42 protein-coding genes, 1 pseudogene and 1 riboswitch (1 of these 44 cut by a window edge) are annotated in these 45,649 nt (G+C 66.2%); of the genes and pseudogenes, 19 read left to right on the top strand and 24 right to left on the bottom strand.

Features of this window, described 5'->3' with window-relative positions; translation table 11 throughout:
• On the bottom strand, positions 1 to 206 hold a 206-nt coding region (locus WBB07_RS16185; RefSeq protein ID WP_526309400.1), incomplete at its 3' end, for an aldehyde dehydrogenase family protein.
• A 206-nt stretch (positions 207 to 412) separates the two neighbouring features.
• Between WBB07_RS16185 and WBB07_RS16180 the strand changes: the two genes are divergently transcribed.
• A complete protein-coding gene (locus WBB07_RS16180; protein WP_526309410.1) occupies positions 413 to 859 on the top strand; it encodes an Lrp/AsnC family transcriptional regulator in 447 nt (148 codons plus the stop codon).
• Positions 856 to 2,241, top strand: coding sequence for an aspartate aminotransferase family protein (locus tag WBB07_RS16175; RefSeq protein ID WP_526309399.1), 1,386 nt, complete (start codon positions 856 to 858; stop codon positions 2,239 to 2,241). Before WBB07_RS16180 ends, WBB07_RS16175 begins: the two co-directional genes overlap by 4 nt.
• A 61-nt stretch (positions 2,242 to 2,302) precedes the next feature.
• On the opposite strand, the gene WBB07_RS16170 is transcribed toward WBB07_RS16175, so the two are convergent.
• On the bottom strand, positions 2,303 to 2,845 hold the full coding sequence (locus WBB07_RS16170; RefSeq protein ID WP_526309398.1) for a MarR family winged helix-turn-helix transcriptional regulator: 543 nt from the start codon (positions 2,843 to 2,845) through the stop codon (positions 2,303 to 2,305).
• A 738-nt stretch (positions 2,846 to 3,583) separates the two neighbouring features.
• On the opposite strand from WBB07_RS16170, the gene WBB07_RS16165 reads away from it, so the two are divergent.
• The gene (locus WBB07_RS16165; RefSeq protein ID WP_526309397.1) at positions 3,584 to 3,970 is read left to right on the top strand and encodes a hypothetical protein; all 387 of its coding nucleotides are present in this window, start codon (positions 3,584 to 3,586) and stop codon (positions 3,968 to 3,970) included.
• 157 nt (positions 3,971 to 4,127) lie between these two features.
• Positions 4,128 to 5,360: a D-alanyl-D-alanine carboxypeptidase family protein gene (locus WBB07_RS16160; protein ID WP_526309396.1), complete on the top strand. Its 1,233-nt coding sequence runs from the start codon at positions 4,128 to 4,130 to the stop codon at positions 5,358 to 5,360.
• Here WBB07_RS16160 and WBB07_RS16155 read toward each other — a convergent pair.
• From WBB07_RS16155 to trpS, 3 genes are read right to left on the bottom strand one after another with little or no spacing between them, the layout of a single operon-like run.
• A complete protein-coding gene (locus WBB07_RS16155; protein WP_526309395.1) occupies positions 5,357 to 5,860 on the bottom strand; it encodes a ClbS/DfsB family four-helix bundle protein in 504 nt (167 codons plus the stop codon). The genes WBB07_RS16160 and WBB07_RS16155 overlap by 4 nt on opposite strands.
• Before the next feature lie 55 nt (positions 5,861 to 5,915).
• Positions 5,916 to 6,992, bottom strand: a complete 1,077-nt coding sequence (gene yhjD / locus WBB07_RS16150; RefSeq protein ID WP_526309394.1) for an inner membrane protein YhjD — start codon at positions 6,990 to 6,992, stop codon at positions 5,916 to 5,918.
• Positions 6,993 to 7,007: 15 nt separating this feature from the next.
• On the bottom strand, positions 7,008 to 8,045 hold the full coding sequence (gene trpS / locus WBB07_RS16145) for a tryptophan--tRNA ligase (RefSeq protein ID WP_526309393.1): 1,038 nt from the start codon (positions 8,043 to 8,045) through the stop codon (positions 7,008 to 7,010).
• A 459-nt stretch (positions 8,046 to 8,504) separates the two neighbouring features.
• On the opposite strand from trpS, the gene WBB07_RS16140 reads away from it, so the two are divergent.
• On the top strand, positions 8,505 to 9,827 hold the full coding sequence (locus WBB07_RS16140; protein ID WP_526309392.1) for a hypothetical protein: 1,323 nt from the start codon (positions 8,505 to 8,507) through the stop codon (positions 9,825 to 9,827).
• 66 nt (positions 9,828 to 9,893) lie between these two features.
• Here the strand turns inward: WBB07_RS16140 and WBB07_RS16135 are convergent, their stop codons facing one another.
• Entirely contained in the window at positions 9,894 to 10,733 is an 840-nt protein-coding gene (locus WBB07_RS16135) for an exodeoxyribonuclease III (RefSeq protein ID WP_526309391.1), read from the bottom strand.
• 84 nt (positions 10,734 to 10,817) lie between these two features.
• Between WBB07_RS16135 and ephH the strand changes: the two genes are divergently transcribed.
• The 4 genes from ephH (at position 10,818) to WBB07_RS16115 (ending at position 15,280) form a co-directional block, all read left to right on the top strand.
• Complete coding sequence (gene ephH / locus WBB07_RS16130) at positions 10,818 to 11,666, top strand: epoxide hydrolase EphH (RefSeq protein WP_526309390.1); 849 nt, start codon at positions 10,818 to 10,820, stop codon at positions 11,664 to 11,666.
• A 113-nt stretch (positions 11,667 to 11,779) separates the two neighbouring features.
• A riboswitch (SAM riboswitch) is annotated at positions 11,780 to 11,899 on the top strand.
• A gap of 152 nt (positions 11,900 to 12,051) precedes the next feature.
• Positions 12,052 to 13,392, top strand: coding sequence for a bifunctional o-acetylhomoserine/o-acetylserine sulfhydrylase (locus WBB07_RS16125; RefSeq protein ID WP_526309389.1), 1,341 nt, complete (start codon positions 12,052 to 12,054; stop codon positions 13,390 to 13,392).
• Positions 13,393 to 13,406: 14 nt separating this feature from the next.
• Positions 13,407 to 14,528, top strand: coding sequence for a homoserine O-acetyltransferase MetX (metX, locus tag WBB07_RS16120; RefSeq protein WP_526309388.1), 1,122 nt, complete (start codon positions 13,407 to 13,409; stop codon positions 14,526 to 14,528).
• Complete coding sequence (locus tag WBB07_RS16115) at positions 14,525 to 15,280, top strand: class I SAM-dependent methyltransferase (protein ID WP_526309387.1); 756 nt, start codon at positions 14,525 to 14,527, stop codon at positions 15,278 to 15,280. The genes metX and WBB07_RS16115 overlap by 4 nt, the downstream gene beginning before the upstream one ends.
• 17 nt (positions 15,281 to 15,297) lie before the next feature.
• On the opposite strand, the gene WBB07_RS16110 is transcribed toward WBB07_RS16115, so the two are convergent.
• Both WBB07_RS16110 and WBB07_RS16105 read right to left on the bottom strand, forming a co-directional pair.
• On the bottom strand, positions 15,298 to 15,579 hold the full coding sequence (locus WBB07_RS16110; protein ID WP_526309386.1) for a DUF3017 domain-containing protein: 282 nt from the start codon (positions 15,577 to 15,579) through the stop codon (positions 15,298 to 15,300).
• A complete protein-coding gene (locus WBB07_RS16105) occupies positions 15,576 to 16,457 on the bottom strand; it encodes a bifunctional methylenetetrahydrofolate dehydrogenase/methenyltetrahydrofolate cyclohydrolase (RefSeq protein ID WP_526309385.1) in 882 nt (293 codons plus the stop codon). Before WBB07_RS16105 ends, WBB07_RS16110 begins: the two co-directional genes overlap by 4 nt.
• 70 nt (positions 16,458 to 16,527) lie before the next feature.
• Here WBB07_RS16105 and WBB07_RS16100 point away from each other — a divergent pair, with 70 nt between their 5' ends.
• Positions 16,528 to 17,718, top strand: a complete 1,191-nt coding sequence (locus WBB07_RS16100) for an NADH:flavin oxidoreductase (RefSeq protein ID WP_526309384.1) — start codon at positions 16,528 to 16,530, stop codon at positions 17,716 to 17,718.
• Between the two features lie 64 nt (positions 17,719 to 17,782).
• Complete coding sequence (locus WBB07_RS16095; RefSeq protein ID WP_526309383.1) at positions 17,783 to 20,416, top strand: FHA domain-containing protein; 2,634 nt, start codon at positions 17,783 to 17,785, stop codon at positions 20,414 to 20,416.
• 9 nt (positions 20,417 to 20,425) lie between these two features.
• Here WBB07_RS16095 and WBB07_RS16090 read toward each other — a convergent pair whose 3' ends face one another.
• From WBB07_RS16090 to WBB07_RS16065, 6 genes are read right to left on the bottom strand one after another with little or no spacing between them, the layout of a single operon-like run.
• A complete protein-coding gene (locus WBB07_RS16090) occupies positions 20,426 to 22,150 on the bottom strand; it encodes a BamB-related PQQ repeat family beta-propellar protein (RefSeq protein ID WP_526309382.1) in 1,725 nt (574 codons plus the stop codon).
• Between the two features lie 38 nt (positions 22,151 to 22,188).
• Entirely contained in the window at positions 22,189 to 22,746 is a 558-nt protein-coding gene (locus WBB07_RS16085) for a pentapeptide repeat-containing protein (RefSeq protein ID WP_526309381.1), read from the bottom strand.
• Positions 22,743 to 23,330 carry a GTP-binding protein gene (locus WBB07_RS16080; protein WP_526309380.1) on the bottom strand — a complete coding sequence of 196 codons (588 nt, stop codon included), beginning with the start codon at positions 23,328 to 23,330 and terminating at the stop codon, positions 22,743 to 22,745. The genes WBB07_RS16085 and WBB07_RS16080 overlap by 4 nt, the downstream gene beginning before the upstream one ends.
• A complete protein-coding gene (locus WBB07_RS16075) occupies positions 23,311 to 23,682 on the bottom strand; it encodes a DUF742 domain-containing protein (protein WP_526309379.1) in 372 nt (123 codons plus the stop codon). Before WBB07_RS16075 ends, WBB07_RS16080 begins: the two co-directional genes overlap by 20 nt.
• A 17-nt stretch (positions 23,683 to 23,699) precedes the next feature.
• Positions 23,700 to 24,113: a roadblock/LC7 domain-containing protein gene (locus WBB07_RS16070; RefSeq protein ID WP_526309378.1), complete on the bottom strand. Its 414-nt coding sequence runs from the start codon at positions 24,111 to 24,113 to the stop codon at positions 23,700 to 23,702.
• Positions 24,110 to 26,848 carry a sensor histidine kinase gene (locus tag WBB07_RS16065; protein ID WP_526309377.1) on the bottom strand — a complete coding sequence of 913 codons (2,739 nt, stop codon included), beginning with the start codon at positions 26,846 to 26,848 and terminating at the stop codon, positions 24,110 to 24,112. The genes WBB07_RS16070 and WBB07_RS16065 overlap by 4 nt, the downstream gene beginning before the upstream one ends.
• A 262-nt stretch (positions 26,849 to 27,110) precedes the next feature.
• On the opposite strand from WBB07_RS16065, the gene WBB07_RS16060 reads away from it, so the two are divergent.
• Positions 27,111 to 27,575 carry a tRNA (cytidine(34)-2'-O)-methyltransferase gene (locus WBB07_RS16060; RefSeq protein WP_526309376.1) on the top strand — a complete coding sequence of 155 codons (465 nt, stop codon included), beginning with the start codon at positions 27,111 to 27,113 and terminating at the stop codon, positions 27,573 to 27,575.
• 63 nt (positions 27,576 to 27,638) lie between these two features.
• Here WBB07_RS16060 and WBB07_RS16055 read toward each other — a convergent pair whose 3' ends face one another.
• Positions 27,639 to 28,280 (bottom strand): nitroreductase family protein, encoded by a 642-nt coding sequence (locus WBB07_RS16055; RefSeq protein ID WP_526309375.1) that lies wholly within the window; start codon positions 28,278 to 28,280, stop codon positions 27,639 to 27,641.
• Between the two features lie 23 nt (positions 28,281 to 28,303).
• On the opposite strand from WBB07_RS16055, the gene WBB07_RS16050 reads away from it, so the two are divergent.
• Complete coding sequence (locus WBB07_RS16050; RefSeq protein ID WP_526309374.1) at positions 28,304 to 28,717, top strand: TIGR03667 family PPOX class F420-dependent oxidoreductase; 414 nt, start codon at positions 28,304 to 28,306, stop codon at positions 28,715 to 28,717.
• A 221-nt stretch (positions 28,718 to 28,938) separates the two neighbouring features.
• Positions 28,939 to 29,772, top strand: a complete 834-nt coding sequence (locus WBB07_RS16045) for an alpha/beta hydrolase (RefSeq protein WP_526309409.1) — start codon at positions 28,939 to 28,941, stop codon at positions 29,770 to 29,772.
• 55 nt (positions 29,773 to 29,827) lie between these two features.
• Here WBB07_RS16045 and WBB07_RS16040 read toward each other — a convergent pair whose 3' ends face one another.
• The 5 genes from WBB07_RS16040 to WBB07_RS16020 all read right to left on the bottom strand — a co-directional run bounded on the left by WBB07_RS16040 (position 29,828) and on the right by WBB07_RS16020 (position 37,620).
• The gene (locus WBB07_RS16040) at positions 29,828 to 33,118 is read right to left on the bottom strand and encodes a DNA polymerase III subunit alpha (RefSeq protein WP_526309373.1); all 3,291 of its coding nucleotides are present in this window, start codon (positions 33,116 to 33,118) and stop codon (positions 29,828 to 29,830) included.
• A 68-nt stretch (positions 33,119 to 33,186) separates the two neighbouring features.
• Positions 33,187 to 34,950, bottom strand: coding sequence for an MOSC domain-containing protein (locus WBB07_RS16035; RefSeq protein WP_526309372.1), 1,764 nt, complete (start codon positions 34,948 to 34,950; stop codon positions 33,187 to 33,189).
• A gap of 29 nt (positions 34,951 to 34,979) precedes the next feature.
• Positions 34,980 to 35,639 (bottom strand): cysteine hydrolase family protein, encoded by a 660-nt coding sequence (locus tag WBB07_RS16030; protein ID WP_526309371.1) that lies wholly within the window; start codon positions 35,637 to 35,639, stop codon positions 34,980 to 34,982.
• Positions 35,640 to 35,683: 44 nt separating this feature from the next.
• Positions 35,684 to 36,550, bottom strand: a complete 867-nt coding sequence (locus WBB07_RS16025) for an alpha/beta fold hydrolase (protein ID WP_526309370.1) — start codon at positions 36,548 to 36,550, stop codon at positions 35,684 to 35,686.
• A 149-nt stretch (positions 36,551 to 36,699) separates the two neighbouring features.
• The gene (locus WBB07_RS16020) at positions 36,700 to 37,620 is read right to left on the bottom strand and encodes a LysR family transcriptional regulator (protein ID WP_526309369.1); all 921 of its coding nucleotides are present in this window, start codon (positions 37,618 to 37,620) and stop codon (positions 36,700 to 36,702) included.
• Here WBB07_RS16020 and WBB07_RS16015 point away from each other — a divergent pair.
• Both WBB07_RS16015 and WBB07_RS16010 read left to right on the top strand, forming a co-directional pair.
• Positions 37,570 to 38,235 (top strand): hypothetical protein, encoded by a 666-nt coding sequence (locus WBB07_RS16015; RefSeq protein WP_526309367.1) that lies wholly within the window; start codon positions 37,570 to 37,572, stop codon positions 38,233 to 38,235. The genes WBB07_RS16020 and WBB07_RS16015 overlap by 51 nt on opposite strands.
• A 140-nt stretch (positions 38,236 to 38,375) precedes the next feature.
• Positions 38,376 to 39,356, top strand: coding sequence for an Acg family FMN-binding oxidoreductase (locus WBB07_RS16010; RefSeq protein ID WP_526309365.1), 981 nt, complete (start codon positions 38,376 to 38,378; stop codon positions 39,354 to 39,356).
• Between the two features lies 1 nt (position 39,357).
• On the opposite strand, the gene WBB07_RS16005 is transcribed toward WBB07_RS16010, so the two are convergent.
• The 4 genes from WBB07_RS16005 to WBB07_RS15990 all read right to left on the bottom strand — a co-directional run bounded on the left by WBB07_RS16005 (position 39,358) and on the right by WBB07_RS15990 (position 43,960).
• Positions 39,358 to 40,551, bottom strand: coding sequence for an enhanced intracellular survival protein Eis (locus WBB07_RS16005; protein WP_526309363.1), 1,194 nt, complete (start codon positions 40,549 to 40,551; stop codon positions 39,358 to 39,360).
• A 42-nt stretch (positions 40,552 to 40,593) separates the two neighbouring features.
• Entirely contained in the window at positions 40,594 to 42,120 is a 1,527-nt protein-coding gene (locus tag WBB07_RS16000) for an amino acid permease (RefSeq protein WP_526309361.1), read from the bottom strand.
• Entirely contained in the window at positions 42,117 to 43,004 is an 888-nt protein-coding gene (locus tag WBB07_RS15995; RefSeq protein WP_526309359.1) for a universal stress protein, read from the bottom strand. The genes WBB07_RS16000 and WBB07_RS15995 overlap by 4 nt, the downstream gene beginning before the upstream one ends.
• Positions 43,005 to 43,090: 86 nt before the next feature.
• Positions 43,091 to 43,960, bottom strand: a complete 870-nt coding sequence (locus WBB07_RS15990) for a MaoC/PaaZ C-terminal domain-containing protein (RefSeq protein WP_526309357.1) — start codon at positions 43,958 to 43,960, stop codon at positions 43,091 to 43,093.
• Positions 43,961 to 44,093: 133 nt separating this feature from the next.
• Between WBB07_RS15990 and WBB07_RS15985 the strand changes: the two genes are divergently transcribed.
• The 3 genes and pseudogenes from WBB07_RS15985 to WBB07_RS15975 form a co-directional block, all read left to right on the top strand.
• A complete protein-coding gene (locus WBB07_RS15985; protein ID WP_526309408.1) occupies positions 44,094 to 44,804 on the top strand; it encodes a histidine phosphatase family protein in 711 nt (236 codons plus the stop codon).
• A 164-nt stretch (positions 44,805 to 44,968) separates the two neighbouring features.
• Positions 44,969 to 45,465, top strand: a pseudogene (locus WBB07_RS15980) (SDR family oxidoreductase); the annotation flags it as partial.
• Positions 45,466 to 45,545: 80 nt separating this feature from the next.
• A protein-coding gene (locus WBB07_RS15975; protein WP_526309355.1) for a nucleoside hydrolase crosses the window boundary here: on the top strand, positions 45,546 to 45,649 show its 5' portion. 979 nt of this gene lie beyond the right edge of the window; the window shows 104 of its 1,083 coding nt (coding positions 1–104); the start codon lies at positions 45,546 to 45,548; the stop codon falls past the right edge of the window.

The raw sequence follows: 45,649 nt of genomic DNA, 5'->3' as shown, positions 1-45,649 counted from the left end.
CAGCCGGTGAACGCCGCGCGTGCGGCGGCTACCGCGGCGTCGACGTCAGCCGGTGTCGCCAGCGCCAGTTCCGCCGTCGCCGCGCCGGTGGCCGGGTTCACCACCGTGTGTATCGGCCCCGAGGTCTCGACGGGAGCGCCGTCGATCCAGCTGGAGGAGATCTTGCGGGCCGTTGCGGAGGTGTTCGCAGAGGAAGCGACGGTCATGGTGCCACCGTAGCCCACCCAGACGGCCCGGACCAGCGGTCACCATACGCATTCTGCCGACTAGACACACTCAGACTGAGGATATTGTCGGTAATAGTTGCCCCCGGCAACTGATTCCGTGCACAATCACAAGCATGCGGGAATCGGGAGGACCTAACGGACCCGGGTACGTTCGCGGCGGCACCCAGGGGTCTTCAGTCCCGGCCATGCAACTCGATGAGCTTTCCAAGGCGATCATCGAAAACCTGCAACAGGACGGACGGCGATCGTATGCCGGGATCGGCAAAGCCGTCGGGCTGTCGGAGGCAGCCGTGCGTCAGAGAGTGCAGCGCCTGGTCGATTCCGGGGTGATGCAGATCGTGGCCGTCACCGACCCGATGCAACTCGGATTTGCCCGCCAGGCCATGATCGGCATCAAATGCACCGGCGACACCCTCAAGGTCGCCGACGAACTCGCCAAAATCGAATCCGTGGACTACATAGTCCTGACAGCAGGCTCTTTCGATGCCATCGCCGAAGTGGTCTGCGAAGACGACGACGATCTCCTCGACCTGCTCAACACCCGCATCCGCGCCGTCCCAGGGGTGATATCCACCGAAACGCTCGTCTATCTGAAACTTGTCAAACAGCAATACAATTGGGGTACGCGATGACGACCACGCAAGCATCACAAAACAATTCAAGCGATCTATCCGCCAAAGCCGACCGCCACCTGTGGGGGCACTTCTCCCGCCACGGCGCCGGCATCACGCCACCGATCATCACCCGCGGTGAAGGCGCCACCATCTGGGACAGCAACGGCAAGAGCTACATCGATGGCCTCTCCGGCCTATTTGTCGTCCAGGCCGGGCACGGGCGCGCCGAGCTGGCCCAAGCCGCCGCCAAACAAGCCGAGCAGCTGGCCTTCTTTCCGCTCTGGTCCTACGCCACCCCGACGGCCATCGAACTGGCGGAGCGCATCGCCGGCTACGCCCCGGGCGACCTGAACCGCGTCTTCTTCACCACCGGCGGCGGCGAAGCCGTCGAGAGCGCGTGGAAGCTGGCCAAGCAGTACTTCAAGCTGACCGGCAAGCCCGGTAAGTACAAGGTGATATCGCGGTCCATCGCCTACCACGGCACCCCACAGGGCGCCCTGGCCATCACCGGCATCCCGGCGTTCAAGGCACCCTTCGACCCGCCGACCCCGGGCGGTTTCCGGGTGCCGAACACCAATTTCTACCGCGCCCCTGAGCAGTACAGCACCGACCCCAAGGCGTGGGGCCAGTACTGCGCCGACCGGATTGCCGAGGCCATCGAATTCGAAGGCCCCGACACCGTCGCGGCCGTCTTCCTCGAACCCGTCCAGAACGCCGGCGGCTGCTTCCCGCCGCCGCCCGGGTACTTCGAGCGGGTCCGCGAGATCTGCGACGAATACGACGTGCTCCTGGTCTCCGACGAAGTGATCTGCGCCTACGGCCGCATCGGTTCGATGTTCGCCTGTGACGACTTCAACTACGTCCCCGACATCATCACCAGCGCCAAGGGCCTCACCTCCGGCTACTCCCCGCTGGGCGCCATGATCGCCAGCGACCGGCTCTTCGAACCGTTCAACGACGGCTCAACGGTGTTCGGACACGGCTACACCTTCGGTGGACACCCGGTGTCCGCAGCGGTGGCGCTGGCCAACCTCGACATCTTCGAACGCGAAGGCCTCAACGCCCGGGTCAAGGAGAACGCGCCGGCGTTCAAGGCGACCCTCGAGCAGCTCTACGATCTGCCGATCGTCGGCGACGTGCGCGGCGAGGGCTACTTCTACGGCATCGAACTCGTCAAGGACAAGACCACCAAGGAGACCTTCAACGACGAGGAATCCGAGCGTCTCCTGCGCGGATTCCTCACCCCCGCACTCTGGGAGGCCGGGCTCTACTGCCGCGCCGACGATCGTGGCGACCCAGTGATCCAGCTCGCCCCGCCGCTGATCTGCGGGCAGAAGGAATTCGACGCCATCTACAACATCTTGCGTCACGTGCTCACCGAAGCCAGCTCACGGATGTAGTAGTAGGCATCAACAGATGGGCGGGACCTCTGCGGAGGTCTCGCCCATCTGGCTTTGTGCCTCAGTTGTGTCCTGGTTTCGGCCGACGGTCCTGCTGGAGCAATCCGGCGCCGATACGCCGGCAGCTGTCCCCGAGCGCCGTCATCTGCTGACGGGACAGCGGATTGAGGTAGAGGCTGCGCACCACGCCGGCATATGTCCGCAGAGCCGGCGCGAGATGCACCCGACCGACGCGGGTGATGGTGGCAACAACACCGCGGCGGTCGGTCTCGCTGGTGCTCCTGGTCAGCAGGCCCCGCGCTTCCAATCGGCCCGCCTGCTGGGTCACCCGGCTCGGAATGAGCGCAAGAGCGGTTGCCAGGTCACCCATCCGCACGGAGCCACTGTCGGATTTTGCCAAGATCCAGAGCAGCATCACGTCATGCAGCGTCAGGTTGTGCTCGAACAACAGCGTCCGCTGGAGAACATCACCGATACGCGTGGCGGATTCGGTGAACTGCTGCCAACACTCCTGCTCGAGGTCGTCGAGTTCCGGCAGATGACGGTCGGGCACCAACGGTGCGGGTGCGACCGGGAAAGAATCGGCGCAGCCGCTGTCAACCACGCATCACTCCTCAGATCCGGCCGGCCCAGCATGGCAAAGCCCCGATAACGGCCCGCACAAAACAATCCACAAAGCACCTTCTCATCAACGAGCATGTTGCAAAACACGTTCGACTCGACATTCACGATTTCCGATGTCGGCGATGCTCATCGTAGTGCCGGCCCGGGCAAACGTGTCGAGAATTATCAGTTCTTTTCCCACCGAACTTCTTTGCCCATCACAAACACGTGCACGTCATCACCACCGAGATCTCGGCTCGACTGCCTCGAGTCGACGCCCCGTTGCCGAATCGACCCGAGCCGGCGGTGGGGCCGCAACGCCTGCGGTAGCCCGGCACCCGTGGGACAGATATGGTTCCTGACAAGGGAGGCGGTTCCCTCCGGCGATGTGATCTTGGACAATTGCATCTTGCAGGCATGGCGCCGCCTCCCGCCCGGTCAGCCCGATGCACGACACCGCACTTTGTCCCGCCGATCGAGCCGACCCCGGAAATGAATTGAATTCGCTGCGGGTCGTCCAATTCCGATGATTTTGCATTGAAGCAATCGCCTGCGAGAAATAATTCGCCGAAAAACCGCGACCGTGGGGACCCGACCAGCAGCTTCACTGACTTTCGACGATAGCGGAGCTGAATAAATTCTTTCGCGTCCCAAACGGGACCACGGACACGGACCGCGGCCAGCGTCATGCTGAACATGCCGGCCGTGCTGGCCGGGGCCCTTCTCAACGGCTACTTCATTGCCGCTTACAGCAGCGGCGAGCGCACCCGGGCCGGCGGTCCGGAGGAAGCAGCCCCCCGTCACCGGCACCGTCGCCGATGAAGCGAACGCCGCCGGAGATTCTGACGATGCCGGCGATCCTGACGTTGCAGGCGATGCCGGCAACGCAGACGACACCGAGGAGGGGCAGGTGCGGGCATCGAAGTCCGACAGGCGTGCCACGGCTCGTTCCGGTGCGGGTGCCAGCGGCCGGTCCCACGGAACCGCCACCGACGATCCGGCCGACAACTCGGGCGGTGCCGCCAACAGCAACTCCGGTGGGAACTCCGGCGGAACCGGCGACGCGGGGGCAACCAAGTCCAGCAAGAGCAACAAGAGCAAGCAGTCCGGCGACTCCGGAGAGTGAGTCCGAGCCACCTCCGAGGGGCCCTTTTCGGCAACACCGCGGGAGGGGTCCCTGGACTGGAGGAGACCACAGCTCAACTCACATAGGCAACATCAATCACACCAGCCACAGCGCGGCTACCCAGAATCAGGCCGGCAGTCGCCTAGTCTGCTTCCCGATGGCCACCTCACGACCTCTGGTACAGCGCGCCGCCGCACTGGCAGCGGCGTTGCTGACGCTGGGCAGCATGACGCTCGGCAATCCAACTCTGGCCTCCGCGGAACCCGCCGACCCGTGCCCATACCGGGTCGTCACGCCCCCCGCCGTGGACGCATCCGAAGTTCCCGCGCCGGGGCAGCCGACGCCACAGCCGCTCGCCGTGCCGTCAAAACCCGTCGGCGGCGAAGCGCTGGGTGGTTGCGGCCTCATCACCGCACCGGACACACCACCGGTTCCCGAAGACGTCTCGGCCGAAGCCTGGGTGATCGCCGATATGGACACCGGCGACGTCATCGCCGCCCGCGACCCCCACGGTCGCCACCGGCCGGCCAGCGTGATCAAGGTACTCACCGCGATGGCCGCGCTGCGGGAGCTCAACCTCAACAAGCAGGTGCCCGGCACCCCCGAGGACGCCGCCGCCGAAGGCACCAAAGTCGGCGTCGGCCCCGGCGGCACCTACACCGTCAACGACCTGCTGCACGGCCTGATGATGCATTCCGGAAACGACGCGGCGCACGCGCTGGCGATGCAACTCGGCGGGTGGGACAACGCGCTGGGCAAGCTCAACACCCTGGCCAGCCAGCTGGGCGGACGAGACACCCGGGCCGCGACCCCATCGGGTCTCGACGGCCCGGGCATGAGCACCTCGGCCTACGACTTGGCACTGTTCTACCGCTACGCCTGGCAGAACCAGGCTTTCAGCGACATCGTTGCCACCCAGTCGTTCGACTTCCCGGGCCGCGACGGGAATCCGCCCTACGAAGTGGTCAACGACGTCAAGCTGCTCTACAACTACCCCGGCGCGCTCGGCGGCAAGACCGGGTACACCGACGACGCCGGCCAGACCTTTGTCGGCGCCGCCGAGCGGGACGGCCGCCGACTGGTCACGGTGTTGCTGCGCGGCACCCGCCAACCGATCGTGCCGTGGGAGCAGGCCGCCCGGCTACTGGACTACGGTTTTGCGACTCCCCCGGGCACCAAGATCGGCGAGCTGGTGGACCCGGACCCGTCCCTGATGCCACGCGACAAACCCACCGACGAACTGGCCGCTGCGGCGGCCGCACAAGCGGCAAGCCTGATACCGCAGGCCGACGCCGTACCGGTGCGAGTCGGCGTCGGCGTCGTCGGCACCATCCTGGTATTCGGGCTCATCATGGCCGCCCGGGCGGTCAACCGCCGGCCCCTGCGCTAGAGCGTTCGCAACCACACACGGATTCGGCTGCGGGCGTTGGCGTATGGCGATGACGTGTTCAACGAGATCATGCGTCCCATCGTCCACTTTCCGTACCAGGGCAAGCCGTAGAGATCGGCGTCGGAACAACCCTCGATCAAGTCGACGAGCCGGTCCTTGGCCTCGATGAGCTGCGTGCGCAGATCGGCCCAGGAATCATGCTGGTGTTGGGCGTAATAACGCGCAGCGAGCGCACCCAGCTCATTCCACTTCACCCCCGGGGCGGGAAATTCATCGGGCAGTCCCGCGGCTCGACGCTGGTGCCAGATCAGCACCTGTTGGTTCCAGCCGACAAGATAGGCCACCAGATCGGCCGGACTCATCATGGTGTCCTTGACGTGGCCGGCCAGGACCGGTTCCCGGACAAATTCCAGCGGCACCCGATCGAGGTCGGTGCTCAGCTGTCGAAAAGTCTTGTCGATGGCGGCGAGTAGTTCACCCTTGGACGCGGGAACTCCCATGCAGTGCATCTCCATGCTCAGACGGTTCCGGTCGGACTGGAATCACCAACCCGGTTCAGTCACGGTCGCGTCGTGCCATCCGCGAGAAACTCAGCGCGCCAAGGGCTCCGACCGCCACCGCGCCGACCGCCTGCAGTGGGCCGATACCGGGGCGAGTGATCAGCCGTGGGGTGATCATCGCAGGTTCAGGCGGTAAGACGATGTCCTCGCGCAGGTTCTCCTTCGAGGTGGCCGCCCACGCCGTGGCGAACAGCACCAACCGGGCGGTGATGTAGGCGAAGACCATCAAACCGAGCACCGGGCCGAAGGTCGCCCCCGCCGGTCCGGTGACCACCGATTGCAGGTAGATCGATGCCACCTGCTTGAAGATCTCGAAACCGACCGCGGCAATCAGTCCCGCTCGAAGGCTGCTGCGGAAACCCACAGATTCCCGTGGCAACCGCGCGATCATCAACGTGAACAGCAGCCAGGACACCACCATCGACATCACCACCGACAGCACCTGGAGCATCACCCCCAGCCCCGGGGCCTCGCGAATGCCGAAGTACCCCAGCAGGGTTCGCATCGGGCCACCGGCACCCAGGGCGCTCAGGGCGATCGTCACCACGATGGCGATGAACGTCGACACCAACGCCAGCAGATCAGACACCTTGGTCCGGACGAAACCGTCTGGGGCATCGCGGAATCGGCCCCACATCTGACTGAGCGCCTCACGCAGGTTGGCCATCCAGCCCAGCCCGGCCCACGCCGCCGTCGCCAACCCGATCACACCGACGGTGGTCCGCGACTCGATCGCCGAATCCATCAGGCTGACCAATTGGCTGCCCATGTCCCCGGAAATCGTCGACCTGATCCAGCCTTCTACCTCGGCCAGCAGATCGGGCCGGCTGGCGAGCACAAAGCCACCCACCGCAAAACCGACCATCAGCAGCGGGAACAGCGCGAAGATCGTGAAGTAGGTGATTCCCGCGGCGTAGAAGTCGCCCTTGGTGTTGGTATAGCGCTCCTGCGCCGTCATGACATGGTCGAACCACGGCCACCGGGCCCGAAACCGGTCGACGAGCCCCGGCTTGTCCTGCTCGGGCGCCATGTCGTCAGCGCGCAGGCTGGTCCGGTCAGCCGGTTCCGTCATACCAGTCTCCCGAGATCATGATCGTTGCGGCAAAAACCCTACGCGGTCATATACCCGCTGCAGCGTCTTCGAAGACACCTCATTGGCCCGGGCAGCACCCTTGGCCAGGATCGCTTCCAATTCGGCTTGATCGGCCAGCAGTTCATCGACCCGGGTCTTGATCGGGGTGACGAATTCGACGACCGCCTCTGCGGTCTCCTTCTTGAGATCGCCATAGCCACGCCCGGCGTACCCGTCGACCAGGGTGTCGATCGCGGTGCCGGTCACCGCCGACTGAATGGTCAACAGATTGGAAATGCCGGCCTTGGCTTCCCGATCGAACCGGATCTCCCGCTCGCTGTCGGTGACCGCCGAACGAATCTTCTTGGCGCTCCTGGCCGGATCGTCGAGCAGGCTGATCAGGCCGCCGTCGGTGGTGGCCGACTTGCTCATCTTGGCCGTCGGGTCCTGAAGGTCGTAGATCTTGGCGGTGGCTTTCGGGATCATCGCCTCGGGGACCACAAACGTCTTCTTGTACTGAGCGTTGAACCGTTGGGCGACATCGCGGGCCAGTTCCAGATGCTGGCGCTGGTCCTCACCGACGGGCACCAGGTTGGTGTTGTAGAGCAGCACGTCGGCCGCCATCAGTACCGGGTAGGTGAACAGGCCGACGGTGGTGGAGTCGCTGCCCTGCTTCTGCGACTTGTCTTTGAACTGGGTCATTCTCGACGCCTGGCCGAACCCGGTGGAACAGCCCAGCACCCAGGCCAGTTCAGCGTGTGCGGGAACGTGCGACTGCACGAACACCGTGGCGCGCGCCGGGTCGATGCCCAGCGCAAGGTACTGCGCCGCGGTCACCAGGGTCCGGCGACGCAGCACCTTCGGATCCTGCGGGACCGTGATGGCATGCAGATCGACGACGCAGAAGTAGGCGTCGTGGTCGTCCTGCAGCTCAACCCACTGTTTCACCGCGCCCAGCGCGTTGCCCAGGTGCAGGGAATCGGAGGTGGGCTGCGCGCCGGAGAACACGATCTGACGGGCAGGATTGTGGCCGGCGGGGCTGGAGTCGCTCATGATCGTCCGATCATTTCATGTCAGATCATGCCCACCGCTCATCAGCCCGGATCCAGCTGGCGCCACCCGGGGTGCTGCGGCCTCATCGAGGCCTGACCAACCGCGCTGCCCATCGCTACGGCGAGATGTTCGCCTCGGGACCGCCAGCGAATTCGGTGAACGGCCCAGACCCGCCGAAGCGGATACCCGTGCCCACATCCAGGTGCCGCGATGCGCAAGTGAAACACGTTCCAGTTGTCGTGGCAGTTAGTTGCGGGGTGAAGCAATCAGGTCGCAATGGAAAGTAACTCCCTGGACTGTCAACACTGTTCAACGGCTTAACGATGCAAGCAATGAGGTTGCTGCGTGGAGCATCCTCCCGGTGGTTTCGAAGGCAGATCCCCGAAGTCCATTCCGCTCAGGTTTTTCACAGATACCTTTTCTATGTCCAAGATCACAGATGTGCCCTAGGGGAATCGCATGCACATTTCGGCTCGCAGTTACCTCACCGCAGGGGTGGCCTTCATCGGCGCCGGCGCCATCGCAGTGAGTCCGATCAGTCCCATCAACCCGTCGCTGCCGGACATCGTCGTCCCAGCGGCAGCCTCATCCACCCCGGTGGAACTCACTGCCATCGTCAATCCCATCGAACTGTGGGCTCAGACGATCGCAACGGCAGCGGGGAATCTCGGCACATTGGCGGAGACGTTCCTCGCCGACCCCGCCCCGATCCTGGCGAAAATCGCCCAGAACGGGATCATCAGTGCGTCGACCGCCGCCGGGATCGTCGGGCTCGGCGTCGAGGGGTTCTTCAACGGTGTAGCCGCCATGCCGGCCGCCTTCCAGGCAGCGATCGACCAGATCATCGCCGGGGATTTCGAAAACGGCATACCGAGTCTGGGCAATGTGTTGCTGTTGCCCATCATTCAAGCGGCCTTCCCGATCATTCTCGGCACCAGCTTGGGCGATATCGTGGCGCTCCTGCAGAACCCGTTCGACAACATCTCCAACGTGATCGGCGTTCTGCCGCAGGCAATCGGCCTGCTCGGGCTCCCGCTCCTCGGGCTCGTCATATCGCCTCTAGGCCAGGTGGGCCTGACCGTACAAGCTATTTTCGACGGCATCACCACCGGCGACTTCGAGGCGGCCCTCAACGCGGTGATCAGTTTCCCGTCAGACCTGGTCGGCACCATTGTCAACGGCAATCCCAATTTCGGCGGCGGCCTGCTCGGCGAATACGGGATCGTCGAAGGACTGCTCAATTTCCGCAACGCCGTCGCCAATGCGATCACGCCACCCGCCGTCGCCCCGGGGACGCAGAACTTGGCACCGCAGAACATTTCGACACCGGCGGCCGACGAGGTACCCGACCCGGCGGCAATCACTGTCAGCCTGTCCACCGGTCCGGAACAGGCTGCGCCCCAACCGGAACCGGCAGCAACGGCGGCAGCGGTCATCGAGGACGAACCGGCAGCCGAGCCGGCGCCCGAGCCGACAGCCGAGCCGGCGTCCACCGCGCCGATCGTCGAAGAAACAGAACCCGAGGCACCGGCACCGGCACCGGAGGAAGCGGCGCCCGTCGTCTCGGGGGGCACCACGACGTCCACCGACGGCACCGAGCGGACGAAGCCCACACGTGCCGAGCGGGCATCACAACGTGCCGAGCGGACATCACAACGTGCGGAGCGGGCATCGGAGAAGGAACGCACCAAGAGCAGCAAGTCGGCCGCGCGGGCCGCGTCCACAAACTCGGACAACAAGGGTGACTCCCGCGGTTCCGGTGGCAAAGACAGTGCCGAATAAGCGCTGATATCACCATCGTTCGGCCCCTGCCCGGTCCGCGGGGAGGGGCCGAATGCCGTTTCGGCGCTAGGGCGCTGAGCTGTACTCCACCGTCACAGGCGCATGATCGGACCAGCGCAACGCGTAGGCCTCTGCCCGGTCCACGTGCGCGGCGACCACCCGCTGGGCGAGCCCCGGCGTGGCCAGCTGATAGTCGATACGCCAGCCGGCGTCATTGTCGAAGGCCTTCCCCCGCCACGACCACCAACTGTACGGACCGGCCACGTCCGGGTGCAGCTGCCGCACCACGTCAACCCAGCCGGCGGCGAGCAACTCCCCGACCCACTGCCGCTCGCTGGGCAAGAAGCCCGACTTCTTGACGTTGGCCTTCCATGCCTTGATGTCGTTCTCGGTGTGGGCGATGTTCCAGTCACCACACACCACGGCGTCGCGGCCCGCGTCGCTCAGCCCGGCCATCCGCGCCGCGAGCGCCACCATGAAGCGTTCTTTCTCCAGCTGCCGAGGGGTCTCGGCTTCACCGGTCTGAACGTAGACGCTGGCCACCGTCAGCCCGGCCGACGGCGAGTCGCCCTCGGCCGGGGACTCGATGTCGACCTCGATGTAGCGGCCGTGCGACGCGAACTCGTCGGTGCCGACGCCGACACGCACCGCCTGGAAGGGATGCCGACTCAGCACCGCCACCCCGTTACGGCCTTTGAGATGCGGCTCCGCCGATGCCAGGTGCCAGCAGTCGTCCAAAGCCGGGGCCAGCGCTTGGGCCAGCTGTTCGTCGTCGGCACGCGTCTCCTGGAGGCAAACCACGTCGGCCTTGGTCTGGGCCAGCCAGGGCAGTAATCCGAGGTTGTCGGCGGAACGGTGCTTGACCGCGGCGCGGATGCCGTTGACGTTGACGGTGCTGACGATCACGGGGCACGACCCTATCTGAGATGTTTGCCTGGAAGCCACGGCAACTATTGCGGTACCGCCGGTATCACCTTAAAGTCGGTCGACATGGCTCCTCCAGTCGTCCGCTCGCCGATCCACCTCGGCACCGGCGAGCCGATCCTGCTGCTGCACCCGTTCCTGTGCTCGCAGAACGTCTGGCGCACCGTCGCCGACCAGCTCGCCGACACCGGCCGGTTCGAGGTCCTCGCCCCCACCATGGCCGGCCATCACGGCGGACCCGCCGTCAGCTCCTGGTTCATGGACACCGCCGTCATGGTTGATCACATCGAACGTCACCTCGACGAACTCGGTTGGGCGACAGCACATATCGTCGGCAACTCACTGGGCGGCTGGGTGGCCTTCGAGCTGGAGCGGCGCGGGCGCGCACGCACCCTGACCGCAATCGCCCCGGCCGGCGGCTGGTCCCGCTACTCCCCTACCAAATTCGAGACCGTCGCAAAATTTCTCGGCGGTGGCCCGGCACTACTGGCCGCCCGGCTGCTGGGCCCGCGGATCCTGAACCTGCCGTTCGCCCGCCGGCTGGCGACACTGCCGATCAGCGGCCCCGCCGACGGACCTTCCGAGACCGACCTGCAGGAGCTGATGCAGGACGCCACCCACTGCCACGCCTACGTCGCTCTGCTGGTCAAGACGTTGCTGGCACCGGGACTCGCCGAGTTGGCCGCCATCCGGACACCGGTGCAGCTGGTGCTCTGCGAACGCGACCGGGTGTTCCCCACACCGCGGGGAAACCGACACTTCACCGACAACCTTCCGCCCGCGACCACGATCACCCGACTCGACGGTGTCGGACACATCCCGATGCTCGAGGCCCCCGGCCGGGTCAGCGAGCTGATCATCGACTTCATCGACGCCAACTCCGCACCTGAGCGGGCGATTCCGCCGGCCGGCTGAGCCGCCACCGCGCCCTGACCACCCAAAAGCCGGATCTGCAGAAGCTGTGATCCAGGGCGCCGCCGAGACGCCTCACTGGCCTCCGGTATCGACCGTGCGATAGGCTGCTCCTCGGTCATGAGTGCCAGCGTCAAGCCCCGGCTCGCTGGCCGGCAACCCTCCAACCGCGGTGGGGTGCCCCGGGAGACGACCAGGTTGAGTAACCGTCAGCGGTTACACGGCAAGCGCGGGTCCGGCATGGGACGGGCCCCAACCCATATGGAGGCCCGACATTTCGTAGTTGTCGCCGATCGTAGCTGTCGCCGAGGCATCCAACGGCGACCGACCGTTCGTGATCAATCGCCCAGGCCGACGGCGGCTCCGGGCGCAACCCAGGAGACCAAAAATGAGCACCGAAGCCGCAGATCCGACCGCAGGTTGGTCCTTCGAGACCAAGCAGGTCCACGCCGGCCAGTCCCCCGACGCGGCGACCAATGCCCGGGCGCTGCCGATCTATCAGACCACGTCGTACACGTTCCGCGACACCGACCATGCTGCCGCGTTGTTCGGCCTCGCCGAACCCGGCAACATCTACACCCGGATCATGAACCCCACCACCGATGTGGTGGAGCAGCGGATCGCGGCACTCGAAGGTGGCGTCGCCGCATTGTTCCTGTCCTCCGGGCAGGCCGCCGAGACGTTCGCCATCCTCAACCTGGCCGGCGCCGGTGACCACATCGTGTCCTCACCACGGCTCTACGGCGGCACCTACAACCTGTTCCACTACTCACTGCCGAAGCTCGGCATCGAGGTGTCCTTCGTCGAGGACCCCGACGACCTCGATTCCTGGCGTGCCGCGGTCAGGCCCAACACCAAGGCATTCTTCGCCGAGACCATCTCCAACCCGCAGATCGACATCCTCGACACCCCCGGCGTCTCGGCCGTCGCCCATGAGAACGGCGTCCCGCTGATCGTCGACAACACCATCGCCACCCCGTACCTGATCCAGCCGATCAGCCAGGGCGCCGACATCGTGGTGCATTCGGCCACCAAGTACCTCGGCGGGCACGGGTCGGCGATCGCCGGCGTCATCGTCGACAGCGGCAACTTCGACTGGACCCAGGGCCGTCACCCCGGGTTCACCACCCCGGACCCCAGCTACCACGGTGTGGTGTTCGCCGAACTCGGCGCTCCTGCATACGCACTCAAGGCACGGGTGCAGTTGCTGCGCGACTTCGGCTCGTCGGCGTCACCGTTCAACGCGTTCCTGGTCGCCCAGGGCCTGGAGACACTGAGCCTGCGCATCGAACGTCACGTGGCCAACGCCCAACGGGTCGCGCAGTACCTCGAAGACCGCGACGACGTAGTGAGCGTCAACTACGCGGGGCTGCCCTCCTCACCGTGGCACGAACGCGCAAAGACGCTGGCGCCGAGGGGAACCGGCGCGGTGCTGGCATTCGAACTGGCCGGCGGCGTCGAAGCCGGCAAGGCGTTTGTCAACGCACTGACCCTGCACAGCCACGTCGCCAACATCGGCGATGTCCGGTCGCTGGTGATCCATCCGGCGTCGACCACCCACGCCCAGCTGAGCCCCGAGGAACAGCTGAGCACCGGCGTCACACCGGGATTGGTCCGTCTGGCAGTCGGCATCGAGGGAATCGACGACATCCTCGCCGACCTCGAACAAGGGTTTGCCGCAGCGAAAGCGACCGGGATCTCCGATCCCAACGCCCTGGCAGCCTTTTGAGCAAGGAGTGCCCAGTGACGATCTCTCCTGAGTTGACCGCGACGCTGCCGGCCGAAGGCGATGTCGCGGTGATCCACATCGGACCGTTGACGCTGGAAAGCGGTGTTGTGCTCGACGATGTGAGCATTGCCGTGCAGCGCTGGGGACAGCTGTCCCCGGCCCGCGACAACGTCGTCATGGTGCTGCACGCACTGACCGGCGACTCGCACGTCACTGGCCCCGCGGGTCCGGGCCACCCCACCGAGGGCTGGTGGGACGGTGTGGCCGGACCCGGCGCGCCGATCGACACCGACCGCTGGTGTGCGATCTCCACCAACGTGCTGGGCGGATGCCGCGGTTCCACCGGCCCCAGCTCGCTGGCCCGCGACGGCAGGCCCTGGGGTTCACGATTCCCGGTGATCTCGGTACGCGATCAGGTCAACGCCGACATCGCCGCGCTGGCGGCCTTGGGTATCACCGAGGTGGCCGCGGTGGTCGGCGGATCCATGGGCGGCGCCCGGGCACTGGAATGGGCTGTCAGTGAACCGAATTCGGTTCGTGCCGCACTGATCCTGGCGGTCGGGGCCCGTGCCACCGCAGACCAGATCGGCACCCAGTGCACTCAGGTCGCCGCAATCAAGGCCGACCCGGACTGGCAGGGCGGCGACTACCACGGCACCGGCCGCAACCCCGACGCCGGCCTGCAGGTCGCGCGGCGATTCGCCCATCTCACGTACCGGGGCGAGGAGGAGTTGGACTCACGCTTCGCCAACCACGCCCAAGGCGACGAGGATCCACTCAACGGTGGCCGATACGCGGTGCAGAGCTATCTCGAACACCAGGGCGGGAAGCTTTTGGCGCGTTTCGACGCTGGAAGCTACGTGGTTCTCACCGATGCGCTGTCCAACCATGACGTGGGCCGAGGCCGGGGCGGGGTGAGCGCGGCATTACAGAACTGCCCGGTCCCCGCTGTGGTCGGCGGGATCACCTCCGATCGGCTCTACCCGCTGCGGCTACAGCAGGAGCTCGCGGACCTGCTGCCCGGCTGCGACGGCCTCGAGGTGGTCGACTCCAGCTACGGCCACGACGGCTTCCTCGTCGAGACCGAGGCCGTCGGTCGGCTGATCCGGAAAACCCTGGAACTGGCCGCCCGGTGAGCCGGTCCAGCAGGTCCTCCGGCAAGTCGTGGCAGGAGTTGTCGCTGTCGTTCGGGTCGGCGGCCGCCGCCTACGAGCGCGGTCGGCCGTCGTATCCACCGGAGGCCATCGACTGGCTGCTGCCGCCCGGGGCGCAGAAAGTCCTCGACCTCGGTGCCGGCACCGGCAAGCTGACCACCCGACTGGTGGAACGTGGCCTGGATGTTGTTGCCGTGGATCCACTCGCCGAGATGCTCGAGGTACTCAGCGCCGCATTGCCCGACACCCCGGCACTGTTGGGGACCGCCGAAGAGATCCCACTGGCCGACAACAGCGTCGACGCGGTGCTGGTGGCCCAGGCGTGGCACTGGGTGGACCCGGAACGCGCCGTGCCCGAGGTGGCCCGGGTTCTCAAGCCCGGCGGCCGACTGGGGCTGGTGTGGAACACCCGCGACGAACGCCTCGGCTGGGTTCGTGATCTGGGACGCATCATCGGCCATGAGCACGACCCGTTCAACCATGAGGTGGCGCTGCCCGCACCGTTCACCGACGTCCAGCGCAACCATGTGGAGTGGACAAATTACCTGACACCGCAGGCGCTGATCGACCTGGTGGCCTCCCGCAGTTACTGCATCACCTCACCCGACGAGGTGCGCACCCGCACGCTCGGTCAGGTACGCGATCTACTGACCACCCATCCGGCGCTGGCGAATTCGACGGGGCTGGCGCTGCCCTACGTGACGGTCGGGATCCGCGCGACGCTGAGCTCCTGACCTCAAGAGAATCCTGTCTATCGGGTGCCGAGCGCGTCGATTGTCCAGGCGACGTAGATGACGGTGGCGCTCACGGTGGCGGTGGTCAGGAAGTCGATTCCCCGGGAGCGGACGGCCAACAGACCGACCCGGTCCTCCGAGAGCGCCAGCCGCAGGACCGCGGCCACCCCGACGGCAATACCGAGCAGCAGCGCACCGCGACGCCAGAAACTGGCGGCCACCAGGCCGAACGCGGCCACAAAAAGCAGCCCGACCACCAAGATCGGCCACTGCGCCCGCAATGCGCTCCGCAGAGTCACCGAGGCGCGATCCCGGCGTGCCCGGTTTCTCGTTCGACGGCTTCTTCTCGTTCCACGACGTTGGTCAGCAAGAACGCCCGCGTCAGCGGGCCGACCCCGCCCGGGTTCGGCGACACCTGGCCCGCCACATCCCAAACGCCCGGATGCACGTCGCCGGTGAGCTTGCCGTCCACCCGGCTCACGCCGACGTCGACGACGGCGGCACCGGGCTTGACCATGTCGGCGGTCACCATATGCGGCACCCCGACGGCAGCAACGATGATGTCGGCCTGCCGGGTGAGCTCGGGCAGATCACGAGTTCCGGTGTGGCACAACGTGACAGTCGCGTTTTCGGAACGCCGGGTCAGCAGCAGCCCCAGCGGCCGGCCGACGGTCACCCCACGCCCGATCACCACAACATGCGCCCCGGCGATGGGCACGTCGTAGCGGCGCAGCAAATGCACTATGCCGCGGGGAGTACACGGCAACGGCGCGGTCTTACCCAGCACCAGCCGACCCAGATTCGTCGGGTGCAGGCCGTCGGCGTCCCGGTCCGGATCGATCCGCTCCAGGGCGGCGTTCTCGTCCAGGTGCTTGGGCAGCGGCAGCTGCACGATGTAGCCGGTGCACTCCGGATTGGCGTTGAGCTCGTCGATGGTCTCCTCGAGCGTGGCCTGGCTGATATCAGCGGGCAAGTCACGACGCAGCGAGTTGATACCGACTTTGGCGCAGTCCGCGTGCTTACCGCGGACATAGGCCTGAGAGCCGGGGTCGTCGCCGACCAGGATGGTGCCCAATCCGGGTGTACGGCCCCGAGCGGTCAGCGCAGCCACCCGCTCCTGAAGGTCGATGAAGATCTCGTCGCGCGTGGCCTTACCGTCCAGAACTGTTGCACCCACGGCGAACATTCTGTCATTGAATTTCAGCGATCCGTTGACACCTCCGCTCGCAGCGTGCTGAGGTTCGAAAGTGAACACCAGTCCAGATGTGTTCAGTCCCGCGAAGCTCGGGCCGTTGACGCTGCGAAACCGCATCATCAAGGCCGCAACCTTCGAGGCCGCGACGCCGCACGCCCTGGTGACTGACGACCTGATCAACTACCACCGCAAGCCCGCCGCCGGCGGCATCGGCATGACCACCGTGGCCTACTGTGCCGTCTCCCCCGGCGGCCGCACCGACGGCTGGCAGATCTGGATGCGCCCCGAAGCCGTCCCCGGCCTGCGCCGGCTCACCGACGCGATCCACGCGGAGGGCGCGGCGATCAGCGCACAGATCGGCCATGCCGGTCCGGTGGCCAACGCCCGGACCAACAAGGCGACCGCGCTGGCTCCAGTGCGGTTTTTCAATCCGCTGTCGATGCGCTTCGCAAAAAAAGCCACCCGCGACGACATCACCGAAGTGATGGCCGCGCATGCCAACGCCGCCCGCCTCGCGATCGACGCAGGATTCGACGCAGTGGAGATCCACCTCGGGCACAACTACTTGGCCAGCGCCTTCTTGTCCCCGCTGATCAACCGTCGCGATGACGAGTTCGGCGGGTCGCTGGAGAACCGCGCCAAAGTGGCGCGCGGCACCGTGTTGGCAGTGCGCCGCGCGGTCGGAGACCAGATCGCGGTGACCGCAAAACTGAACATGTCCGACGGGGTGCGCGGCGGCATCAACACCGAGGAGTCCCTGCAAACCGCGAAGTGGTTGCAGGACGACGGCGGACTGGATGCGCTCGAACTGACCGCAGGCAGCTCACTGGTGAACCCGATGTACCTGTTCCGCGGCGACGCGCCCGTCAAGGAGTTCTCCCGCGCCTTCAAACCGCCGATCCGCTGGGGCGTCCGGATGATGGGCAAAAAATTCTTGCGCGAGTATCCCTACCGCGGGGCCTACCTGCTGCGGGAAGCCCGGTTGTTCCGTGCCGAGCTGACGATGCCGCTCATCCTGCTCGGTGGGATCACCAATCGCGAGACCATGGACCTGGCCATGGCGGAGGGCTTCGATTTTGTGGCGATGGGCCGGGCCGTGCTGGCCGAGCCGGATCTGGTGAACCGCATCCAGGCCGACGGTGCCGCACATTCGGTCAGATCGCTGTGCACCCACTGCAACCAGTGCATGACAACCATCTACAGCCACACCCACTGCGTCCTCACCGGAGCGCCGGACCGCTGACATTCACGCGGCTCCCGCGCGGCCTACCCGTGTCCGCGGCAGGGTTACCGTTAGAGTTGTCGCGATGTCTCGACCAGTCGCACCTGCACTTACCGTTCGGCACGACGGGTCCTCGCGGACTTTTGCCGCCGGCAATGATGTTGTCATCGGGCGAGATCTGCGCGCGGACGTGCGGATCGCCCACCCGTTGATTTCGCGTGCGCACCTTGTGCTGCGATTCGATCACGGCCGTTGGCTGGCGATCGACAACGGCTCGCTGAACGGCATGTTCGTCAACAACCGTCGCGTCTCCACCGTCGATCTCCACGACGGCCAGGCGGTGAACATCGGCAACCCCGACGGCCCCCGGCTGGAGTTCGAGGTCGGCCGGCACACCGGGTCTGTCGGCACCCCGCCGCAAACCGCCGCCGTGCCCGTCGCGTCGCGGACCGGCACCACACCGGCGTCCTACCAGTCCTCGCCGCAGTATCCGACCGGCGGGACCGCCTGGCCCGGAACCGGCAACACGCCGGCCCCGCCGTCGGCGCCGATATCGCGGCCGCAGACCGGCTACCACACTCCGCCGCCGGTTCCGCCCTACCCGACAGGCGCCCGCCCTCAGGCTCCGTACCCCTACCCGAGCACCCCGCCCAGCCAGTCGCAGCCGGCTGCCCGGCCGCCAGCGTCCGGGGCGATGCCGACGCAGATGGGCCCGACGGCCATCCCGCCGAAGGCCGCCGACGGGTCGAACCTGGCGACCAGCATGCTGAAGATCCTGCGTCCCGGCCGGGCGCCGGAGGTGCCGGCCGGCGGTATCAAGATCGGTCGTGCCACCGACAACGACATCGTCATCCCCGATGTCCTGGCCTCCCGGCATCACGCCACGCTGGTTCCGGCCGCCGGCGGCGCCGAAATCGTCGACAACCGCAGCATCAACGGCACCTTCGTCAACGGCCAGCGCGTCGAAACGGCGATACTGCGCGAAGGTGATGTCGTCACTATCGGCAACATCGACCTGGCGTTCACCGGCGGCACCCTGGCCCGGCGCTCGGAGACCCAGGCCGCCACCCGCACCGGCGGGCTGGAGGTCCGTGGTCTGACCTGGACCATCGAGGGCACCAAAACGCTGCTGAACAACATCTCGATCGACGCCCGCCCCGGCACGTTGACCGCGGTGATCGGCCCGTCGGGTGCGGGTAAGTCCACCTTCGCCAAGCAGGTTGCCGGGCTGACCCATCCCACCGGCGGCCGGGTCACCTTCGAAGGCCACGACATCCACGCCGAGTACGCCTCGCTGCGGTCCCGGATCGGGATGGTCCCGCAGGACGATGTGGTGCACGGTCAGCTGACGGTCAAGCAGGCCCTCATGTACGCCGCCGAGTTGCGGCTGCCGCCCGACACCACCAAAGAGGACCGCGAGCAGGTCGTCAATCAGGTCCTCGAAGAGCTCGAGATGACCAAGCACCTCGAGACCCGGGTCGACAAGCTGTCCGGCGGTCAGCGCAAACGCGCTTCGGTGGCCCTCGAACTGCTCACCGGGCCGTCGCTGCTGATCCTCGACGAGCCCACTTCCGGCCTGGATCCCGCGCTGGATCGCCAGGTCATGACGATGCTGCGGCAACTGGCCGACGCCGGCCGCGTGGTACTGGTCGTCACCCACTCCCTGACGTACCTGGATGTCTGTGATCAGGTGCTGCTGCTGGCCCCGGGTGGCAAGACCGCGTTCTACGGACCGCCCAGCCAGATCGGACCCCAGCTGGGCACCACCAACTGGGCCGACATCTTCTCCGGCGTCGCCGGCGACCCCGACACCTCGCATCAGCGGTATCTCGAGCGCAGCGGTCCACCGCCGGAGTCCGAGGCCTCCTCGGCTCCTGCCGATCTGGGCAAACCGGCAAAAACCAGCATGCGACGGCAGTTCTCGACGATCGCGCGTCGGCAGATGCGGCTGATCGTCTCCGACCGCGGCTACTTCATCTTCCTGGCGATACTGCCGTTCATCATGGGGGTGTTGTCGCTGTCGGTGCCCGGCAGCGTCGGCTTCGGAGTGCCCGACCCGATGGGCGACGCACCGAACGAACCCGGGCAGATCCTGGTGCTGCTCAACGTCGGGGCCATCTTCATGGGCACGGCGCTGACGGTGCGCGACTTGATCGGTGAGCGGGCCATCTTCCGCCGAGAACAGGCCGTCGGCTTGTCGACCAGCGCTTATCTGCTGGCCAAAGTGTGCATTTACGCGGTGTTCGCGATCATCCAGTCGTCGATCGTCACGGGAATCACCGTGCTCGGCAAGGGCAGTCCCACTCAGGGATCGTTGACGTTCCTTCCCCCAACTGCGGAACTCTTTGTGGTGATGGGCGCCACCACCGTGACCGCCGCGATGGTGGGCCTGGCGCTCTCGGCGCTGGCCAAGTCCAATGAGCAGATCATGCCGCTGCTGGTGGTGGCCGTGATGAGCCAGCTGGTGTTCTCCGGCGGCATGATCCCGGTGACGGACCGGCTGGTCCTCGACCAACTGTCGTGGTTCACCCCTGCACGCTGGGGTTTTGCGGCCTCGGCCTCCACCGTCGACCTGATCCACCTGGTTCCCGGGCCGTTGACTCCCAAGGACTCGTTCTGGGAGCACACCGCACAGGCGTGGTGGTTCGACATGGCGATGCTGGGTGTGCTGTGCATCGGCTATCTCGGCTTCGTGCGGTGGCGGATCCGGCTCAAGTAGCCCGCTGAGTCAGGAGTAGCCGTCGATGTAGCCGCCCTCGCGGCTGGACCGCACCACCAGCAGCACCCCGGGCGCCGTACCGATCCCGTAGACACCGCCCCAGGGCTGTTGGACCTGGTGCCGCGCAGCACACGTCGTGCTCTCGAACGCCTGTAGATACGTGTCGTCGTCCGGGGAGCTCACCGGGATCACGAATTCGTCCACCAGCCACCCGACGTCCGCGTCGTGGTAGGGGCTCTCCGGAGCACCGGCTGCGGTGCGGCAACGTTCGGTGCCGTCCGGTTCCATCACCGCCCGGGCGCTGTCACCGTCTCCGGCGAACGGGGCGGTGAGAAACGCCCGTGCCGGATCGTGGCTCGGGGAGATCGAGTAGGTCAGTGAATCGAGGGCTTCGCCGGTGACAGCGTTGAACAGACCCGTCAGCGCAACTCCCCCGCCGAAACCCCGGAATGCCACCGCGTCGGATCCGGCCGGCTCCGCATGCACGTTGAAGTACCTGCGTTCCAGCACTTGAACGGTTCCCAACGGCGTTCGCCCGGAAACTGCACCGGTGGACGGATCGACGGTGAACGCCTCGACCGCTTCGCTCCCGTCGATCGGACACGACACGACAACGACCACCCGCTCCGGGAGGTCGACGATGGAGGTCTTCGCGGGATCGTCGGCCTGCCGGCACTGGTCGGGAGCGTCGATGCTCCAGGTCTCCGCTCCCGTGCGGGCATCGAACACCGTCCACTGCTGTGTGCTCCGCGCGATCAGATGTCGGACCGGAGACAGGTTGTCCGATGGCCACAGATTGGTGCGCGGTAGATCCGTCGCAGTGATCAGCCGATGGTCGGTACTCATCCACAGCCGCTCCCCAGTCATTGCATCCAGGGCGACCAGTGCTGCGCCGGCAGCGCCGGCGATCTGCGCGATCAGCGTCCGACCGTCGTCGTAGATGTTGGCGCCACGGACCCGGACTTCGCCGGGTCCGGTGCGCCGATAGTGCCATCGGTGATTTCCGTCGGAGTCGTAGGCGGTCAGCATCCCCTGATCCAGCACCACGAAGCCAGCTCCGGCGGCCGCAATGGAGACGGCCGGCTGGGCGCCGTAGGACCCGTCACCGATCTGGATCGAGAACGCCCGCTCGCCGAACGTGGTGGGCACCGGCGGAATCGGCACGGCGGCGGCCTGGGTCGCGTCGACAAAACGGCCGTCGTCCCCGGCGCGCACACCACTCCACACCGCCGCAGCTGAACCCGCCGCGGCGAGAACCAACACCACGACCAGCGGCACCGACACCAGGCGTCGTCCTGACGACAGCGGTGTCATACCAAAAATCGCGGCGACGCTGCCGGCGGCGGCCAGTAACCAGGCCGTCGTCGCTGTCGGGAGCTGTGCACTGCGAACAGAGTCCGACAGGACCGTGCGCAACGTGGTGATGACGTCGCCGGTCTCGGCCACGAAGTAGATCATGACGACGACAGCGACCAACACCCCCGCCACCGACAGGATCAGAAACCGGGTAGTCCAGGCCGCTGCGAGCAGAATGAGCAGCGAAACTGCCACTGCCACGGCGGTCCAGGCCACCGCGGCAGGAGAACGGCCGGTGATCGAAACCATCTCGGGCTCGAAGCGATCAGCCCCCGTCAGGCTCCAGATGCCGAGGCCGAGAGCGCACAACAGTGTGACCGCGGCAACCGCGGCGCATGTGTACGTGAACCACCACCCGGGTTTGCTGTGCCCGACCATCGCCCTGCATTACAACCGGCAACACGGCGGCGCGCAACTCACTCGCCGTGCACGTCGAGACCGTGCGCCGCGGCAAACGCCAGCGCCTGCGGCAGGTCGATCCGGGCTCCACGCAGCGACGCCAGCGTCCACAGATCCGGGTCCACCCGCGCCCCCCGCAGATCCGCCGAGTCGAGTCGGGCGCCCCGGACCCGTGCCCCGGCCAGATCCGCTCCCCGCAGCACAGCTTTGCGCAGATCGGTCTCCACCAGCCCGGCCTCACGCAGTCGACACCCGGCCAGGTTCACCCCGCGTAGATCCGCCCCGGCCAGCACCGCCAAGGTGAAATCCACCTCCTCGAAGGTCACCGGCCGCAGCCGGCACTCCGAGAACACCGAGCCCATCAGACTGCAGTTGCGGAATGTGCTGTGCCACAGCGAGGCGCGCTGGAACCGGCAATTCCGGAAAGCCGAGCCGAGATGTTCGGATTCGGCCATGTTCACACCGCTGAAATCGCACCCGTCGAACACGGTGCGCTCGGTGCGCAACCCCACCAGGTCGTCATCCCGAAAGTCGTGGCCGACAAACTCCTGGTCGACCCATACCGTTTCCGTCACGCCGAGAGCGAGTCCAGCGCGTACTCGCTGACCTCGATGAGCGCACGTTTGGCGGAGTCGCGATCGCGGGCGTCGACAGTGATCACCGGGATTCGCTCGGCCAGCGCCAACGCGCTGCGCACCTCATCGACCGCAAACCGTTGCGCCCCGTCGAACTGGTTGACGGCGACGATGAACGGGATCTTGCGGTCCTCGAAGAAGTCGACGGCGGCGAAGCTGTCCTCCAACCGGCGGGTGTCCACCAAGACGATGGCGCCGATCGCACCGTGCACCAGGTCGTCCCACATGAACCAGAATCGCCGCTGCCCCGGGGTGCCGAACAGATACAGCACCAGGTCGTCACCCAGGGTGATGCGCCCGAAATCCATCGCCACCGTGGTGGTCGACTTGGCCGGGGTGGGCGCGAGTTCGTCGACGCCGGCCGACACATCGGTGACCATGGCCTCGGTGCGCAGCGGCATGATCTCCGAGACGGCGCCGACAAACGTGGTCTTACCGGCGCCGAAACCGCCGGCGATGACGATCTTGGTGGAAGCGGCGGCCCGCTTCTGGGGCTGCCCCAGCTCAGAGTGCGCGTAGGCCACGGAGCGTCCTTCCTATCAGTTCGCGACGATCGTCGGTGGTCGAGCTCTCGGTCAAGGTGGTGTGCACTTGAAGGTAACCCGACATGACCAGATCACCGACGAGGACACGAGCGACTCCGAGCGGAACATCGAGGCGGGCGGAGATCTCGGCGACCGACGGGCTCTTGATACACAGCTGGATGATCCGGCCGCGCAGGTCATTGGGGCTCCAGCGGTGGAACAGCGCGGACTGCAGGGTCGTCACCGGTGCGGCCAGGGGCAGGTCGATCGTGGTGTCCGTGCGTCCCGCCGTCAGGGTGTAGGGGCGAACCAGACTGGCCTCACGGTAGGGCTGGTGTTCGGAGGGATCCATCGCGCCTACCGGTGTCTTCAGGTGGTGGCGCGACGCCGCGTCGAGGACACCACGCCACCGACTCGTTCGGCCAACACCGCCATCTCGTACCCCACCTGCCCGATATCGCAGTTCTTCGAAGCCAGGGTGGCCAGTTGGCTGCCATCCCCGACCTGCATGATCAACACGTAGCCGTGGTCCATCTCGACCACCGACTGCAGCACCCGTCCCCCGTCGAACAGTTGGGCCGCACCGGCGGACAGGCTGGCCAGTCCGGAGGTGACGGCGGCGAGTTGGTCGGCACGCTCAGCCGGCAGATGGGCGCTGGCGGCGATGAGCAGCCCGTCGACCGATACCAGGACCGCGTGGGCGACGCCGGGGATGTCTCGGGCGAACTTGGAGACCAGCCAGTCCAGTGGGTTCTCCTGCGGCGAGCGCGACGCTGTGCTCATGGTTGATCGTGTCCTTCATCGGTATTGCCGCGGGCCTGTGTTCGGGCGGCGTGCACGCCGGAGAAGTGATTCCCCAACGAGCTGCGGATGCTCTGTGGGTCGCGAGACTCTTGACCTGCGTCCGGGTCGGGGCCAGCCGTGCCGCCCGGTACCAGCCGGGCACCGGGCCGGCGCACCGGCAGACCGTGGTCTGTGTGTGCCTCGACGGCGACGTTGTCGACCTCGGACGCGATGGACCAGCCGTTGTCCCACACCGATTTCCAGTCCTGGGTGGTGGCCAGCTCCTGCGGGTCGACAAGCCACTCCGACATCATGTTCTGGTAGATCACGTCGACATCGGAGCCGCCGGCGCGGGGCTTGATCTCCTCGGCCGCGGTCTTCATGTCCCTCAGATCGATCTCACCGGTATCGGCCAGCTCGTCGATCCTCTCGGCCACGTCGGGCTGAGCGGCCGCGGTCGGTCCGGGGACGCCGGGCGTTTCGGCTTGTGCTTCCCAACGCGCCCGTCTGCGGGAGGCAAAAAATCCGGAAGTGTCGGCGGGGGCGGCCGCGATCTCGGGTTCGGCCTCCTCGGTGGCCGACCACCAGCGTTGCTGCTCCCTTGCGGCGGGCTCCTCCTCCGGGGCCCCGGTGATGCCGCTCGAGCCGGGCCGGCGCCGCGGCAACGGGGTCACCGAAGCCGCGGCCTCCGGCTCGACGGCCATCGGTTCGGCGCGTTCCGCGTCGGGGATGACAGGTTCCTGGAACAACGACGGCGGTGCCGGTTCGGCGGGGGTGACGTCGGGTTCCGCGGGGATGCCCGAGTAGGCCGCGGAACCCACAAGCAGCTCCGGCGGCAGGTAGACCTGCGCCTGCGTCCCCCCGGCGCCGATCCCCGAAGCCAGGAGGCGCACCGTCATCCCGTGCCGGCGGGCCAGCCGACCGACCACAAACAACCCCATGTGCCGGGCGCTGTCCGGGTTGACCTCACCGCCGGCGCCCAGCCGCATGTTCGCGATCCGCAGGTCACCGTCGGTCATGCCCAGTCCGGCGTCGTCGACGTCCACGAGCAGGCCACGGTCACTGGTGTGTACCGCGGTGACCCGCACCTGTTCGGTGGGCGGTGAGTAACGCAACGCATTGTCGATCAGCTCGGCGAGCAGATGGACGACGTCTGCGGCGACGGCGCCGAGCACGGCAGCATCCGGCACGATGCCGGTGTCCACCCGCTGGTACTCCTCCACTTCCGAAGCCGCTGCGCCGATCAGCGAGGCCAGTGAGACGGGCTCGTGCTGCTCGCGGGGCACCTGCGCGCCGGCCAACACCAGGAGGTTGGCGCCGTTGCGGCGCATCCGGGTGGCCAGGTGATCGAGCCGGAACAGGCTGTCGAGCCGGTCCGGGTCCGCTTCGTCGTGTTCCAGCCGGTCGATCAGCGACAGCTGTTGGTCGACAAGCGATTTGTTGCGCCGCGACATCGTCTCGAACATGTCGTTCACGGTCACCCGGAGCCTGGCCTCGTCACCGGCCAGCAGGAGTGCCTGCGTGTGTAGCTCGTCGACGGCGTGGGCCACCTGGCCGATCTCTTCGGTGGTGTGGATCGGCAGCGGATCCGGTTCCCGCTCGTCGCCGGCCTTCACCCGTTCGATCTCGCGCACCAGATCCTGGTGGGCGATCCTGAGCGCGCCGTCCCGCAGCCGGCGCAGCGGCCGGGTCAGCGACCGTGCGACCAGTACCACGGCCAGCAGCACGGCGAGGAAGGCGGCGAGCACCACTGCGGAGTCGCGGATAGCGTCCCGACGCGCATCGGCCGCCTCGTCGCGCACGGTCGTGGTGACGGTGGCGGTGGTGTCGCCGATCACCCGCTGGGCGAGGTCGTCGGTGATCTGGATCGACTGCAGGAGCGCCGGACTGCCGACCAGCGGGTCGGCCGGGTTCGACAGGATCTGGAGTCGCTGCACCATCTGACTACGCAGCGTCGCCGCCTCCTCGGAGGCGCCGCCCAACACGTCGGCCATCCCGCGGACCGTCGACGGTTCGGTGCCGGCAAGCGCCACCATCGAAGACCGCAGCTCCGGCTCCGGCAGCTGCCCACCGGATTCGACGAGCAGACGCTGCAACGTCATCTGCCCACGTGCCCCGACCGCCCGTGCCAGGCCTTCGGCTTGCACCCGCAGGTCCTCGTCGGCCCCCCGGACCGAGCCGGTGATGGCGGTCTCGGCCGTGAGCAACAACGGCGAGAAGGTGTTGACCTGCTGGCGGAGGTCGGCATCGCCGGCCGCCACCCGATCGAGCAGCTGCTGGCCGAAGGTCAGCAGGTTCGTTGCGGCCAGCCGCACATCGGGCACCGGCTCGGTGTTGGTGATGCGCTGCTGCAGTTCGGCGCTGCGGGCGTCGTACTCCGCGCGCGCCGCGCCGACATCGGCGCCGGCGGCGTTGACAGCCAGCGTGTCCTGCAACGCGGCCATGTAGTCGCTGATCGCCGGAACCAGATCGGCCCGGTCGGCGGCGACCCCGAGGTCGCGGGCCTCCGCGATGCTCGAGTAGACCCGGACACCGCCGAACACGGCGGCCAGCAACAGTGGGACAACGGCGATCGCCACCACTTTCCAGCGCACCGGCCAATTGGCCAGCGCCCAGCGGGATGGCTTCTGGACGGGTTCGGGTGCCGGCTGATCCGACCACTGCGGCACCGGCTGCCCCGGTCCGGGGAAGGCAGCAGACTGACCATGGCCGGCGGGCCGGTCGAACAGCGTCACTGCGACGCGTCCCGGGCCGCCTGCGCATGTGCGCCGCTACCTGATGGTGCTCCAGCCTCGTTCATGACGACTTCCTGCTAATTCGACCGCGCAGACGAGCCACGCCTGCGCGCGCAATTCACGTGGCAATTCGAGCAGTATGACAGCACTGGGAAAGCCTCTCCACAGTTCTCACTGAACGTCATGAGTGGTGAGGTGTGCCAACGGTCGGGAATGCAGGTCCGGAGCAAACAATTCGTAATCGAACTGACATCATCAGGTGATGTTCCGAGTGCTGTTCTACTCACCCCGTATCGCCCCGAACACCGGGAATGCAATTCGAATGGTGGCTGCCACGGGTGCGGAGTTACATCTGGTCGAACCGCTGGGATTCGACCTGTCCGAACCCAAATTGAGACGCGCGGGCCTGGATTATCACGACCTGGCGTCGGTGACGGTGCACCCGTCATTACCCGCGGCCTGGGAGGCGCTGCAACCGCAGCGCGTGTACGCCTTCACCGCGCACGCCACGACGTCTTTTGCCGACATCGCCTACCAGCCCGCAGATGTCTTGATGTTCGGCCCCGAACCCACCGGTTTGGATCCGGAAACGCTGGCCGACCCGCACATCACCGCAGAGTTGCGGATCCCGATGCTGGCCGGGCGGCGCTCGCTGAACCTGTCCAACGCCGCGGCCGTCGTTGTCTACGAGGCCTGGCGCCAGCACGGCTTCGCCGGCGCCATCTGAGGCCGAGCGAGCGAGTCTGTCCGCCGACACGCCGGCGGCCGCGTACAAAAATGAGCGCTCGGCTTACCAGGTGTCCCAGTGGGTCAGTTGCTCGGCAGGCAGCCTCTTGGCCTTCTTGAAGTCGGTACCCAAGGTGTACGCGATGGGGAACAATCCGCCCTGGGCGTACTTGTCGAACGGAATCCCCAGCAGATCGGCGGCCTGCTTCTCCCCGTCGCCCATCAGGTGCAGCGTCGTCCACGCCGACCCGAGACCGCGCGAACGCAACGCCAGCATCATGCTCCACACGGCGGGCAGCAGCGATCCCCAGTAGGAGGCGCTCATCCCGGCGGGCGCGCCGTCGGGCCGGCCTTCCAGACACGGAATCATCAGCACCGGCGCCTCGTGGAAGTGCTCGTTGAGGTATCTGGCCGAGCTCGATACGGCGTCCATCTGCGCGTCGCGCATATCACCGCGCTCCGGCTTCGGCAGATCCAGATACGGGGTGGCACTGGTCGCATAGATATCGGCCAGTGCCCGCTTCTTGGCCGGGTCCTCGACGAACACCCACTGCCAGCCCTGGGCGTTGGACCCGGTAGGTGCCTGCAGTGCCAATTCGAGGCACTCCATGATCACTTCCCGAGGCACCGGTTTGTCGAAATCGAGCCGTTTGCGAACCGAACGAGTGGTCGAGAGAAGTTCATCGGCAGACAGGTTCAAGGTCATGCCCGGAGACTACATTCGCATCTATGGCAGCTGACTTGACGCCGGAAGTGGCCGGCCGACTGACCGAGGACGATTTTGGCTGGCTCACCACGGTGGCCAAGTCCGGGCTCCCGGTGCCTCGACTGATCTGGTTCCTCTTCGACGGAACCGAATTGTCGATCTACACGATGCCGGATGCCGCCAAGGTCGCCCACATCCGACGGCACCCCCAAGTGAGCGTGAATCTCGATTCCGACGGCGACGGCGGCGGCATCATCGTCGCCGGCGGCACGGCGCGCATCGAGGCCGAGGGCCTCGACCCTCGCGAGGATGCGCCCTACTGGACCAAGTACGCCGGCCATGCCGAGCAGATCGGGATCGCCGACGTCATGGCGAACTACAGCACTCTCATCAAGATCAGCATCGACAAGGTCTGGACCACTCCCACCGAAGCCTGATCGACGCGCGACTCGACAGTGCTCGTCAACTCGCGAGTCGGCGGCCACGACCGATAGCGACCTGCCTTGTCGTCGAACGCAACTCGTGAACGACGGGCACTGCTCGACAGCCGTCGCCCGACGACAGGAAATACATCATGTTCGGTCCACTCAAACAGCTGACCGCCGACTCCGCGGCACGACTGTTCGCCGCCACCGTCAACCCCACCCCCCAACGCGCCGTGCGATTCCCCGAGATCGACGGCCATACGACGACGATCTCGATTCCGACCAGGCACGGCGCCACGGCCGCCACCGTGTATCACCCACACTCCGAGTCGGACCACCTGCCAGCGGTGTATGTGAACATCCACGGCGGCGGATTTGCCGTCGGCCATCGCGACCAGGACGACCCGTGGTGTCGCTACCTCGCCGCAAACGCCGGGGTCACCGTGGTCAACACCGATTATGTTCTGACCCCGAAGCATCGGTTCCCCGCACCGGTCGAACAGATCCACGATGTGCTGCGTTGGGCCGCCTCGCAACGCAACTGGGATGGCGGCCGACTCTGTGTGGGCGGCCAGAGCGCAGGTGGAAGCCTCGCCGCCGCGGCATCCCGGCTTGCGTTGGAGACGGGTGGCCCCCGAATCGTGTTGCAGGTGTTGCACTATGCACCGCTGGACCTTGTGACCCCCACCAAGGACAAGCACAGTCCGCTGGGCGCGGGCGCGGTGATGCGCCCGTGGATGGGCCAGGTGTTCGACACCGCCTACATCCCGGATCTCGAGCAGCGCCGCGACCGGTTGGCCTCACCGGCGTGGGGCGACAACGCCGACAATCTGAGCGGTATCGCCCCCGCGGTCATCGTCACCGCCGAATTCGACCGTCTCCGTGGCGAAGCCGCAGCGTACGCCGGCAAGCTCGACGCCGTCGGCGCGCTGGCGGCCTATCACGAAGCCGCCGGCGTCGACCACGGCTACAACATCATGAGTGGCACACCCGACGCGGTGGCCGCCACCCGCAAGACCTACGGCCTCGTCGTCGACCAGGTGGTGCGAGCGACCGCACTCAGCTGAACGCCGTGGCGGCACCAAGTACCTCGCGCCGTCCCGACATCAGGGCGCGGCCTGGCTATTGGAAGTCTCGCGACTTCGAACCGACCCGCAGGGACAGCTGGTCCATGCGGTCGGCGATGACCGTGACCGCTCCGCTGGCGTTCTGCACAATGCCCCGGATCACCAACGCCGACGCGGTCTGCGCCAGCCTGCGGTGTCGGCCCCACACCCCTGGTGAGCACAGGACATTCATCAGCCCGGTCTCGTCTTCGAGCCCCAGGAACGTCACCCCCTGAGCTGTCGCGGGACGTTGCCGATGGGTGACAGCTCCGGCGATCAGAACCCGGGTACCGTCGGGCACCGACAGCAACTTCGCTGCCGGAACCACACCGCGGGCGTCCAGATCCGCTCGCAGGAACTGGGTCGGAAAGCTGTCCGGTGAAACACCGGTGGCCCAGACATCGGCAGCAGCCAACTCCAGGTGACTCATTCCGGGCAGCGACGGCGCATGCGCCCAGGATCCCACTCCGGGCAACCGGTCGGGGCGCTCCGTGGCTGCTGCCCCGGCAACCCACAGTCCTTCGCGACGGGTGATCCCGAAACACCCCAGCGCTCCTGCCGTGGCCAGCGACTCGGTCTGCGGCACCGTCAGCTGCACCCGGCCGGTCAGATCCAGCAGGGAGCTGAACTGTCCACCGGCGACCCGTTCGTCGGCCAGCCGCTGAGCCAGCTCGTCACCGATGTGCCGGACCGCACCGAGCCCGAGCCGCACCTCCGTGCCGGCGTTCTCCAGTGTGGGGTGCGCCAAGCTGGCGTTGACGTCCGGGCCGTGCACCAAGACACCGTGTCGGCGCGCATCTGCCACCAACGACTGCGGCGAGTAGAACCCCATCGGCTGGGCCCGCAGCAGCGCCGCGCAGAACGCGGCGGGGTGATGCAGCTTCAGCCAGGACGAGTAGAACACCAGCGAGGCGAACGACAGCGAATGACTTTCCGGGAAACCAAAATTGGCGAACGCTTCCAGCTTCTCGTAAATACGATCGGCCAACGGCCCGGTGATCCCGTGCAGCTGCTGCATCCCGTCATAAAACCGGCTGCGCAATCGCCGCATCTTCTCGGTGGAGCGTTTGGATCCCATGGCCCGGCGTAGCTGGTCCGCTTCGGCGGCCGTGAAACCCGCACAGTCGACGGCCAGCTGCATCAACTGCTCCTGGAACAGCGGCACCCCCAGGGTTTTACGCAATGCCGGTTCCATCGACGGGTGGTCATAGACCACCGGCTCCAGTCCATTGCGCCTGCTGATGTAGGGGTGCACCGAGTTGCCCTGGATCGGACCGGGCCGGATCAGCGCCACTTCGACCACCAGGTCATAGAACACCCGCGGTTTGAGCCGTGGCAGGGTGGCCATCTGCGCCCGCGACTCGACCTGGAACACTCCGACGGAATCAGCGCGCTGCAGCATCTCGTACACGGCCGGTTCGGATAGGTCGAGCATGGCCAGATCGACCTCGAGCCCCTTGTGCTCGGCCAGTAGATCGATGGCATAGTGCAAGGCCGAGAGCATGCCGAGACCGAGCATGTCGAACTTCACCAAACCTATTGCCGCACAGTCATCTTTGTCCCACTGGAGAACACTGCGATTCTCCATGCGGGCCCACTCCACCGGACACACGTCGGCGATGGGCCGATCGCAGATCACCATGCCACCGGAGTGGATGCCCATGTGGCGCGGCAAATTCTTGATCTGCAACGCCAGATCGATCACCGGTTCCGGAATACCGTCCACATCCGGAGAATCGGCCAGCCCGTTCCAGCGGCTGATCTGCTTACTCCACGCATCCTGCTGACCTTGCGAAAACCCCAGGGCCCGAGCCATATCCCGGACGGAGCTGCGGCCACGATAGGTGATGACGTTGGCCACCTGCGCGGCATAATCGCGGCCGTACTTGGTGTAGACGTATTGGATGGCCTGCTCCCGCAGGTCGGATTCGATGTCGATGTCGATATCCGGTGGTCCGTCACGGGCCGGTGAGAGAAAGCGTTCGAAGAGCAGCTCGTTGGCGACGGGGTCGACGTGGGTGACACCGAGGGCGTAGCAGACCGCGGAGTTGGCCGCCGATCCCCTTCCTTGGCAGAGGATCTGGTGTTCTCGACAGAATCGGGTGATGTCGTTGACCACCAGGAAATAGCCGGGGAAGTCGAGCTGGGTGATGATGTCGAGTTCACGCTCGATCTGCGCGTAGGCCAACGGCGCGGCATCCCGCGGCCCGTAGCGCCGGGCGGCACCCTCCATCGTCAGCTCACGTAGGTAACTGCCCTCGGTGTGGCCGTCCGGCACGCCGAAGGGCGGCAACCGCGGCGCAATGAGCTGCAGCCCGAAGGCACACTGCTCCCCCAGCTCAGCTGCCGCGGTGACAATCTCCGGCCGGTGGGCAAACAACCGGGCCATCTCGTCACCCGAGCGCAGATGAGCACCGCCGAGCGGGGCGAGCCAGCCGGCCCCCTCATCGAGGGACTGCCGGGCCCGGATGGCCGCCATCGCCATGGCCAGCCGGCCCCGATCCGGGGCGGCGAAGTGCGCCCCGGTGGTGGCGATCAGCCCCACCCCGAACCGCGGCGCCAGTGCGGCCAGCGCCGCATTGCGTTCGTCGTCACGCGGATGACCGTGGTGGGACAGGTCGATGCTCACCCGGTCGGCACCGAACCGATCCACCAAGTCTGCCAGCGCCTCCTCGGCCTCTTCCGGACCTTTCGACAATGCTTGCCGCACATGCCCTTTACGACAGCCGGTCAGGATGTGCCAGTGCCCGCCCGCCGCCTCGGTCAGCGCGTTGTAGTCGTAGCGAGGTTTACCCTTCTCACCGCCGGCCAGGTGCGCGGCCGAGATCTGCCGCGACAGTCGGCGGTACCCCTCCGGACCACGCGCCAACACCAGCAGATGCGGACCGGGCGGATCCGGGACCTCGGTACGCGAACCATCGCCCAACGACAACTCGGCACCGAACACGGTCTGGATGTCGAGCTCACGGGCCGCCTCCGCGAAGCGCACCACACCGTACAGACCGTCGTGATCGGTCAGGGCGATGGCACGAAGATCCAGCCGCGCCGCCTCCTCGACAAGCTCTTCCGGGGTGCTGGCCCCGTCGAGGAAACTGTAGGCCGAATGGGCGTGCAACTCGGCATACGGGACGCGGGATCGGACCCGCCGCCGCCCCGCCGGCTCGAACTCCTCACGCTTGCGTGACCACGCCGGGCTGTCCCCACCATCACCAGTGGGCTCGCGCAACGGCATACCGGCGCGACGCGGTTTGCTGTTGAGCACCCGCTCCATCTCGCCCCAGCTCCGCGGCCCGTTGTTCCAGCCCATCCAGGCAGTTTATCGAACACCCGTTCGATGTGCCAGGTGGGTTGTCACGGCGCACCACGGCCGGGAAGCTACAGGTCGAGCACCAGATCGCCCGTGGGGCGTGCGCAGCAGAGCAGAACATCGCCGTCGGCGGGTGGCTCGAGCGGCTCCGGGTCGTAGCTCACCTCACCTGACAGCAGCGCCGTTTCACAGGTGTGACAGACACCGGTTCGGCACGACCATCGAGTCGGCACGTCGCAGGCTTCTGCAAATTCCAGGAGACTACCGAAACGAGACGACCAGGCAGCGGTGAGAGCGCTGCGCGCAAACGAAACCGCGGGGCCCGTACCCGCCATTCCGGTGGGCAGATGCGGCGTCACAGCTCCCGGCGCGGCGATCCCCGGGGTCAACGCGGCACCGGCACCGAACGTCTCCATGTGAATATGTCCGGGATCCGTTCCCAGCGAGCTCAGCGCCGACGACATGTCCGACATGAATCGGTTCGGGCCGCACACATAGACCTCCGCTTCGGCCGGCAGGCCCAGCCCCAGCACCGAATCGGCAGTCAGCCGTCCCACGTTGTCATAGTCCACTCCCCGACGATCCCCCGGCCCGGGACGGCTGTAGGTCACGTAGCGGTGACTGCCCGGCAGGCGGCTCAACAGTGTCCGGGCTTCCTCGGCAAAACTGTGTTCGGCACCGTCGCGTGCACCGTGTATCCACCAGACCTCGCGGGTCACCCGTTGCTGGACAAGCGCGTGCAACATCGACAGCAGCGGCGTCACTCCGATTCCGGCCGACAACAGCGCCACGGGTGTGTCCTGGCCTCCGAGCGTGAATTCGCCGCGCGGCGCCGCGACCTCCAGCAGGTCACCGGCGTGCAGGTGATTGTGTAGGAAATCTCCTGCCTTACCGTTTATTTCATGTTTGACACCGATACGGAACTCCGGCGAGCCAGGCTCATTCGACAGAGAGTAGGAGCGCACCAGCGGCGATCCGCCGTCCGGCTTCATCCGGAGCGTGATGGATTGCCCCGGCAACCAGCCTGGTAAGCCATCACCAGTGGTGTCGGCCAATGTCAGTGACAGCACATCGCGGCTCTCTCGGCGCAGTTTTGTCACCTCGAGCGCCCGGAAACCCGGCCAGGCCGGTGGACCGTTTTGCGCGATCGAACTCAATCCGGGGTTGCCACCGGCAAGTTGATCCGCAGCGCCGTCCTGTTCGAGGGCTCGAAGCGAAGCCTTCCAGCCGGGACTCAACGCGGGGATGCGCAACGCCCGCTCCAACAGATCGCGAGGGTGCCCGGGCAGATAGAGCAACGCATCGATCTCTGCAACCGACACCTGCTCCGGCCCCGCGGCAGTCTTGACGATGTCCTGGCCGGGCTGCACCTCCCCTTCTTCGACAACCCGACAGTAGAAACCGGGGCGCCGGTGCGACACCAGCAGCGCCGCCATTCTTGGTTCCCCGAGTCGCAACCCGACCCGGTAGCAGGTCACGCGGGGCTGCGTCACCTCCAGCAGGACCTCCCCGACGCGATATCGATCACCGATGCAGACGTCGTCGTCGGAAAGCCCTTGGACGGTGAAGTTCTCACCAAAATTCCCGGGGCGCAGATCATCTCGATGCAAGATCTCGGACCAGTAGTCATAGGACTCCAGCTGATAGACCAGAACCGCGCGCTGTTCGCCACCATGTCCGCCGAGATCGCCCTGACCATCACCGTCGATGTTGAGTCTGCGGACGGTCCGCGATCCCGCTACCGGCTCCTTGAAAACCCCGGTGTGGACGGTACGGCCCTGCCACTCCACATCGCGAGGCAGACCTACGTTGACCGACAACAGTTTTGACATTACCGCCCCCTCCAGGCCACCGATCTTGTTCAGGTATGACCGTCGCTCATCAGCGCCACCATCTCCTGGGTGCCGAGCAGCGCGTGGGCCAGGTAGGCGAAGTTCACCAGTGCAGCTTGGTAGCCGTCCCCGCGGACCGGGTGCCGGGGACCGGCGGTGGCGTCTCGGACCACCGCCACCTCGAATCCCTGCTCCAGCAGATCTCGCAGGTGCGATTCGACGCAGATGTTGGCGAGCATGCCGCACAGGATGACTCGCGATACCCGCCGCTTGCGCATCTGCAGGACCAGATCATTGGTCTGCGGACCCCAGACCTTGTGCGGGCTGACCACGGTGGTGCCGGAATCCTCGATGAAGGGTTTCAGTTCGGCGAGCCAGTCCGCACCGGAATCGGTGAACCCGTCGAGCCGCAGCGCGCCGCTGCGCGCGAAGGTACCCGAACTGAGCTCGTCTGTCTCCAACGGGCCGTTGAACTCCCAGCGGTGGTCACTGGGATAGAAGTAGTGCGGCGACACGAACACCGGGAAACCACCGGCCTTGGCGCTCCGCAGGATCTCGGCGAGGTGCGTCACCGTGTTGTTCTCGGTGATGCTCTCGGCGAGGCTCTCCCAGTTCTTCCCCGTCGGGCTCAAGACATCGTTCTGCGGGTCGATGACAACCACCGCGGTGTCGTCGGAGTGAAAGTGCACTCGGCGGTCTCCTCGAATTCGCGGATGGAATGGGGCGCAGCAACTCAGTTCTTGGCGAGGAAACCTCGGATGTACCCACTGATCTCGGCAGCGTGGGTCTCCAGGGCAAAATGCCCCGCATCGAGCAGGTGGTACTCACCATTGGGCAGGTCTTTGCGAAAGGCCTCGGCACCCGCCACTCCGAAGATCTGGTCATTTTTGCCCCAGACAACCAGCAGGGGCGGCTGGTGGGTGCGGAAGTACTCCTGGAACTTCGGGTATCCGTCGAGATTGAATTGATAGTCCCAGAAGAGCTGCAGTTGAATGGCGTTGTTGCCCTTGCGGTCAAGGCCCGCCTGGTCGAGAAGCCAGGCCTCTGGGGCAATTCGCTCCAGCCGGTCCTCCGGTACACCGTGCGTGTACTGCCACTGGGTGGTCTCGGCGGTCAAGTACTCGAGCACGCCGGGTTCGTTGGGCCCCCGATCCCGGGCATGAGCAAACAGGATGTCCCAGAAGGGCGTGAATCCCTCCAGGTAGGCGTTGCCACTCTGGCTGATGATCGCGGTGATCCGCTCGGGCCGAGCGCTGGCGATCCGCAATCCGATGGGTGCGCCGTAGTCGTGGATGTAGATGGCAAACCGCTCGAGACCGAGGTGATCGATGAGCCCCTCGGTGATCTCGGTGAGCCGGTCGAAACTGTAGTTGAACTGGGTCACCGACGGCATCGACGACCGTCCGAAGCCGATGTGGTCGGGCGCCACCAGGTGATACTGGTCCGACAGCGAACTGATCAAGTTGCGAAACATATGTGAGCTCGACGGAAAGCCATGGAGTAGTAGCAGTGTCGGATTCGACCGGTCACCCGCCTCGCGATAGAACACGTCGAGCCCGTCGATGTTCGCGGTGCGGTAGCGCGTGTCGAATTCTGACATGTCGGCCCCTGTCTCGATGGCTGTCGGACGACTCACGACCAGCGTGCGTCAAGCTTAGCCTCGGGAACAAGACCGAATGTCGAATCACTGCGATTGTCAGCGGCAATCAATAAACGGACAGAATCTGTTTGCCTACACAAATATCCGGGTCACGCGGGGTCGGGAAACGGCGACCATCCCGGGGGCACACCGGCTGGATCGAGCGCGGCACCGACAAACCGGCTGACGGCCACATTCGGTGCTCGATCGGGCATCCACTGAAGCATGTACGGCACCAGTCGGGGCGACAACACCGGCCGGACCACTGCGGCCATACCCGGTTCCACGATCGACCCAGTGGTGAGGATCCAGTCGACGTCAGCCTGCGCCGGCCAGGTACTCGCCGACACATGGTTGTCCGTCAACTCAACGGAATGTGGCGAGATCCCGGCGGATTCGAGGGCCTGGTTCTGCGCGAGCACCCACGCGGGGAACAGTGCCTCGCTCTGGATACCAAACGTTTCTCCCGCCAGGTCATTCAGGTCTATGGCGTCCTGGCCGGCGAGCGGATGATCGCATCTCACACTCACCAGCAACGGCTCACCACCGACTACATCACTGACGACATGGGGTGCAACGGGAACGATCCCGCACGTTATCGCGACATCGATCTCCCCGTCGACGAGTGCACGTTGCAGATGGAACAGCCACATCCGCTGGAAGTCCACCTCGACGTCGGGCGCCTGCTCCCGGAAGGTCTCCCCGAGATGTCTGGCAAGAATCGGCGCCGCCAGGGGCGTGATTCCCACCCGGACCGTGCCGGCGTCGCCCCCGGCCACCCGCTGTACGGCCGCCCTGGCACTGGCAACCTCGTTCAAGATCAATTCCGCCCGCGCCAGCATCTCCGCTCCGGCACTGGTGAGCGTCACCCGACGGGTGGTGCGGCTCAGCAACGGCGTGCCCATCTCACGCTCCAGGCGCCGCACCAGGTCGCTGAGCGTCGGCTGACCGATGTGGAGCTTCTCTGCCGCTCGCCCGAAATGCAGCTCGGTGGCTACCGCAACAAACACTTCCAGCTGCCGCAACTCCACGAAGTCATGTTAGGTGGCAGAACCGCTCATATCTGGATTCCATCGATATTGCCGATCACAGTCATCACCGGCCCCGACGGCTACGTCTTCGGTCTGCCGGGGAACGCGCTGGAGGCCCGCAACGGAATGACCCGCTCAGGCAGCCCAATTCGCCGCACCAGCGCTCATGCCGTCGGACTGACAGCGGTTGACGGAAGGACCACAATTGATCGAACCACCCTTCCAGAGCAGAGGAAACCGCAGGTGAACGACAAAATCGACGAACTGATGACTGCCAACCTCATGCACGTGTTCAACGAACGCGACCCGCTCCGGCGCCGTGCCGCGATAGAACGGACCTACAGCCCCGATATCCGCTGGACCGACGACGATGACGTCAGTGTGGGGTGGGACGCGCTCGAGTCGAAAGCCGTGGCCTTGCAGGAAAACCAGCTGACCGGGCTGTCTTTTGTCGAGGCCGGCCCGGTGTACCAGACGCAGGGCTTCGGATATCTTGCCTGGAACATCGTCGCGCCGGACAGCGATGCTCCGATCGTGTCGGGTTTTGATGTCGCGCTCGTCACCGACAACCGGATCAGTCAACTGTTCACGATCCTGACCAAGACGCCCGAATGACCGCACACCACGAACGACAAGCAGCGTCAGCGGACGTGCCGGCGCCCGGGGGGCAATAGTCGCGGGCAGGGCCGGAAGTCCTCCAGGCACGGGACCTTGCGGCCTTGCCCAGCCCGTCGCGAACCTCCGACCATAGAGGTATGAGCAAGACGACGGTGAGCATCGAACTGATCAAGAAAGCCGTCGAACTTGCCGGACGGGCGCCCTCGCTGCACAACAGCCAGCCCTGGCAATGGGTGATCGACGGCGACCAACTGCGGCTTCACCTGGACCGCAGCCGGATCGTCCGCAACACAGATCGCGGCGGCAGGGAAGCGTTGATCAGTTGCGGTGCAGCACTCGATCATCTACGGGTCTCCGTCGCCGCGTCGGGCTGGCAGACCGCTGTCGAAAGGTTCCCCGACCCCAACCGGCCCGACCACTTGGTGACGGTGCAGTTCCGGCCCACCGAATTTGTCTCCGCGGCCACCCGGGCCCGGGCCGGCGCCATTCTGAGCCGCCGCACCGACCGATTGCCGTTTCTGGCACCCGACGGTCTCAACGTGCTGGTGCCAGTGCTCACCCACCTGCTCGACGACGGCTCCGTGCGACTCGACGTGTTACCGGACGAATACCTGCCCGAACTCATCGAAGCGTCGGCCCTCACCGAGGCGACCCGGCGCCAGGACGCGCCGTATCAGGCCGAACTCGACTGGTGGACAGCCCCATTCGATCTCGATCAAGGCATTCCGCCGGCATTGCTCAACGGAGTCGCCGACAACGATCAGGTGCCGATCAACCGCAACTTCCCCGCCTCCGGCCATGCGTCCCGGCGCCCCGGCCAACGTGACGAGGCGGTGGTGTTTGTGCTCTCGACACCGGAGGACACGCCTGCCGACGCGCTGGCCTGCGGCGAAGCGCTGTCGACCGTGCTGTTGGAGTGCACCGCCGCTGGGTTGGCCACCTGTACGGTGAGCCATCTGACCGAGCTGCCTGCCGCGCGCATGGTGGTCACCGAACTGATCGGCCGCCACGGCGTGCCGCAAGTTCTCATCAGGGTGGGCCGGGTCGCCGAACTCCGCGAGCACCCGGTGATGACACCTCGGCGCGAACTGCGCGACATCCTGCGGGTGCAGCGCTAGCTCAGAAGTGGAATCCGAGCGCAGCGGGCACCTCGCCGCGGAACGCCAAGTCGGCCCGCTGCAGCAGATCGCGGTTTCGATACCGAATCCGGTGCGCGGCAGCCAGATCCGAGGCACTGTGCACGCCCAGATACAGGCTGCCCAACACGTCGGTGTTCAGCTGGAGATCCGCCGGTGCGTCGGTGGGCACACACTGCGCGACACCATCGCGCACATCAAGTGCAAATCGGCCGCCATCGGAGCGGAACTGATCGACAACGTCCAGCACGACGGAGATGTCGGCCCGATACCGCCGGGCGGTCAGGCAGGCCGGCACGTCCATGATCCGCAACCACAGCGCATCCACCTGCGACGTGGTCTTTGCCTGCCGGGTGTCGACGAGTAGGTACGGCAGTGGGTCGCCTGGATGGGTGTCGATGAGCACCTGATCCATCAGATCCAACCCCAGAAGCACGCGCCACAGCGCGGCGTGCGCCTCCGGCGTCAGTACCCTCATGGCTTCGACGCGCGCCGTCGAGGTTTCTCCGTGCCGCACCCGGTACATCGCAAAGCCGTCGGGATGCAGCAGGCCGAACCAGGCGCTGGCCCCACCCCGGTCGGAATCCCGGTCGAGCAGCACGTCATCCCACAGCGTCTCCGGGCAAGCCAGCCCGCCCGGGGTGACGCGCCGCCACCGCTCATAGATGTCGAGGAACTGTTCTCGATGCTCACGCGGCTGCACCAGCCGCACCTGACCGGTATCGGGCACGTCCGCGTGTATCTCGGCGAACCGCCGCTGGACCGCCAGTCCCCGTTCGATGGTGGCCGGGCCATAGCCGAACCGGCCGTAGATGCCACCCTCGCTGGCCGTCAGCGCCGCAATCGGATAGCCGGCGCGCGCCACCCGGTCATGCAGCTCGTCGTACATGGCCCGCAGCACGCCGCGACGCCGGTGGGTGGGTGCCACCGCAACGGCCGACACACCGGCCGCGGGCAGGGGCACTCCGCCGGGAACGGTGAGTTGCAGGTCGAGGTAACAAGCCATCCCCACGATGTCGTCACCGTCGTCGACGACCATCCACCCGTTCGCGGCGACCATCAGCTGCCACGGGCGACGGGCCTCGGGGTGCGTGTACTCGCCGAAACATGTTGCAGCCAGCTGGGACATCGCCGGCTGATCACCATCGGTTGCCGACCGTACCGACCATTGGCTCACCCGAACCACACTGCCACACGGCCCGGGAGGAGCCCAACCGAATTAATCTCTGCTGATGGTGCGCCCGGCGAAGAAGTCCGGGCTGCGGGTCCGCATCACAAGCATCAGCACCGCCCCGAGCAACAGCAACCCGAAGCCCAGGAAGAACACCAACCCGATGCCGCCGATGGAGGCGCCGCTGCCGTTGTCCGGGTTCATGCTCTCTTTGACCGAGATGACAAACACCGCTGCCAGGATCAGCCCACCCAACAGTGGGAACAGGAACTTGAAAACGATGTTGTGCGCATTCGTGAACAGTTCTCTGCGGAAGTACCAGACGCAGGCGAATGCGGTGATGCCGTAATACCAGCAGATCATGATGCCAAGCGCGGCAATCGTATCCAGCAGGACCGATTCCGACAGCACGCTCACCGTGGTGTAGAAGATACCGGTGACCGCCCCGGCCACCGCGGTGCTGAACGACGGGGTGAGGAAACGCGGGCTCACCTCCGAGAACTTCTTCGGAAACGCACCGTAGGCGCCCATTGCCAGCATCGCGCGGGCGGCCGGCAGGAACGTCGTCTGCAAGCTCGCCACCGAAGACGCGAACACCGCCAGGTACAGCACCAAACCACCCGTGTCGCCGAGCACCGGGTCCGCGAGTGCGCCGAACACGTTGGCGGCGTTTTCGTCGTTGCCCAGGCCCAGGCCACTCTCGCCGACCCCGGCGTACATCATCACCGCAACCGCCACCAGCAGGTACGTCAGCAGGATGGAGACCACGCACAGCAACCCGGCGCGACCCGGCACCTTTGTCGGGTCCTTGGACTCCTCGCCCAGCGTCAGGCAGGTGTCCCAGCCCCAGAACGCAAAGATCGAGCCGGTGACACCGATGACAAATGCCCCCATCGCCAGACCGGTGAACGGGTTGAACCAGTCCAGGTCGAAGCTCAGCCCGGCCGGTGCATCGCCACGGCTCACATGGGCGATCGCCACCACGGCGAACACCACCAGCACCGTCATCTGGAACCCGACCAGGACGTACTGCACCTTCTCACTGGTGGTGATGCCGCGGCTGGCGATGAACGTGGCCAGCCCCAGGAACGCCAGCGTGCTCGCGATGTTGACCGGTGTGTTGTACGCCAGTTCGGCGATCGAAGGCCGGTCCACCAGTTCCGAGATGAACAGATAGAAGAACTCCACGGCGATCGCCGCGAGGTTGGACAGCACGATGATGGTCGCGATCACCATGCCCCACCCGCACATCCACCCGATGTAGGGCCCGAATGCCTTGGTGGACCAGGTGAACGACGCGCCACAGTCCGGCGCGCGCGAGTTCAGTTCCCGGTAGGCGTAAGCAGTGAGGAACATCGGGATGAAGCCCGCGATGAAGATGGCGGGCATCTTCAGGCCGACGGCCGCCACGATCAGCCCGATGCTGGCGGTCAGGGTGTAACCGGGTGCCACCGAAGAGATTCCGAGAATGGCGCCGGAGAACGTGCCGACCTTTCCCGAAGCTAGTCCTTTGGCGACCAGTCCGGCTTCCTCCTCGACCCGGTGCAGCTGGTCTTCGGGTGATTTGTCGGTCATGGCAGATCCTCCTCACCGAGCTGCTCGCGGGGCACGACCACCATCGGCACCTCCAGGACTCGCAACATCTTCGCCGCAGTCGAGCCGAGGAACAGCCTGCGGGGCGCCCCGAGCCTGCTGGAGCCGACCATGATCAGGTCGCCGTCGTGCCAGTCGAGTTTGTTGACCGCCGCCTCGACAGACGGTCCGTCGACGATTGTGGAAGTGACCGGAAAGTCCTCGGGCAATTCGGATTTCGCAGCGTCCAGAGTCTGGCGTGCGTGCTCCAGCGCCCGGTCGCGCACCGCGTCGGTGTCCCCGCGCAGCGTGCCGAACATCGGGTCCAGCGACACCAGCGACACCAGCCGCAACGGGGCTCCCGCGGCGCTGCTGGCCCGCACGGCCGTCGTCAACAACAGATCGGCACCCTGGCGGCGGCCCAGCGCACAGGTGACCTCCCGGACCCTCTCGACTTTGGAGTGCCGGGTTCCGCGTGGCGCCAGCGCAAGTGGCACCGGAGCCGAATGCAGCAACTCTCCGGTCACCGTCCCGATCCAATACCGGCCGATCAGGCCGTCACCGGCAGCGCCGACAACAATCGCCTCGGCACCCAGCCGGGCCGCCTCCTCGATCAACCCGGCGGCAAAGGACTCGTTGAAACTGATGTGGGTGGCGACTTCGACGTCGTCGGGCACCGTCGCGGCGGCGGCGTCGAGCCACGCCCGGGCTTGACCGGCCAGGATGTCTTCGTACCCGCCGACAGTGACCAACCCGGGCAACACCCGGTCGGGGGGCAGCACGATGCACAGATCCAATGCCGCGCCGAGCGTCCGCGCCAGCCGGATTCCAAGGGCCAGCCCGTCGTCCCCGCTCGGGGTGGCGAGATAGCCAACGATGAGTCTCATCCGCGTCCCACCGCCTTCTCGAAACCACGCGGTCTCGTCCGCCGCTCATCCTGCCGGAACATCGCGATATGGGAGGCGATTCGGCGTCAGACCGTGAACATGGCTACCCCGTCCTGGAGCACCAGCCGGGCATTGGACCCATCAGGGCCGGCGGCCTCGGTGGTGAACGCCGCCTGTCCGGGCTCGGTCCTCCAGATCGAGGTGGTGAGCACCTCCCCGGGGAAGACGGGTGAGGTGAACCGGGCCGAGATCCCGGTGATCCGGGCGGCGTCGCCACCACCGAGATCGGCGACCAGGGCACGACCGGCAAATCCGTAGGTACACAGCCCATGCAGGATCGGTTTCGGAAAGCCGGCCAGGTTCTGCGCGAACCACGGGTCGCTGTGCAGTGGGTTGCGGTCACCGGAGAGCCGGTAGATCAGCGCCTGGTCGTCGCGGGTGGGCATCGTGGTCCGCGAATCTGCCTCGCGGTCCGGCACTTCCGGCGCTGTCGGCCGCGTTCCCGGTTCGCCGCCGAAGCCGCCGGCACCACGGATGACAAACGTCGCCACCGTCTCCACCATCACCTCGTCGGTGGCCGGGTCGGCGCCCCGGGCCCGCACCGCGACGATGGCGTTCTTACCCTCGCCCTTGTCCTGGATGTCGGCCACCTCGGAGGTGACGATGAGCTTGCCGGCCGGCGGCAGCGGTTTTGCCAGCTCGATCCGTTGAGAACCGTGCAGCAGCATCCCGAAGTTGAATTCACCGATCTTTCCCAGCGCCGGGAAGCCGATGCATGCGACGACGGCATAGGTGGGCAACACCTGCTGGGTGATGTCGTGGCTGTTGTCGGTGGTGAACGCCAGATCAGCAGTGCCGCAGCCGACACCGAGCGCATAGAGCATGGTGTCGCGGTCGGTCCACTCGAAGACCTGGGGGTCGGCCGTCGCGCCGATGGCCGTCGGGTCGATGGTCATGGGGTTCCCTTCGGTTTGGTCACCCCGACCCTACTGACCGGGCGCGCGCCGCAACGCTGATCGCAACCTGGGAACTGGGCTGATCTGCACCCGCACCGGCGAACTCATCGGTACGGTGTCCCAGGAAGTCGATCTGGGAAGGCGGCGCGAAGTGCCCCACCTCAAGACACCGTTGATGGTGCTGGCCGCCGCGGTGTTCCTGGGGGCTTGCGGATCGACACCGCCGCCACCGCCGTCCATCACCGTGACCTTTGTCCGGCACGCCGAGTCCCAGGGCAACGCCTCCGGCCTCATCGACACCTCGGTGCCGGGGCCCGGAATCACCCCAGACGGAGTGCTGCAAGCCGATTCCGTGGCAGATGAGCTGCGAGGCAAAGACTTCGACGGTATTTACGCCTCGACGATGATCCGTACGCAGCAGACAGCCGCACCGCTGGCCGACGAGCTCGGCGAGCAGGTCGAGGTGCTTCCCGGACTCCGGGAGATCCCGGCCGGCTGGTTCGAGGGCAAACCCGAAGCCGACTCCCCCACCACCTATTTCCTGGCGCCGTCGCAGTGGTTGCAGGGCCGGCGGGATGCTCGGATCCCCGGTTCGGTCGACGGCAACGAGTTCAACGAGCAGTTCACCGCCGCCGTGCAGAAGATCTACGCCAGCGGCGACACCAATGCGGTGGCGTTTTCCCACGCGGCGGCGATCATGACCTGGACCCAGATGAACGTCGTCAACCCCGACGACAAGCTGCTGTGGAACCATCCCCTGCCCAATGTCGGCCAAGTGGTGATCGAGGGCAATCCGGTGTCCGGGTGGCGGCTGGTCAGCTGGGATGGCGTGACCCCGGAATGAGATCACCGAAACCGGCACTGGACGGATAGTGAAACAAGGCGGTGGCTGCCATGCGCCATGTCGTTACCGGCGGTACGGGTTCATCGGCCGCCGTGTCATCTCCGAGATCCTGCGCTCTGATCCCGGCGCCGAGGTCCGGGTTCTGCTGCCGCCGGTCTCGTTGATCCGGCCGGTCGATCCGCCGCTCCGTCGGCGCGTCCACCGACCGGTTCCACGACTACGAACAAGTCATGGCAGTGAACTGCTTCGGCGCGGCCCGGATGGTGTTGGCGTTGCTGCCACACTGGCCGCAACGCCGGTTCGGCCACGTTGTCAACGTGTCCAGCGCCGGGTCCAGGACAGCTCGCCACGATGTTCGGCCTACCTGCCGAGCAAAGCGGCACTCGACACGTTCGCCGAGGTGGTAGTCCGCGGAGACGCTCTCCGATCACGTGACGTTCACCACCATCCACATGCGGGCCGGTATCTGGCGCAGACGTTGTCGCGCCGGGCGCTGCATCAGCTGTATCTGGGTTATCCGGACTCGGCGGCAGCCCGCGGAGTCCCCGCGCCGGAGCGCCACCCCCGCCGGCCCGCGCGCCCGCAGCGCAGTGCGCTGCAGGTGCGGGTGCCACACCCGGTCAAGCGGGTCGTACGGATGGTTCCCGGCGTGCACTGGTGAGACCCACGGAGGCGACACCATGAACCAACTCACGTTTTGGTGCACCGCTCCGCAGGGGGTCGGACGGTAGGGTCTGCGGCATGACGACGGAGGCCGAATCGGCGGATCGCACCCCGGTTTTCGTCGATGTCGACACCGGGATCGACGATGCGATGGCACTGGCCTATTTGATGGCGACCGACGG

Origin of the sequence: Mycobacterium sp., from assembly GCF_049647605.1 — a bacterium.
In the GTDB taxonomy this organism is placed as follows: Bacteria; Actinomycetota; Actinomycetes; order Mycobacteriales; family Mycobacteriaceae; genus Mycobacterium.
This window is presented reverse-complemented; position numbering and strand designations above follow the sequence as displayed.

What these genes read in the sequence shown, in the direction of transcription:
- WBB07_RS16180 (WP_526309410.1), top strand. Translation starts at nt 413, where the DNA reads ATGCAACTCGATGAGCTTTCCAAGGCGATCATCGAAAACCTGCAACAG.
- WBB07_RS16175 (WP_526309399.1), top strand. Translation starts at nt 856, where the DNA reads ATGACGACCACGCAAGCATCACAAAACAATTCAAGCGATCTATCCGCC.
- WBB07_RS16160 (WP_526309396.1), top strand. Translation starts at nt 4,128, where the DNA reads ATGGCCACCTCACGACCTCTGGTACAGCGCGCCGCCGCACTGGCAGCG.
- WBB07_RS16155 (WP_526309395.1), bottom strand. Translation starts at nt 5,860, where the DNA reads ATGGGAGTTCCCGCGTCCAAGGGTGAACTACTCGCCGCCATCGACAAG.
- yhjD (WP_526309394.1), bottom strand. Translation starts at nt 6,992, where the DNA reads ATGACGGAACCGGCTGACCGGACCAGCCTGCGCGCTGACGACATGGCG.
- trpS (WP_526309393.1), bottom strand. Translation starts at nt 8,045, where the DNA reads ATGAGCGACTCCAGCCCCGCCGGCCACAATCCTGCCCGTCAGATCGTG.
- WBB07_RS16140 (WP_526309392.1), top strand. Translation starts at nt 8,505, where the DNA reads ATGCACATTTCGGCTCGCAGTTACCTCACCGCAGGGGTGGCCTTCATC.
- ephH (WP_526309390.1), top strand. Translation starts at nt 10,818, where the DNA reads ATGGCTCCTCCAGTCGTCCGCTCGCCGATCCACCTCGGCACCGGCGAG.
- WBB07_RS16125 (WP_526309389.1), top strand. Translation starts at nt 12,052, where the DNA reads ATGAGCACCGAAGCCGCAGATCCGACCGCAGGTTGGTCCTTCGAGACC.
- WBB07_RS16095 (WP_526309383.1), top strand. Translation starts at nt 17,783, where the DNA reads ATGTCTCGACCAGTCGCACCTGCACTTACCGTTCGGCACGACGGGTCC.
- WBB07_RS16090 (WP_526309382.1), bottom strand. Translation starts at nt 22,150, where the DNA reads ATGGTCGGGCACAGCAAACCCGGGTGGTGGTTCACGTACACATGCGCC.
- WBB07_RS16075 (WP_526309379.1), bottom strand. Translation starts at nt 23,682, where the DNA reads ATGGATCCCTCCGAACACCAGCCCTACCGTGAGGCCAGTCTGGTTCGC.
- WBB07_RS16070 (WP_526309378.1), bottom strand. Translation starts at nt 24,113, where the DNA reads ATGAGCACAGCGTCGCGCTCGCCGCAGGAGAACCCACTGGACTGGCTG.
- WBB07_RS16060 (WP_526309376.1), top strand. Translation starts at nt 27,111, where the DNA reads ATGTTCCGAGTGCTGTTCTACTCACCCCGTATCGCCCCGAACACCGGG.
- WBB07_RS16055 (WP_526309375.1), bottom strand. Translation starts at nt 28,280, where the DNA reads ATGACCTTGAACCTGTCTGCCGATGAACTTCTCTCGACCACTCGTTCG.
- WBB07_RS16050 (WP_526309374.1), top strand. Translation starts at nt 28,304, where the DNA reads ATGGCAGCTGACTTGACGCCGGAAGTGGCCGGCCGACTGACCGAGGAC.
- WBB07_RS16040 (WP_526309373.1), bottom strand. Translation starts at nt 33,118, where the DNA reads ATGGGCTGGAACAACGGGCCGCGGAGCTGGGGCGAGATGGAGCGGGTG.
- WBB07_RS16035 (WP_526309372.1), bottom strand. Translation starts at nt 34,950, where the DNA reads ATGTCAAAACTGTTGTCGGTCAACGTAGGTCTGCCTCGCGATGTGGAG.
- WBB07_RS16025 (WP_526309370.1), bottom strand. Translation starts at nt 36,550, where the DNA reads ATGTCAGAATTCGACACGCGCTACCGCACCGCGAACATCGACGGGCTC.
- WBB07_RS16015 (WP_526309367.1), top strand. Translation starts at nt 37,570, where the DNA reads ATGCAGCTCGGTGGCTACCGCAACAAACACTTCCAGCTGCCGCAACTC.
- WBB07_RS16010 (WP_526309365.1), top strand. Translation starts at nt 38,376, where the DNA reads ATGAGCAAGACGACGGTGAGCATCGAACTGATCAAGAAAGCCGTCGAA.
- WBB07_RS16000 (WP_526309361.1), bottom strand. Translation starts at nt 42,120, where the DNA reads ATGACCGACAAATCACCCGAAGACCAGCTGCACCGGGTCGAGGAGGAA.
- WBB07_RS15995 (WP_526309359.1), bottom strand. Translation starts at nt 43,004, where the DNA reads ATGAGACTCATCGTTGGCTATCTCGCCACCCCGAGCGGGGACGACGGG.
- WBB07_RS15990 (WP_526309357.1), bottom strand. Translation starts at nt 43,960, where the DNA reads ATGACCATCGACCCGACGGCCATCGGCGCGACGGCCGACCCCCAGGTC.